The organism is Sphingomonas sp. ABOLH, assembly GCF_003951715.1.
Lineage (GTDB): Bacteria > Pseudomonadota > Alphaproteobacteria > Sphingomonadales > Sphingomonadaceae > Sphingomonas > Sphingomonas hankookensis_A.
Genome location: NZ_QQWV01000019.1, coordinates 1 through 57,671, shown reverse-complemented (window position 1 = coordinate 57,671; position 57,671 = coordinate 1). Strand labels below are relative to the sequence as shown.

Annotated in this window: 51 protein-coding genes, 1 tRNA gene and 1 pseudogene (1 of these 53 running past the window's edge); 31 read left to right on the top strand and 22 right to left on the bottom strand. The window is 68.2% G+C overall.

All coding sequences use genetic code 11. The annotated features are described in order from the left end of the window. Nucleotides 1–1,785, bottom strand: partial view of a methyl-accepting chemotaxis protein gene (locus tag CA237_RS10740; RefSeq protein WP_066693837.1) — the 5' portion only. 33 nt of this gene lie to the left of the window's left edge; the window shows 1,785 of its 1,818 coding nt (coding positions 1–1,785); it begins with the start codon at nt 1,783–1,785; its stop codon lies beyond the left edge, outside the window. A 33-nt stretch (nt 1,786–1,818) separates the two neighbouring features. Further along, complete coding sequence (locus CA237_RS10735; RefSeq protein WP_066693840.1) at nt 1,819–4,557, bottom strand: TonB-dependent receptor; 2,739 nt, start codon at nt 4,555–4,557, stop codon at nt 1,819–1,821. Between the two features lie 149 nt (nt 4,558–4,706). Between CA237_RS10735 and CA237_RS10730 the strand changes: the two genes are divergently transcribed. Then, on the top strand, nt 4,707–6,413 hold the full coding sequence (locus tag CA237_RS10730) for a molecular chaperone HscC (protein WP_066693842.1): 1,707 nt from the start codon (nt 4,707–4,709) through the stop codon (nt 6,411–6,413). Then, the gene (locus CA237_RS10725; RefSeq protein WP_126014042.1) at nt 6,410–7,936 is read left to right on the top strand and encodes a hypothetical protein; all 1,527 of its coding nucleotides are present in this window, start codon (nt 6,410–6,412) and stop codon (nt 7,934–7,936) included. The genes CA237_RS10730 and CA237_RS10725 overlap by 4 nt, the downstream gene beginning before the upstream one ends. A 46-nt stretch (nt 7,937–7,982) precedes the next feature. On the opposite strand, the gene CA237_RS10720 is transcribed toward CA237_RS10725, so the two are convergent. From CA237_RS10720 to CA237_RS10700, 5 genes are all read right to left on the bottom strand, one after another. Beyond that, nucleotides 7,983–8,069: transfer RNA gene (locus CA237_RS10720), tRNA-Leu, on the bottom strand. Between the two features lie 85 nt (nt 8,070–8,154). Then, complete coding sequence (gene holA / locus CA237_RS10715; protein ID WP_066693848.1) at nt 8,155–9,159, bottom strand: DNA polymerase III subunit delta; 1,005 nt, start codon at nt 9,157–9,159, stop codon at nt 8,155–8,157. Further along, nucleotides 9,156–9,641, bottom strand: a complete 486-nt coding sequence (gene lptE / locus CA237_RS10710) for an LPS assembly lipoprotein LptE (RefSeq protein ID WP_126014040.1) — start codon at nt 9,639–9,641, stop codon at nt 9,156–9,158. Before lptE ends, holA begins: the two co-directional genes overlap by 4 nt. Beyond that, nucleotides 9,638–12,133, bottom strand: a complete 2,496-nt coding sequence (gene leuS, locus CA237_RS10705) for a leucine--tRNA ligase (protein ID WP_066693852.1) — start codon at nt 12,131–12,133, stop codon at nt 9,638–9,640. The genes lptE and leuS overlap by 4 nt, the downstream gene beginning before the upstream one ends. A 10-nt stretch (nt 12,134–12,143) precedes the next feature. Beyond that, nucleotides 12,144–12,578 (bottom strand): DUF3576 domain-containing protein, encoded by a 435-nt coding sequence (locus CA237_RS10700; RefSeq protein ID WP_066693854.1) that lies wholly within the window; start codon nt 12,576–12,578, stop codon nt 12,144–12,146. 275 nt (nt 12,579–12,853) lie between these two features. On the opposite strand from CA237_RS10700, the gene CA237_RS10695 reads away from it, so the two are divergent. Then, nucleotides 12,854–13,555, top strand: a complete 702-nt coding sequence (locus tag CA237_RS10695; protein WP_126014038.1) for a hypothetical protein — start codon at nt 12,854–12,856, stop codon at nt 13,553–13,555. Between the two features lie 451 nt (nt 13,556–14,006). Here the strand turns inward: CA237_RS10695 and CA237_RS10690 are convergent, their stop codons facing one another. Beyond that, the gene (locus tag CA237_RS10690; protein ID WP_126014036.1) at nt 14,007–15,002 is read right to left on the bottom strand and encodes a ligase-associated DNA damage response exonuclease; all 996 of its coding nucleotides are present in this window, start codon (nt 15,000–15,002) and stop codon (nt 14,007–14,009) included. A gap of 122 nt (nt 15,003–15,124) precedes the next feature. On the opposite strand from CA237_RS10690, the gene CA237_RS10685 reads away from it, so the two are divergent. The 4 genes from CA237_RS10685 to CA237_RS10670 all read left to right on the top strand — a co-directional run bounded on the left by CA237_RS10685 (nt 15,125) and on the right by CA237_RS10670 (nt 22,032). Further along, a complete protein-coding gene (locus tag CA237_RS10685; RefSeq protein WP_206432970.1) occupies nt 15,125–16,357 on the top strand; it encodes a DUF5690 family protein in 1,233 nt (410 codons plus the stop codon). Between the two features lie 157 nt (nt 16,358–16,514). Next, complete coding sequence (locus CA237_RS10680; protein WP_126014034.1) at nt 16,515–18,890, top strand: TonB-dependent receptor; 2,376 nt, start codon at nt 16,515–16,517, stop codon at nt 18,888–18,890. A 122-nt stretch (nt 18,891–19,012) separates the two neighbouring features. After that, nucleotides 19,013–21,061 (top strand): phospholipase C, phosphocholine-specific, encoded by a 2,049-nt coding sequence (locus CA237_RS10675; RefSeq protein WP_126014031.1) that lies wholly within the window; start codon nt 19,013–19,015, stop codon nt 21,059–21,061. Further along, nucleotides 21,061–22,032, top strand: coding sequence for an HAD family hydrolase (locus tag CA237_RS10670; RefSeq protein ID WP_066693868.1), 972 nt, complete (start codon nt 21,061–21,063; stop codon nt 22,030–22,032). The genes CA237_RS10675 and CA237_RS10670 overlap by 1 nt, the downstream gene beginning before the upstream one ends. Before the next feature lie 2 nt (nt 22,033–22,034). Here CA237_RS10670 and CA237_RS10665 read toward each other — a convergent pair whose 3' ends face one another. Together CA237_RS10665 and CA237_RS10660 are read right to left on the bottom strand one after the other, a co-directional pair. Further along, the gene (locus CA237_RS10665; protein ID WP_126014029.1) at nt 22,035–23,393 is read right to left on the bottom strand and encodes a PepSY domain-containing protein; all 1,359 of its coding nucleotides are present in this window, start codon (nt 23,391–23,393) and stop codon (nt 22,035–22,037) included. Between the two features lie 236 nt (nt 23,394–23,629). Further along, entirely contained in the window at nt 23,630–24,067 is a 438-nt protein-coding gene (locus CA237_RS10660; RefSeq protein WP_066693871.1) for a hypothetical protein, read from the bottom strand. A gap of 98 nt (nt 24,068–24,165) precedes the next feature. Here CA237_RS10660 and cobT point away from each other — a divergent pair, with 98 nt between their 5' ends. Together cobT and CA237_RS10650 are read left to right on the top strand one after the other, a co-directional pair. Next, complete coding sequence (gene cobT, locus CA237_RS10655) at nt 24,166–25,998, top strand: cobaltochelatase subunit CobT (protein ID WP_126014027.1); 1,833 nt, start codon at nt 24,166–24,168, stop codon at nt 25,996–25,998. Then, nucleotides 25,995–26,246: a ribbon-helix-helix domain-containing protein gene (locus CA237_RS10650; RefSeq protein ID WP_126014025.1), complete on the top strand. Its 252-nt coding sequence runs from the start codon at nt 25,995–25,997 to the stop codon at nt 26,244–26,246. The genes cobT and CA237_RS10650 overlap by 4 nt, the downstream gene beginning before the upstream one ends. Nucleotides 26,247–26,499: 253 nt before the next feature. Here CA237_RS10650 and CA237_RS10645 read toward each other — a convergent pair whose 3' ends face one another. Continuing rightward, nucleotides 26,500–27,516, bottom strand: a complete 1,017-nt coding sequence (locus CA237_RS10645; RefSeq protein WP_126014023.1) for a glycosyltransferase family 2 protein — start codon at nt 27,514–27,516, stop codon at nt 26,500–26,502. 96 nt (nt 27,517–27,612) lie between these two features. On the opposite strand from CA237_RS10645, the gene CA237_RS10640 reads away from it, so the two are divergent. The 3 genes from CA237_RS10640 (at nt 27,613) to CA237_RS10630 (ending at nt 30,195) form a co-directional block, all read left to right on the top strand. Then, nucleotides 27,613–27,954, top strand: coding sequence for a hypothetical protein (locus CA237_RS10640; RefSeq protein ID WP_126014021.1), 342 nt, complete (start codon nt 27,613–27,615; stop codon nt 27,952–27,954). Nucleotides 27,955–28,022: 68 nt separating this feature from the next. Then, on the top strand, nt 28,023–28,682 hold the full coding sequence (locus tag CA237_RS10635) for a peptidoglycan-binding protein (RefSeq protein ID WP_126014019.1): 660 nt from the start codon (nt 28,023–28,025) through the stop codon (nt 28,680–28,682). A gap of 49 nt (nt 28,683–28,731) precedes the next feature. Beyond that, on the top strand, nt 28,732–30,195 hold the full coding sequence (locus CA237_RS10630) for a GGDEF domain-containing protein (protein ID WP_164523863.1): 1,464 nt from the start codon (nt 28,732–28,734) through the stop codon (nt 30,193–30,195). Here CA237_RS10630 and queG read toward each other — a convergent pair. Further along, nucleotides 30,175–31,230 (bottom strand): tRNA epoxyqueuosine(34) reductase QueG, encoded by a 1,056-nt coding sequence (queG, locus tag CA237_RS10625; RefSeq protein ID WP_126014015.1) that lies wholly within the window; start codon nt 31,228–31,230, stop codon nt 30,175–30,177. The genes CA237_RS10630 and queG overlap by 21 nt on opposite strands. 59 nt (nt 31,231–31,289) lie before the next feature. On the opposite strand from queG, the gene CA237_RS10620 reads away from it, so the two are divergent. Genes CA237_RS10620 through CA237_RS10610 form a run of 3 tightly spaced genes read left to right on the top strand, consistent with a single transcriptional unit; the run spans nt 31,290 to nt 34,778 of the window. Beyond that, nucleotides 31,290–32,225, top strand: a complete 936-nt coding sequence (locus CA237_RS10620) for an ATP-binding cassette domain-containing protein (protein ID WP_066693894.1) — start codon at nt 31,290–31,292, stop codon at nt 32,223–32,225. Beyond that, nucleotides 32,222–33,448, top strand: coding sequence for an ABC transporter permease (locus tag CA237_RS10615; RefSeq protein ID WP_066693897.1), 1,227 nt, complete (start codon nt 32,222–32,224; stop codon nt 33,446–33,448). The genes CA237_RS10620 and CA237_RS10615 overlap by 4 nt, the downstream gene beginning before the upstream one ends. A gap of 4 nt (nt 33,449–33,452) precedes the next feature. Beyond that, nucleotides 33,453–34,778 (top strand): S41 family peptidase, encoded by a 1,326-nt coding sequence (locus CA237_RS10610; protein ID WP_066693898.1) that lies wholly within the window; start codon nt 33,453–33,455, stop codon nt 34,776–34,778. Here the strand turns inward: CA237_RS10610 and CA237_RS10605 are convergent. Further along, a complete protein-coding gene (locus CA237_RS10605) occupies nt 34,759–35,481 on the bottom strand; it encodes a class I SAM-dependent methyltransferase (protein ID WP_066693899.1) in 723 nt (240 codons plus the stop codon). The two genes, CA237_RS10610 and CA237_RS10605, sit on opposite strands and share 20 nt — an antisense overlap. A 1-nt stretch (nt 35,482) precedes the next feature. Then, nucleotides 35,483–35,902, bottom strand: a complete 420-nt coding sequence (locus tag CA237_RS10600; RefSeq protein WP_232308060.1) for a GtrA family protein — start codon at nt 35,900–35,902, stop codon at nt 35,483–35,485. A gap of 105 nt (nt 35,903–36,007) precedes the next feature. Between CA237_RS10600 and CA237_RS10595 the strand changes: the two genes are divergently transcribed. Then, complete coding sequence (locus CA237_RS10595; RefSeq protein WP_232308061.1) at nt 36,008–37,825, top strand: AcrB/AcrD/AcrF family protein; 1,818 nt, start codon at nt 36,008–36,010, stop codon at nt 37,823–37,825. Continuing rightward, nucleotides 37,822–38,526: a GNAT family N-acetyltransferase gene (locus tag CA237_RS10590; RefSeq protein ID WP_066693903.1), complete on the top strand. Its 705-nt coding sequence runs from the start codon at nt 37,822–37,824 to the stop codon at nt 38,524–38,526. Before CA237_RS10595 ends, CA237_RS10590 begins: the two co-directional genes overlap by 4 nt. A 59-nt stretch (nt 38,527–38,585) precedes the next feature. Here CA237_RS10590 and CA237_RS10585 read toward each other — a convergent pair whose 3' ends face one another. The 4 genes from CA237_RS10585 to CA237_RS10570 form a co-directional block, all read right to left on the bottom strand. Beyond that, nucleotides 38,586–38,879, bottom strand: coding sequence for a hypothetical protein (locus CA237_RS10585; protein ID WP_066693904.1), 294 nt, complete (start codon nt 38,877–38,879; stop codon nt 38,586–38,588). Nucleotides 38,880–39,003: 124 nt separating this feature from the next. Then, nucleotides 39,004–39,390, bottom strand: a complete 387-nt coding sequence (locus CA237_RS10580; RefSeq protein WP_055758154.1) for a thioesterase family protein — start codon at nt 39,388–39,390, stop codon at nt 39,004–39,006. A gap of 211 nt (nt 39,391–39,601) precedes the next feature. After that, a complete protein-coding gene (gene cobS, locus CA237_RS10575) occupies nt 39,602–40,600 on the bottom strand; it encodes a cobaltochelatase subunit CobS (protein WP_066693907.1) in 999 nt (332 codons plus the stop codon). A gap of 63 nt (nt 40,601–40,663) precedes the next feature. Then, entirely contained in the window at nt 40,664–41,341 is a 678-nt protein-coding gene (locus tag CA237_RS10570) for a winged helix-turn-helix transcriptional regulator (protein ID WP_066693910.1), read from the bottom strand. A gap of 70 nt (nt 41,342–41,411) precedes the next feature. Between CA237_RS10570 and CA237_RS10565 the strand changes: the two genes are divergently transcribed. The 6 genes and pseudogenes from CA237_RS10565 to CA237_RS10545 all read left to right on the top strand — a co-directional run bounded on the left by CA237_RS10565 (nt 41,412) and on the right by CA237_RS10545 (nt 44,467). Continuing rightward, on the top strand, nt 41,412–41,837 hold the full coding sequence (locus CA237_RS10565; RefSeq protein ID WP_066693912.1) for a VOC family protein: 426 nt from the start codon (nt 41,412–41,414) through the stop codon (nt 41,835–41,837). Further along, nucleotides 41,834–42,523, top strand: a complete 690-nt coding sequence (locus tag CA237_RS10560; RefSeq protein WP_066693914.1) for a glutathione S-transferase family protein — start codon at nt 41,834–41,836, stop codon at nt 42,521–42,523. Before CA237_RS10565 ends, CA237_RS10560 begins: the two co-directional genes overlap by 4 nt. Then, nucleotides 42,520–42,846, top strand: a pseudogene (locus tag CA237_RS20020) (DUF1428 domain-containing protein); the annotation flags it as partial. The gene CA237_RS10560 and the pseudogene CA237_RS20020, both read left to right, overlap by 4 nt. Next, nucleotides 42,829–43,245: a DUF1428 domain-containing protein gene (locus tag CA237_RS20015; protein WP_336314567.1), complete on the top strand. Its 417-nt coding sequence runs from the start codon at nt 42,829–42,831 to the stop codon at nt 43,243–43,245. The pseudogene CA237_RS20020 and the gene CA237_RS20015, both read left to right, overlap by 18 nt. Beyond that, the gene (locus CA237_RS10550) at nt 43,242–44,009 is read left to right on the top strand and encodes a VOC family protein (protein WP_066693916.1); all 768 of its coding nucleotides are present in this window, start codon (nt 43,242–43,244) and stop codon (nt 44,007–44,009) included. Before CA237_RS20015 ends, CA237_RS10550 begins: the two co-directional genes overlap by 4 nt. Continuing rightward, a complete protein-coding gene (locus tag CA237_RS10545; protein WP_126014013.1) occupies nt 44,006–44,467 on the top strand; it encodes an SRPBCC domain-containing protein in 462 nt (153 codons plus the stop codon). The genes CA237_RS10550 and CA237_RS10545 overlap by 4 nt, the downstream gene beginning before the upstream one ends. A 177-nt stretch (nt 44,468–44,644) precedes the next feature. Here CA237_RS10545 and CA237_RS10540 read toward each other — a convergent pair whose 3' ends face one another. After that, a complete protein-coding gene (locus CA237_RS10540) occupies nt 44,645–45,259 on the bottom strand; it encodes a J domain-containing protein (RefSeq protein ID WP_066693923.1) in 615 nt (204 codons plus the stop codon). A 36-nt stretch (nt 45,260–45,295) separates the two neighbouring features. Here CA237_RS10540 and CA237_RS10535 point away from each other — a divergent pair, with 36 nt between their 5' ends. From CA237_RS10535 to CA237_RS10520, 4 genes are read left to right on the top strand one after another with little or no spacing between them, the layout of a single operon-like run. After that, entirely contained in the window at nt 45,296–45,586 is a 291-nt protein-coding gene (locus CA237_RS10535) for a BolA family protein (RefSeq protein ID WP_066693931.1), read from the top strand. Next, nucleotides 45,583–46,287 carry a glutathione S-transferase gene (locus CA237_RS10530; protein ID WP_066693933.1) on the top strand — a complete coding sequence of 235 codons (705 nt, stop codon included), beginning with the start codon at nt 45,583–45,585 and terminating at the stop codon, nt 46,285–46,287. The genes CA237_RS10535 and CA237_RS10530 overlap by 4 nt, the downstream gene beginning before the upstream one ends. Continuing rightward, on the top strand, nt 46,287–47,189 hold the full coding sequence (locus CA237_RS10525) for a pirin family protein (protein WP_066693935.1): 903 nt from the start codon (nt 46,287–46,289) through the stop codon (nt 47,187–47,189). Before CA237_RS10530 ends, CA237_RS10525 begins: the two co-directional genes overlap by 1 nt. After that, nucleotides 47,186–48,094 (top strand): alpha/beta hydrolase, encoded by a 909-nt coding sequence (locus CA237_RS10520; RefSeq protein ID WP_066693940.1) that lies wholly within the window; start codon nt 47,186–47,188, stop codon nt 48,092–48,094. Before CA237_RS10525 ends, CA237_RS10520 begins: the two co-directional genes overlap by 4 nt. 259 nt (nt 48,095–48,353) lie before the next feature. Here CA237_RS10520 and nusB read toward each other — a convergent pair whose 3' ends face one another. From nusB to hisG, 3 genes are all read right to left on the bottom strand, one after another. After that, nucleotides 48,354–48,821 (bottom strand): transcription antitermination factor NusB, encoded by a 468-nt coding sequence (gene nusB, locus CA237_RS10515; protein WP_066693942.1) that lies wholly within the window; start codon nt 48,819–48,821, stop codon nt 48,354–48,356. Between the two features lie 305 nt (nt 48,822–49,126). Next, entirely contained in the window at nt 49,127–50,434 is a 1,308-nt protein-coding gene (gene hisD, locus CA237_RS10510; RefSeq protein WP_066693944.1) for a histidinol dehydrogenase, read from the bottom strand. Beyond that, the gene (gene hisG / locus CA237_RS10505; protein WP_066693950.1) at nt 50,431–51,081 is read right to left on the bottom strand and encodes an ATP phosphoribosyltransferase; all 651 of its coding nucleotides are present in this window, start codon (nt 51,079–51,081) and stop codon (nt 50,431–50,433) included. The genes hisD and hisG overlap by 4 nt, the downstream gene beginning before the upstream one ends. Nucleotides 51,082–51,131: 50 nt before the next feature. Between hisG and CA237_RS10500 the strand changes: the two genes are divergently transcribed. From CA237_RS10500 to CA237_RS10485, 4 genes are all read left to right on the top strand, one after another. After that, nucleotides 51,132–52,163, top strand: a complete 1,032-nt coding sequence (locus CA237_RS10500; protein WP_066693952.1) for a DUF2332 domain-containing protein — start codon at nt 51,132–51,134, stop codon at nt 52,161–52,163. Beyond that, on the top strand, nt 52,160–53,035 hold the full coding sequence (thiL, locus tag CA237_RS10495) for a thiamine-phosphate kinase (RefSeq protein WP_126014011.1): 876 nt from the start codon (nt 52,160–52,162) through the stop codon (nt 53,033–53,035). Before CA237_RS10500 ends, thiL begins: the two co-directional genes overlap by 4 nt. Before the next feature lie 232 nt (nt 53,036–53,267). After that, a complete protein-coding gene (locus tag CA237_RS10490) occupies nt 53,268–55,442 on the top strand; it encodes a sodium-translocating pyrophosphatase (RefSeq protein WP_126014009.1) in 2,175 nt (724 codons plus the stop codon). A 136-nt stretch (nt 55,443–55,578) separates the two neighbouring features. Then, nucleotides 55,579–57,513, top strand: a complete 1,935-nt coding sequence (locus CA237_RS10485) for a S9 family peptidase (protein WP_066693957.1) — start codon at nt 55,579–55,581, stop codon at nt 57,511–57,513. The last annotated feature ends 158 nt before the right edge of the window (nt 57,514–57,671 follow it).

Below are 57,671 nucleotides of genomic sequence, written 5' to 3'. Positions count from 1 at the left end.
GAGCGGTGCCGGCTCGGGCGGGGTAACCCAGCGGCGTGGCGAGCGCTTGGGCTGCAGCGGCGTCACGTTCGTCGCCGCGCGCGGCGCGGCGGCGTCGGGCGCATCGATCGCGAAGGTCGCGACTGACGCGGCTAATGCTTCCGCCTCCGCGACCAGCTGCCGCGAGGCGGCGGAGGTCTGTTCGACCATCGCCGCATTCTGCTGCGTCATCGCGTCCATTTCGGCGATGGCGACGTTGATCTGGCCGAGGCTGGTCGCCTGATGGTCAGACTGGCGCGCGATCGCGTCGATCGACCCGCCGACACCGGCCACCCGCTCGATGATCCGCGCCAGCGCCTCGCCGGTCTGTTCGACCAGCTCGACGCCCGCGCCGACATGGGTCGATGCGGCCTTCACCTTTTCCTTCACCTCGGTCGCGGCATCGGCCGAACGCTGCGCCAGCGCGCGGACTTCGGACGCGACGACGGCAAAGCCCTTGCCCGCCTCGCCCGCGCGGGCCGCCTCGATCCCGGCGTTCAGCGCCAGCAAATTGGTCTGGAACGCGATCCCGTCGATCAGGGTGATGATCTGCGCGATCTCGTCGCTTGCCTGTTCGATGCCGTGCATCGCCGCGATCGCCTGTCGCACGACCGCGTCGCCGCGCTCCGCCTCGCCGCGGGTATCGGCCATCGCGCTGCTGGCGTCGATCGCCGCGACCGCCCCTTCGCGGATCGAGCGCGTCACCTCGTCCAGCGCCGAGGACGATTCCTGCAACGCCGCCGCCTCGCGCTCGGTCCGTTCGGCCAGGTCGCTGGCCGCCTGCGCGATCTCGCCGGAGTTGAGCTTGATCGAATCGACGCTGCCGCGCACGTCGCCCAGCACCTGGTTCAGGCTGGCCGTCGCCAGATTGAAATCGTCGGACAGCGCGCGGAACGCCGCCGGCACATCGGCCAGTCGCGCGGTCAGGTCGGCCTGCGACAGGCTGCGCAGGCCGCCGCCGATCGCGGTCATCGCCGCTTCCCGGTCGCGATCGTCGGCGATCTTCGCGACCGCCGCGTCGCGGAACACCAGCACCGCACGCGCCATGTCGCCCAGTTCGTCGGTGCGGCCGGCCGCCCCGACATCGATATCGTGCCGACCGGCGGCGAGGTCGCCCATCGCCTGGGTCAGGACGGTGATCGGCCGGGCGATCTGGCGGCTGAGCAGCATCGCCAGCGCGACGGCGATCGCGATCAGCGCGATGCCGCCGATGACCAGCGCGATCAGCGCCATGCGGATCGCGCCGCTCTGATCGTCGGCATGGGCCGCCATCGCCTCGGTCTCGGTCGCGCGCAGCGCGCGCAGCGGCAGCGCGATCTTGCTGACCAGCACCTTCTGCCCGGCGTCGCGCACTTCCTGCTGCGCGCCCTCGCGGTCGCCGGCCTTGACCTTGGCGATCAGCCGGTCGCCCCAGTTGCGCCGCCACGCCAGCGTCTCGCGCCGTGCTTCGGCCAGCTGGGCCTGTTCCGACGGGACCGTCAGCATGCTCGCCAGCTCGACCGCCGTCGCGTCGAACTCGGTGCGCCCCTCCTCATAGGATTTGAGGTAGCTGGTATCACCAGTGACCAGGAAGCCGCGAAACTGGCTGTTCTGCCTCAGGATCGCGGTCTCCAGCGTCAATGCCTTCGCATAGACGTCCTGGCTGTGGTTGTTCCGCTCGGTCGTGCGCGCGATCATCAGGATGCTGGCGAGGAACACCAGCATCACGACCGCCGCCGACGCATTGATCGCAAGGAACGACAGGCCGAGCTTGCGGGGTATCTTCATCGGGAACGTTCCGTTTGCAGCAGGACGATCATGTCAGAACCGCGACCGCAGCGTGATGCCGTAGGTGCGCGGTTCGGCGAGGTAGGAAGAGGTGATCGCATTGCCGGCCGCAAAGGCCGGCGACCCGAAGCGCGTCACCTGCGACACGCTGCCCGATCCCTGGAACGGGGCGGAGAAGGCGACCTGCTGATAATCGGTGTCGAGGATGTTCTGACCCCAGAACTCGATCGCCCAGCGCTGCTCCGGACCACGCAGGCCGATACGGGCGTTCATCAGGAAGAAGCCGTCCTGTTCCTTTTCGGCGAACAGGTCGGACCCGGTGTTATAGTCGCTCGACAGGCGGCTATCGACATAGAACAGCGCGGTCAGGTTACGGCCGACCGCCGGGGTCCACACCGCCGAATTGGTGATGGTGTGGCGCGGTGCGTTCGACATCTGGTTGCCCGGCAACAGGAACAGCGCGTTGTTCAGCGGCTCGCCCGATTCGCTGCCCACCAGGTTCCGGCGATATTGGGTATGGGCATAGGTATAGCCGATGTTGAAGGCGAGGTCGGGCGCGGGATAGGCACCGGCTTCCAGTTCGAAGCCCTGCGTCACGACACCCGCGCCGACCTTTCCGGTGCAGCGGCCGGTGTTCGGATCATTGTCGCGATCCGCACCGCCCAGCGAGTCCGCGCAGGCGCTGATATTCTGCACGATAAAGTTCGTGCCGTTGAAGGTGTTCAGCTGGAAATTGCGGAACGCCGAATGGAAGGCGGCGAGGTTCGCGGTGAACTTCGCCGAGCTGTATTTCACGCCGACTTCGAACGCCTGCACCGTTTCCGGGTCGAAGCGCAGGTTGGACGCGCTGGCGGCGGTCGGCGTCGCGAACACGGTTGCCGACAGGTCCGACCGGTCGAGATTATAGCCGCCCGCCTTGTAGCCGCGCGCATAGGACGCATAGAGCAGCGTGCTGGGCGCCGGCTTCCACGACAGCACGGTCGTCCCGGTCACCTGCCCCTCGGTCAGCGAATCACGGATCGGCACGCCGGTCAGCGCGGCGGTGGAATTGCCGGTGCAGGTCAGCGTGATGATGCCCACCGCCAGCGACCGCAGCGTCGCGTTGCTGCTGCCGAGCAACGGCCCGAGTGCCGCCTGCTGCGCCGGGCAGACGGTGTTGTTGTTCACGAAGCTGGCGTCCAGCTGCTTGGATTCATGGGTATAGCGCAGACCGCCGGTCAGGCTGAGCGTATCGGTCACCTTGAAGATATTGTGGGTGAAGAACGCATAGTTGCTGCTGGTCTGGTCATACAGGTCGCGGATGCTGCCCAGGTCATTCAACGTCGACAGCCGGTCGATGCCGCCGATGACCGTCGGCCCGACCGCCGGGGTCAGCGCGGCACGTCCGACCGCGCTGAGGCACCCCGATGCCCGCGGCGCGCGCAGGGCAGCGAGCGGGTTGATCGTCGCGACCACCCGGCAGGCGGCAAAGGCACCGAAATCGGCGCCGAAGCGCAGATTGTCGGCGACCTCCAGCTTTTCATGGGCGTAATAGCCGCCGACCATCCAGTCGAGCCGGTTGCCGAACAGCCCGCCGCTCAGCCGCGTTTCCTGGGTAAAGGTGCGGAACTCGCGATAGGCGTTGCCGTCATCGGGGCGATAGGCGATGTCGAGGCTGCCGTAATCGACATCGGCCGCACCGCCCGCCTTATATTCGCGATAGGCGGTGATGGAGATCAGCTGCAGGTTGGAGAAGGTCCAGCCGATGCGGGCCGAGCCGCCATAATCCTTGGTCACGTTCGAATAGGCACGACCGCGCGTATTGGCGATCTGGCGGTTGTACGGATCGCCGTCGCTCGGCAGCACGGCGCCGAGGCTGCGCATGATGGCGACGATGCGGTTCTGCGCGGCGGGAACATAGTCGCCTTCGACGCCCGGCGTCGGATCGAGCTTTTCTTGCGTGTTCAGATAGACCGCGCCGCAGCATTTCTCGTCGCGATAGGTATAGTCGCCGATCAGCCGGACCGAGAAATTGTCGACCGGTTTGAAGAACAGCTGCCCGCGCACGAAATAGCGGTTGCGGTCGTTGTAATCGGTGTCGTTGACGACATCGCGGTAGAAGCCGTCGCGCTTGCCGAACACGCCATCGACGCGGAACGCCAGCTTGTCCTTGACGATCGGGCCGGTCAGCGCGCCCGCCAGGCGGACCGCGTTGAAATTGCCGTACGTCGCCTCGCCATAGCCGCCGAAATCGAACGAGGGATATTTGGTGTAGATGCTGATCGCGCCGGCCGAGGAGTTACGACCCGACAGCGTGCCCTGCGGCCCGCGCAGTACCTCGATCCGCTCGACTTCGCCCAGGTCGTTCAGGCCCGAACCGGTGCGGCTGCGATAGACGCCGTCGATGAACACCGCGACCGAGCTTTCGAGGCCGGGATTGTCGCCGACCGTGCCGATGCCGCGCAGGCGGGCGGTCGCGTTCGCTTCCGATCCGGTCGACGATACGATCAGCGACGGCGACAGCTGCGCCATCTGGCGGATGTCGGTCGCGCCCGAATTTTGCAGCGCGGCGGTGCTGTAGGCGCTGACCGCGATCGGCACGTTGGACAGGCGCTGCGACCGGCGGGTCGCGGTCACCACGATATCGGCGGTGTTGGCGGACTGTTCCTCGGCTGGCTTGCCGTCGGTCTTGTCCCCGGCCGACGGCACGACACCGCGCAGGCCCTGCGCCGACACCGGCATCGCCACGGTCACACATGCGGTCGCCGCCAGCAATATCCCGCTTTTACGCATTTTACGTGTCCCCCCCCCGGACCCATCGTCCTCAGCATGAATCCTTACGGGACAGGAGGATACCAGTTGGTTAACGCCGCGATTCCCATCGGGCGTTGCCACCGGCACACCACACGTTACATCGATCGCGAAACGACAAGAGGCGGGACATGATCGTCGGCATCGACCTTGGCACCACCAACAGCGCCTGTGCCGTGTGGCAGGGCGACCAGCCCGTGATGGTTCCCAATGCGCTGGGCGAGTTTCTGACGCCGTCGGCGGTCAGCATCGGCGACGACGATGCCGTACTGGTCGGGCGCGCCGCGCGCGACCGGATGGCGACGCATCCCGACCGGACCGTCACCAGTTTCAAGCGCCGAATCGGTACCCGTGAAACCGCACGGCTGGCGAAGCGCGACTTCGATTCGGAGGCACTGTCGGCACTGGTCCTCGCCAGCCTGAAGCGCGATGCCGAGGCGTTCACCGGCGAAACGGTGACCGGCGCGGTCGTGACCGTACCCGCCTACTTCAACGATCGCCAGCGCAAGGCGACACGGCGCGCCGGCGATCTGGCCGGGCTGCCGATCAAACGCCTGATCAACGAACCGACCGCCGCCGCGCTCGCCTATGGCATTGCCGACCGCGGCGACCGCGAACCGTTCCTCGTCTTCGACCTGGGCGGGGGCACGTTCGACGTATCCATCGTCGAGATGTTCGACGGGGTGATCGAGGTGCGGGCATCGGCCGGCGACAACCGGCTGGGCGGCGACGATTTCAACGACTGCCTGATCGATCTCGCCCGCCCGGTGCTCGACCCCGATGGCGTGCTGGGCAAGCTGCCGCCCGACCGTTCGGCGGCGCTGCTGGCGCAGGCGGCGGAGCGGTGCCGGCGGGCGCTCAGCGAAGCGGACGAGGCGGAACTGACGGTAACGGTGGACGACACGGCGCTGACCGCCCCGGTCACCGCCGCTGCGTTCGAGGAGCATGCCGCCGGGCTGCTGGCGCGGATTCGCGAACCGGTGCTGCGCTCGCTGCGCGACAGCGGCATCGTCGCCGCCACCTTGTCGGAGGTGGTGCTGGTCGGCGGCGCCACGCGGATGCCGGTCGTGCGCCGGGCCGTCACCCGGATGTTCGGCCGCTTTCCCGCGGCCACGGTGCATCCCGACCATGCCGTCGCGATGGGTGCGGCGGTGCAGGCCGGGCTGCTGGCGCGCGATGCCGGGCTGGACGAAATCCGCCTGACCGATGTCTGTCCGTTCACGCTGGGCGTCGACACCAGCGAGCCGGACGGGCGCGGCGGCTTTCGCAACGGATTGTTCTCGCCGATCATCGAACGCAATTCGGCGGTGCCGATCAGCCGCGTGTCGAGCTTTTCGACCGTCGTCGACCAGCAGCGCAAGGTGAACTTCGGCATCTATCAGGGCGAAGCGCGCGAGGTGTCGGGCAACGTCAAGCTGGGCGAGGTCACCGTCCCTGTGCCGCCCCGCGCCGCCGGCACCGTTTCGATCGAATGCCGCTTCAGCTATGACAGTTCGGGGCTGCTGGAGGTCGATATTGCGGTGCCGGAAACGGGCATGACCCGCAATCTGGTGATCGTCGACGACGAGGACGCGCCCGATCCCGTCGAGCTGGAAAAGCGCCGCGCGGCGCTGGCGGCGCTCAAGGTCCATCCGCGCGACGATGCGGTCAACGCCGCGCTGCTGGCGCGTGCCCGGCGCGCCTATGAGGCGTTTCTGGGCGATACCCGCGCGGCGATCGGCCATATGCTCGGCCAGTTCGAAAGCGCGCTGGCGACACAGGACGAACGGATGATCGCACAGGCGCGGGCGGCGTTCGGCGCGGCGCTCGACCAGATCGAAGGCGAGCGGTTCTTGTGAGGCGCGGCATCTGGGCCACGCTCGACTGCGATCCGACCAGCGATCGCGGCGCAATCCGCCGCGCCTATGCCGCGCGGCTGAAGGCGATGGACGTCGATGCCGACCCCGACGCGTTCGAGGCACTGCGCGACGCTCGCGACGCTGCGCTGGCACAGGTGGCCGACCCAGTGGCGGACATGGACATAGCGGCCGTCGATCTCCCCGACGCTCCGCTCGCCCCCATGACCGAGTTCACGCTGGAGCAAGAGCCGGAGGCGGAAGTCGACGCACTGGCCGAGGCGATGAACGCGCATTTCCACGCGCTCGAGGCCTTGCTCTTCCCCGGCCACGATGCGGCACCCACCGCAGAGGAACTGGCGGAAATCGACCGTCACGGCTGCGCACTGCTGGCCGATCCGCGGCTTGAAAACCTGGATTTCGCGACGGGTGCCGAACGCTGGTTCGCGGAAACGCTGGCGGCCAGCATCCCGCGCTCCGACCCGCTGCTCGAACCGGCGGCGGCGGTGTTCGGCTGGATCGAGCGGCGGAACGACTACGCCCTGTCGGCAGAAGCGCACGCCATCGTCGAACGGATCGGCGCGACGCGATTCGGGCATCTGGTGTCGCAGCCCGACCATCGGTTCCACAAAGCCTGGCAACGCCTGTCGGGTGAGCGGGACGCGTCGTTCAAATGGTTCAATCACGATCCACGGACGGGCGAACTGCTGCAGGTCATTCGCGAACGCTATCCCGCCGCCGAACAGTGGCTGGACCCGGACAGGGTCGCCCAGTGCCGCACGCCGCCGAAGGACAATCCGCGCATTTCGCTGCGGGTGTGGATCGCGCTGATCCTGATCGTCGTCGCGGCGCGGATCGGCATGAGTTGGTGGTCGCAGCCCTCCCGTGAGCCGGATGCAAACTATATCGCGCAGACCTTGACCGGCAGGGACCTGGCCGAGTTGCAGAAGATCAATCCCGGTCTGGCGGTCGATATCGTTTTCGAAGTCGCCAACGCCAAACCGGCGGAAGGTGGCAGTGGCGAGCCGGTCACCAACAGCGCGATCATCGGCAAGCTGACCGACAAGCGGTTGCGAGCGGGCATGAGCCAGCTGCCCGACGACCTGCTGGTGCGGCTCACCCGGTTCGACCTCGCCGCGATGCGCATCCTGCAACAGCGGTCGCCCGCCGCCTGCCCGTCCGCCACTGTCGCGGTCGACCCCGCCCCGCTGCCCGAACCGCTGCGCGAGGAACAGCGCGCGCTGCTGCGCGAGGTGATCCTGCATACCAACAACTATCCGTCGCCGAATGGCGAACAGCGGTTCACCGTACCCGGTGCGATCATCGACGATGTCGCGAAGCGGACCGGATGGCCGGTGTCCCGGGTTCGGGAGGTGTTGCGCGACGACAAGGATATGGCCGCGCGCTGTACGCTGGAGATCGCGCTGCGCGAGGCGGGCCTTGCGGCACAGAACGGCATGGGGATGGAATTGCTACGCAATCTGCAGCCGTTGGTGGTGAAACAGCAGCAAACCCAGTTGCAGTAAAGATACCGATTTCAAGATAGCCCCGTTCCGATCACGGAACGGGAAATGGTGCGGTCGAGAAGACTCGAACTTCCACGGCCTTTCGGCCACAACGACCTCAACGTTGCGCGTCTACCAGTTCCGCCACGACCGCACGTGAACACCTTGGGGTCGCCCCCTTGGCTGGCAGGAGCGTGCCCCTAGCAGCGCGTTTGCGGTCGTGCAAATGCTTTTATGCATTATCGCCCACGCGCCGCCGCGCGGGCGATGGCGATCGCTTCGGCAGCGGTCATCACTTCGCCCAGCCCGCTGCCCGACAGCGCCGCACGCTCCGCATCGCGCACCCGTTCCAGAGCGCGGGCGAGGCGCGGCGCGTCCCAGCGGCGCAGCGCCTGCGCGGTGGCGGCCTGTTCCTTGAAGAACACGCGGTGGCGCTCCATCACGCGGTCGACGCTTTCGCCGTCATCGATTTCGGCGCGCATTTCGGCGAGCGACAACAGCCGCCGGGCGACGCCGCGCAACAGCGGGATCGGTCCGCCGGGCATTTCGGGCAGCGCGGCCGCGGCTGCATCGCCCGCGATCATCGCGCTGACGATGCCGTTCATCTCCGCATCGGCGATCGACGCGCCGATCGCGTCGAACGCCTCACCATCGGCATCGCGCGGCCGTTCGGGCGACGCGTCGAGATAGAGTGCCAGCTTCTCGATCTCGCTGGCCAGCACCGCGCGGTCGCCCGCCGTCACCGCCGCCAGCCGGTCGGGCACGTCACCCAGCAGGCGCAACCCATGGTCGCGCGCCATCGCCACCGCCAGCTTCGCCGCCTGCGCCGCATCGGGCACGTAGCAGGCGACGGCAACCGCGTTGAGCGACGCGGTGACCAGCTTCACCAGTTTCGACGTGCCCTTGATCGTCGGCGCGATGGCGGCGACCGGATTGCCGGCACGTTCGGCGGCGAGCAGCAGCGTCACCGCCTCGACCGATTCCTCGCCCATGCCGGTCACGCGGATAAAGCGGGCATCGCCGAACAGAGACATCGACGCGGATTCGTCGGCGAGCAGGCCGGGGCGCCCTTTCAGCATCGCGCCGTCCATATCGACCCGCTCGGCCCCTTCGCCCACGCCCTTCGCCAGTCGCGCGGCCAGCGCCAGCGCGCCGGCCGTGTCGGGACCGTGGAACAGGTAGAGCCGGATATCGGGGCCGGGCCGGTCGAGCTTGGCCGCGACCTGCTCGGGCCGGAGTTTCACGAGCCGTTCTTGGGCAGGTTCAGCGCGATCCGCGTCACGATCTGGTCCGCGACGATCACCGACAGCCGTTCGAGCGCCGAGCGTTCCGCCGCGATGGTCGCATATTCGGACCGCACCACGTCGATCCCGGCATCCGACCCCGCCGTCGCGTCGAGCGTCACAGCGCCGTTCGACAGGTCGATCAGCTGATAGCGCGCGCGCAGCGTCCGCCGTTCGCGCGTGATCGAATCGTCGCGCCGCACGCCCAGACCGGTGATGTCATCGTCCAGCTTGATCTCCAGCCGGTAGCGCGCCGGCCCTTCGGCGCGCAGCCGGTCGCGCAGCGCATTGGCGACCAGCCAGCCATTCTGCCCGGCGATCGGCGCGACCTCGACGCCTGATAGCGTCTGGCGCACCACCCCGCCCTCGCCCCCGGCATAGAGCGGGCGCAGGCCGCAGCCACCCAATAGGAACGCGGCAGCGAGGACGGCGGCGCGGATCATGCGACGATGTTCACGAGACGGTCGGGCACGACGATGACCTTGCGCGGCGCCTTGCCCTCCAGCGCGCGGACGATCTTCTCGCTCGCAAGGGCAGCGGCCTCGGCGTCTTCCTTGGGCGCACCCTTGGCCAGCACGATGGTGTCGCGCAGCTTGCCGTTGACCTGCACCGCGATGGTCGATTCCGCCTCGACCAGCATCGCCGCATCGACCAGCGGCCAGGCGGCATCGGCGATCAGCCCGGGGCGGCCAAGCTGCGACCAGGCCTCTTCCGCCAGATGCGGGATCATCGGGCTGACCAGCAGCAGCAGCGCGTCCATGTCAGCGTCCGACATGCCCTTCGCCTTCTCCGCCTCGCCCAGCAGCGTATAGAGTTTCGCCACCGCCTTGTTGAACTGGAGCGCAGTGATGTCGTCCGCGACGCCGGCGATCGTGCGATGGACAGCGCGGGTCAGCGCCTCCGGGCTGGTGCCGCCGGCCGTGTGATTCGCGACCAGCTTCCACACGCGCTTGACGAAGCGTTCGGCGCCTTCGATCCCCGCTTCGCTCCACGGCAGGTCGCGTTCGGGCGGGCTGTCGGACAGCATGAACCAGCGCGCGGCATCGGCGCCGTAGCGATCGAGAATCGGTTCGGGATCGACCGTATTCTTCTTCGACTTCGACATTTTTTCGACGCGGCCGATGGTGATCGCATCACCGGTCGCGGTTTCGATACCGTCGGTCACTTCGGACGGCGCAAGCCAGCGGCCGTCCGCCGACTTGTACGTCTCGTGCGTCACCATGCCCTGCGTGAACAGGCCGGCGAACGGCTCCTTCAGGTCGATCAGCCCGACATGGTTGAGCGCGCGGGTCCAGAAGCGTGCGTAGAGCAGGTGGAGGATCGCATGCTCGACCCCGCCGATATACTGGTCGACCGGCAGCCAGCTTTCGGCGACCGCCCGATCGAACGGCTTGTCGTCGGGCTGGCTGGCGAAGCGGATGAAATACCAGGACGAATCGACGAAGGTGTCGAGCGTGTCGGTCTCCCGCCGCGCCGGTGCACCGCACGACGGACAATCGACATGCTTCCAGGTCGGATGGCGGTCGAGCGGGTTGCCGGGGATGTCGAACGACACGTCCTCGGGCAGCTTGACCGGCAGTTGGTCGGTCGGAACCGGCACCACGCCGCATGCGCCGCAATGCACGATCGGGATCGGCGTGCCCCAGTAACGCTGGCGGCTCACCCCCCAGTCGCGCAGGCGCCACACGGTCGTGCCCTTGCCCCAACCGCCGGCTTCGGCGCGGTCGATCACCGCGCGCTTGGCAGCGGCGACGTCCATGTCGTTCAGGAAGTCGGAGTTCACGAGGCGGCCGGGGCCGGTATAGGCTTCGCTGCCATCGAATACCGGATCGGTCAGGTCGCCGTCAGCCACGACGCGACGGACGTCGAGGCCATATTTGCGCGCGAAGTCGAGGTCGCGCTGGTCATGCGCCGGCACGCCCATCACCGCGCCGGTGCCGTAGTCCATCAGCACGAAATTCGCGATATAGACCGGCAGTTCGACGCCCGCAGCGAACGGATGCTGCATCCGGTAGCCGGTGTCGAAGCCCAGCTTTTCCGCGGTTTCCAGCTCGGCCGCGGTGGTCCCACCCTGCTTGCACAGCTCGATGAACGCGGCGGCGTCCGGCTTGGCGTCGGCCAGCGCCCGCGCGATCGGGTGATCGGCGGCGATCGCGACGAAGCTGGCGCCGAAGATCGTGTCGGGACGGGTCGAATAGACCTCGATCCGCTGATCGAACGGCGCGACCGGCGCGAAGGAGAATTGCAGCCCTTCCGACTTGCCGATCCAGTTTTCCTGCATCAGCCGGACCTTGTCGGGCCATTGATCGAGCGTGCCGAGGCCGGCGAGCAGGTCGTCGGCGAAATCGGTGATCTTCAGGAACCACTGGCTGAGCTTGCGCTTCTCGACCAGCGCGCCCGAGCGCCAGCCGCGCCCATCAATCACCTGTTCGTTGGCCAGTACGGTCATGTCGACCGGGTCCCAGTTGACCGCCGACTCCTTGCGATAGACCAGCCCGCCCTTGAGCAGTTCGAGGAACAGCGCCTGTTCGTGGCCGTAATAGTCGGGATCGCAGGTGGCGAACTCACGCAACCAGTCGAAGGCGAGGCCCAGCCGCTTCAGCTGCGCCTTCATCGCCGCGATATTGGCATAGGTCCACTCACCGGGATGGACCTTCTTTTCCATCGCCGCATTTTCGGCGGGCATGCCGAACGCGTCCCACCCCATCGGGTGCAGGACCTCATGGCCGGTCATCCGCAGGAAGCGCGCCAGCACGTCGCCCATCGTATAGTTGCGAACGTGCCCCATATGGATGCGTCCCGAGGGGTACGGGAACATCTCCAGCACATAGCGTTTGGGCTTGGGCGAGTGGTCGTCGGCGACGAAAGTTTGCGCCGAATCCCATGCCGCCTGCCAGCGGGCATCGGCCTCGGCCGGCGAAAAACGCGGAGTCATGGTCGTCGGATCAGCCCGTGATGGCCCCGCGGCGCAGGTCGCGCGCACGGGTCAGGATGATATCTTCCAGCTTCTGCACCGTGGCGGCCGTCACCGGCGCCTCGACCCACTGGCCGCCCTGGTTCACCTGGCGGATCTGCGCCACGCGCAGCGCGTCGGCACGCAGGTCCTGGTCGAGGATCGTGACCGTCACCTTCGTGCGTTCGGTCGGCACCGCCGGATTGACGTACCAATCGGTGACGATGACGCCGCCGTTCGAGTCGGTCTGCGCCATCGGCATGAACGACAGCGTGTCGAGGCTAGCGCGCCACAGATAGCTGTTCACGCCGATCGTCGTGACCTTCGATGCGGCAAGGTCGCCCGCGACGCGGCCCTTGCCGCCACTGCACGCGGCCATCGGCAGGGCAAGCGTTGCCAGCAACGCGATCAGCAGCGGGCGGTTCATCGGCGGTTCCTTGACTACAGGCCAATATGGCAGTTCGGCCCGCTTCTATAGGAGGTGGCGCGGACGCGGCAAGCGGGTTGGTGATCCGCACCGGCAAGGGTGTGCAATCGGCCCGCCGACGCCCCGTTCCAGCCCGCCACCGCTTTGGTCGGACAAATATGTGTGTTCGATGCAACACTAGCCGGGAAAGCGACCGGAGGCGGTGGATACGGGAAACCGAATCATGATATCGCGATTAGCGGGGAGTGAGGTTTGACATGACGGGTGGCAGGATCTTGGCTGGCATTGGACTGGGGGCGATGATCGCCGCCGGGCTTGGTGCGTCGCCTGCCTTGTTCGCGCAGGAACAGCGCGCGCCGCGTGTCCTCAAGAAGCTCGATCTCGACCGCATGCCGCTGGCGGGCTTCGGCTCGTTCACGCCGGCCTCGGCCGACCCGCGACTCGCCGCTGCGCTGTCGCGCACCGCGCTGAACCCGACCGGGTTCCAGTTCACGCCGTCCGAAGGCGCCGTCATCGGCAGCCGTGCGATCAAGGCCGCGGTCCGCAGCGCGACCATGCAGGCGGAACGCCCGACCGACCGTGTCGCCGCCGTCACGCCGACGCTGGCGCTGAACCCCGTCACCTATAATCTGGGCGGATCGGTCGGCGGCAAGCGGCTGGCCGCGATCGGCGACCTGACCCGACTCGATCTCGGCACCCAGCCGGGCAGCCGCGATCCCGTCGGCATGGGCTATTCGGCGCGCAAGTTCGGCACGCGCGCGCCGCTGACGGTCGACCATGCGCTGACCGACCAGCCGAAGATGATCACCGACACCTCGGGCTATTCGCTCGATGGCGGCGGATCGTTGAAGCTGACCCGCAACCTCGACGTGACCGCGGGCATGCGCAGCCGCACCGACCGCGAGCGGATGCTGCGCGTGTCGCCGGATCGCCGCGAGGGGCAGGCGATCTATGTGGGGACGGCGTTCCGGTTCTGAGGCGGGACGGCGTTTCGGGCGTTGCCGGAGCGAGCTTTCCGTAAGTGGTGATCGAAGCGGGCCGTTTTGCGGGTCGGCTGTTCGTAGATGCTGATGCTGGTCGATAGGCGCGGTACGGGCATCGTAGTTAGCCGCGCCCCGGATGTGGGGGCGTGGTTCGGTTGATTTCCGGTCGACCGGCCGTTCTTTCGTAAGATTTCGAAATGGCTGATGGCGCGACATCCGCCTGCCCGGCAGCCCGACCTTGAGCCGGGGGCTCGCCTTCCGTCGACCGGAGAAGAAGAAGCGGGACCCCGGATCAAGTCCGGGGTGACGGTGGGGTGACCGGTCTAAGTCCCATCAGGCGCGTAAGGGCGTCATCGTGGCTGCCGCACGCTGATCCATCCTGTCCGAACGTCTGAGGCGATCCGCCGGGAACCTAAGCGACGGCCCCAACCGCTGCCCCGCCCCCTCAATCATCCTCGTCCTCGAAGCCGACTAGGTCGAGCGCGCGGGCCTTGATCTGGCGGGTCATGCACCAATGGACCAGCGCGTCCTCGCGGCCGTGGGTTACCCACACCTCCTTCGGCGCGATTTCGGTCAGGGTCTCCGTCAGTTCGTCCCAGTCGGCATGGTCGGACAGGATCAGCGGCAGTTCGACGCCGCGCTGCCGGGCGCGTTGGCGAACCCGCATCCAGCCGCTGGCCATCGCGGTGATCGGGTCGGGCAGCCGCCGCGACCAGCGGTCGCCCAAAGCGGAAGGCGGTGCGACGATGATGCGGCCCTGCAACTCCGCCTTGGAAGCGCTCGCGACCGGACGAAGTTCGCCCAGATCGACGCCCAGTTCGACATAGAGGTCGCAAAGCCGCTGCATTGCACCGTGGAGGTAGATCGGGTCGTCGAACCCCATCGCCCGTGCCTCGGCGATCACCCGCTGCGCCTTGCCCAGCGCATAGGCGCCGACCAGCACGCAACGCTCCGGCTCCATGCGGAGCGCCGCCAGCAGCTTGTCGATCTCGTCGCGGGTTTCGGGATGGCGGAAGACCGGCAGGCCGAAGGTCGCCTCGGTCACGAAGACGTCGCACGGCACCGGCTGGAACGGCGCACAGGTCGGATCGGGCCGGCGCTTGTAATCGCCCGACACGACGACGCGTTCGCCACCATGGTCGAGCACGATCTGCGCCGATCCCAGCACATGACCGGCGGGCACGAAGGATATGTCGTAGTCGCCCATGCGGATGCTCTCGCCATAGGCGATCGGCACCCCGTTTTGCGGGCCATAGCGCGTCGCCATGATCGCCAGCGTCTCCGGCGTCGCCCAGACCTGTCCATGCCCGCCACGCGCATGATCGGCATGGCCATGGGTGACGAGCGCACGTTCGACCGGTTCCGACGGATCGATCCAGACGTCGATCGCGGGCAGGTGAATGCCGCTGGGATGCGGGGTGATCCATCGGGCAAGGGCCATGGGGTCGACATGGGGCGTGGGGACGCCAGTGCCAAGGTCATCGAACCGACATATCCGTGCCCTAGGAGCGCAGCTGTTTCGTAGCGATTGTCAGCAGCTTGTCGACGCCAGCCCCTTCCCGTGTGCCCCTGTTCGCGGCGGGGCTGGCCGCGTTCTGCGTCTATTTCGCGATGTACGCCTTTCGCAAACCGGTCATGGCGGTCGCCTTCGCCGATCAGGCGCCGCTGTGGCAGTTGCTGGATTACAAGGCGACGCTGATCCTGGCGCAGGCGGTCGGCTATGCCCTGTCGAAGATGGTCGGGGTGAAGGTGGTCGCCGAGCACCGCGCCGACCGGCGGGCGCGGCTGATCCTGTCGCTGATCGGTGCGGCGTGGCTCGCGCTGCTGGGCTTTGCGCTGCTACCCGCCTGGGCCGGGCCGCTATGCCTGTTCCTCAACGGCCTGCCGCTCGGCATGATCTGGGGCCTCGTCTTTCGCTATCTGGAGGGGCGGCGCGTGTCGGAAATGCTGGCGGCGATGCTGACCGCCAGCTTCATCCTGTCGTCGGGCGCGACCCGGACGGCGGGAGCGCTGCTCGTCCAGCACGGGCTGTCACCCTTCTGGATGCCGGCAGTGACGGGGCTGGTGTTCGCGCCGGTCCTCGTCGCCGCGCTGGCGGTGCTGGCGCGGACCCCGCCGCCCGATGCCGCCGATCGTGCGGCGCGCGGGACGCGCGTGGCGATGGATGGCCCGGCACGCCGCGCCTATGTCCGCGCGCACGCCCTGCCGCTTGCGCTGCTGATCCTCGGCTATACGCTGCTGACCGGCCTGCGCGACTTTCGCGACAATTTCGCCGCCGAAATCTGGGGCGATCTCGGCAACGGCGCGCCGGCGGCGATGTTTTCGATCACCGAAGTGCCGGTAACGATCGTGGTGCTGATCGGCATGGCGATGCTGGCGACGATCCGCAGCAATCTGCGCGCGCTGCTGGCGATCCATGGCGCGATCCTGTTCGGCGCGCTGGCACTGGGCGGCGCGACGCTCCTGTTCCGGCTCGGCTGGATCGGGCCGGTCGCGTGGACGGTGTGGATCGGCATCGGCATCTACAGCGCCTATGCCCCGTTCAGCGCGGTGCTGTTCGACCGGATGATGGCGCTGGGCAAGTCGCCGGGCAATGCCGGCTTCCTGATCTATCTCGCCGATTCGTTCGGCTATGCCGGCAGCGTCGCGCTGATGCTGTTGCGTGAGTTGGCCGACAATCGCGCGCCGTGGCTCGGTTTCTTCACCAGCGCGACGCTGACGACCGCCCTGATGCTGGGCGGCGGGGCGACCGTGTCGGGTCTGTGGTTCTGGCGACGATTTTCGCTGCACAAATGATGATATTGCGTTGATGTGACAGATCACTCCGCCAATTATTCACGTTACTCCGCAAATATCATCAAATGTCACACACGCGTCATCAATTCCCGCCAAAGGCGCGTCCGGGGTCGGACAACGGCCGGGACAAGGCGGCACGCCCGCCAAGGGAGACATCATGAAGTTCATCACGGGTGCGGCGATCCTGGCGATCGCGGCGGGGACGACGCACGCCCATGCGCAGACGGCTCCGGCCGATGCGGCGACGGCCGAAGTGTCGGGGGGCACGCAGGACGAGGCACGCAGCGGCGGCGAGATCGTCGTGACCGGCCGCGCGACGACCTTCGCCAACACGCAGGTGACCGAGCCGATGCTCGACCGCCAGTCGGCCCTGACCAGCGTCAACGACGTCATCAAGGAACTGCCCGGCGTGTTCGTGGCGGAAGGCGACGCGTTCGGTTCGTCCGACTGGGCGACCTCGATCAGCATCCGCGGCTTCAGCTCGGGCGGCGGCGGCCAGCAGATCGGCTCGACCATCGACGGCCTGCCCAATGGCGGTTCGGGCTATGGTGGCGGATCGCGGGCCAACCGCTATCTCGACGTGCTGAACCTGAAGACGGTGACCGTGTCGCAGGGCACCGCCGACATCTCGTCGCGCTCGAACGAGGCGCTGGGCGCCACGCTCGACTATGTCACCACCGACCCGACGCGCGACACCCGCTATCGCTTCACGCTGGCCGGCGGCGATTTCGGCGCGCGCAAGATTTATGGCCGGGTCGATACCGGCCAGTTCGCCGGCGACACCCGCGCCTTTGTCAGCGCCTCGACCAGCCGGGTGAAGGACTGGATCGGCGGATCGGGCGAGACGCGCCGCGATCATGTCGATGCGAAGATCGTGAGCCATATCGACCGGGTGAAGCTGACCGGCTGGGTCAGCTATGACGATGCCGACGAAGCGGAATTCGGGTCGGTCAGCCCCGAAATGTTCGCCAACGATCCGAACCACGATGCCTATACCGACAACTGGACCGGCATTCCGTACATCGACCAGGGCTATCGCTCGACCTCGCGCGCGCTGCGCCGCAATTTCTTCACCTATCTGCGTGGCGAGACCGATCTGGGCGAAGTGAAGCTGTCGGGTGCGGGCTATTATCACCGCATGCGCGGGCGCGGCGATTTCGCACCGCCCTATCTGGTCGATGTCCGCAACGACGGCGCCGGCAACCCGGAAAGCGAGTTCACCGGCAGCCAGCCGACCGTGATCGGCGGCGGCAATCTCGGCCGCTATTATTTCGTGGACCCGACCGGTGCGAAGGCGACCTTCCTCACCGGCTGCACCGGCACGGCGGCGATCCCGGCGGTCTATGCGCCCCGCTGCTACGCGGTAGGGTCGACCCCGGTCATGTCGTACCGCCACACCCATTATGAAAACGACCGTGGCGGCCTGACCGCCGATGCGGCGTGGACGCATGATTTCGGCGCGTTCCAGAACACGCTGCGCGGCGGCCTGTGGTGGGAACGCGGCCGTGCCAACCAGCTGCGCGACTGGCACAAGATCACCAACGCGCTGGTCGGCCCGGCGTTCGACGGCAAGCCCTATTACCAGCAGTTCAGCACCGACTACGACCTCGACGAGATCATGTATTATGTCGAGGACGCGGTGACCTATGGCCCGCTCACCGCGCGGTTCGGGGTGAAGCAGTTCTTCCTCGACCAGCGGCGCGCCGAATTGCTGAACGGCCGTGCCGTGACCGAGCTGAATTCGAACAGCCGCCCGCTGATCTCGACCGGCATCGTCTATCATGCGCCGATCGACGGGCTGGAGGCGTTCGCCGGCTATTCGCAGAACTTCGCCGCGATCGGCAACGGGCCGCTCGGCGAACCGCGCGAGGTGATCGCCCGCATCAAGCCCGAAACCGCGAACAACATCGAAATCGGCGCGCGCTATTCGACGCCGCGGGTCAAGGCGTCGTTGACCGCCTATGACATCAAGTTCAACAACCGCATCCAGTCGATCTCGGCGAACCTCGTCACCGGCATCGATTATCTGGAGGAGCAGGACAGCGTCTATCTGAACGTCGGCGGGATCAAGAGCCGCGGGATCGAGGCGGCGCTTGCGTACCGGGTGACGCAGGGGCTGACCCTGTCGGGCAACTATACCTACAACCACGCGACCTATATCGGCACCGGCAATGCCGCGCAGGACGCCGATATCGGCGTGACGCCGGGGCGGCAGGTCATCAATAGCCCCCGCAACATGTGGGTCGCGGCGGCCGACTATGCCCGCGGCGTGTTCAAGGTCGGCGCAGCCGCCAAGTTCGTCGGCGACCGCTTCATCGGCAGCGACGGCGATGCGACCGCGCCCAGCTTCACCACGGTCGACGCCTATGCCGGCATCGACCTGGGCGAGGTCAATGCGGTGATGAAGGGCATGTCGCTGACGGTGCAGGCGACCAACCTTGCCGACCGGCGCTACCTGGCCGGCGCGGACGGCGGGTCGGCGTTCCTCGGCACGCCGCGCACGGTCACGGCGGCGCTGACGTTCGACTTCTGACCTACCGGTCATCCCCGCGCAGGCGGGGATCCGTTGCCGCCGACGTTTCGCATTGCGCCGCTACGTCAGCGTCCATGGGTCCCCGCCTGCACGGGGACGACGACAAGCTATCGAGTACCCTTATGGTCGACCTGTCACGCCGCACCCTCCTGTCCACCGGTGCCGCTCTTGTCGGGGCGGCGGCGTTGCCCGCGTCGATCGCCCGTGCCGCCGCGATCGCGCCCGACCGGCGCACGGGCACCATCGCCGACGTCCAGCATGTCGTGATCTTGTGCCAGGAAAATCGCGGCTTCGACCATTATTTCGGCACGTTGCGCGGGGTGCGCGGGTTCGGCGACCGCTTCCCGATCCCGACGCCCGGCGGCACTGTCTGGCAACAGAGCGACCGCACCGCGCCGGGCGGTCCGCGCGTCACCAGCCCCTTCCATCTCGATACCCGCCGTCAGTTCGAACTGATGCGGATGGAGGGCACGCCGCACGCCTGGCCCGATGCACAGCGGGCATGGGACCAAGGCCGCATGGCGCATTGGCCCGAGGCCAAGCACCCGCGCGCGATGGGGCATTACGCCCGCGCCGACATCCCCTTCCAGTTCGCGCTGGCCGAGGCGTTCACGATCTGCGACGCCTATCATTGCGCGACGCAGACCGGGACCAACACCAACCGGCTGGTGCTGTGGACCGGCACCAACGACCCCGCCGGCACCCATGGCGGCCCGGCGATCGGCAATTCGCACGACAATTTCGTCGATCAGGGCGGCGCCCCCGATCCCTATCGCTGGACCACCACGGTCGAGCGGATGCAGGCGGCCGGCATCGACTGGCGCATCTATCAGGACATGGCGGATAACTTCACCGACAATCCGCTGGCCGGCTTCGCGGCGTTTCGCGAGGCGCATGCCGGGCGCGGCGATGCTGAGCTGAAGGACCGGGCGCTGACCACGCGTGGCCCCGAGCAGTTGAAGGCCGACGTGCTCGCCGGCCACCTGCCACAAGTGTCCTATGTCATCGCCACCGCCGCCGGGTCCGAACATCCCGGCCCCTCCAGCCCGGCACAGGGCGCGGACTATGTCGCAAGCATCCTCGACGCGCTGACCGCCGACCCGAAGGTCTGGGCGCGCACCGTGCTGCTGGTGATGTTCGACGAGAATGACGGCTTTTTCGACCACGTTCCGCCCCCCGCCCCGCCGTCGCGCGGGACGGACGGCAAGCTGCTCGGCGGATCGACCGTCGATCTGGCCGGCGCCTATCACGACATGCCGAGCATCGGCGACAAGGACATCGACCTGTCGGAGTATCGCAGTCGCCCCTATGGCCTCGGCCCGCGCGTGCCGCTCTATGTCGTATCGCCGTGGAGCCGGGGCGGCTGGGTTAATTCGCAGACCTTCGACCACACCTCGGTCATCCGCTTCCTCGAAACGCGCTTCGGGTTTCACGAACCCAATATCGCGCCGTGGCGGCGGGCGATCTGCGGCGACCTGACCAGCGCGTTCGACTTTGCGGCAAGCGACACCGCCGCGCCGCGCCTGCCCGATCCGGGCGCGGACGCGCGGCGCGCCGCCGCACTGAAAGGACAGGTCGATCCCCCCGCCCCGCCCGCCGCCGCGCCATGGCAGGAACCGGGCGTCCGCCGCTCGCGCGCGCTGCCCTATCGCCTGGAGGCGACCGAGCGCGTCGCCGATACCGGCCTGACCCTGCGCTTCGCCGCCGATGGCGCGGGCGCCGTGTTCCACGTCTACGACCGGCACGCGCTTGACCACCCGCCGCGTCGCTACGTCGTGGGGGCAGGCAGCCGGATCGAGGGGCATTGGCCGTTCGACGCGGACGGTCGGTACGACCTGTGGGTGCTGGGGCCGAACGGCTTCCACCGCCATTTCGTCGGCACGCGGGGCGACACGGTGCCGCCGGTCGCCTGGACGGTCGGCGACGCCGGCCTTGCCGTCATCACGCCGGGCACCGGGTTGCGCCTGCGTCGCCTCACCCCCGGCGGCGGCGCGACCGAGGAAGCGCTTGGCACGGGCCGCCACCGCTGGTCGCTCGAACAGGCGCTCGGCTGGTATGACCTGACGCTGACCCATGCGGACCATCCCGCGTGGCGCCGCCGCATCACCGGGCGCCACGACCGTGCGGGAAAAGCGAGCGTCAGCGATCCCTTTGTCGAAAGCCTGTCGTAATGCTCCTGTTCGCGCTGATGTTCGCCGCCGCAACGCCATGGCCCGCCCCGGTCCAGGCCGAACTCGACCGCGCCGTCGCCGCCGCCCGGCCCGGCGACTATGCCGTGTTCGACGCCGACGGGACGCTGTGGAGCAGCGATATCGAGGAAGCGGGCATCGCCTTCTTCGAACAGCAGGGCTGGCTGTCGGTCGACCGCCTGCCGCCGGAGTTGCGCCCCATGCCCCTCGATCCGGGCGAAAGCCTCTACGGTTATTATCGGCGGCTGTGCGATTTCGATGCGAAGCTGTGCCTGCCGTGGAGCGCGCAGGTCTTTGCCGGGCAACCGCTGGGCGTTCTGAAACAGCGCTTCGATGCTCTCCTCGCCCATCGTGGCGGCATTCCGGTCCGCTATGTCCGCGACGGGCGACAGGTGGACGAGACGATCGAAGCCCCCCGCATCTATGCCGCACAACGCGCGCTGATCGCGGCGCTGAAGGCACGTGGCGTCGCGGTCTATATCGTCAGCGCGTCGCAGGAAGAGGTCGTGCGCATGGTCGCGTCCGACCCGCGCTACGGCCTGTCGATCCCGCCCGAACGGGTGATCGGCACGACCATGCTGCTGCGCGATGCCGCCGGCCAGATCTCGACCGCGCGGCGCGACATTGCGCAGGGGACGGCGGCCCGCCCCGGCTATTGGTCCGCCCGCGCCGCGCTCACGCCGATGACGACGCTCTGGACCCCGCTCCCGTGGCAGGAGGGCAAGGTCGCCGCGATCATGGCCTGTATCGACCCGGTCCGCCGCCCGATGCTGGTCGCCGGCGACAGCGGCAGCGACTGGGCGATGCTGTTTCATTCGGGTGGCGTGCGGCTGTGGATGGACCATGACGCGCCGACCACCCGGCGGTTGCGCGCCATGCGCGACGCACGCGGCGGCGAGGGCAAGGACCGCTGGATCGATGTCGACCGGCGCGCGCTGGCGCCGGTCGACTGACCTCACGCGACCGCGGGTCGGCGCAGCGTCGCCACGATCCGGTCGACGACCGCCAGCACCAGCAGCGACGCCCCGAACAGCGGCAGGAACACGCCCGCCACGGCCAGCAGCGTGATCGCCCCGCGCAGCCGTGCCCCGCTGACCGGCGGTGGCGTGGCCAGCCTGCCCCTGGGGCGCCGGCGCCACCACATCGTCACGCCGCTGACCACCAGCAGGATGATGGCGATGCATGGCAGCAGCATCAGCAGCTGGTTGGGCAGCCCGAAATAACGGCCCATATGGATCTGCGCGCCCAGCTCGACCGCCTTCGCCCCGATGCCGTAGCGGTTCCAGCCATTCTCCCACAACAATCGCCCCGACCAGCGGTCATATTGCAGCGTGCGCTGTCCCTCGGGATGCCGGGGGGTGACCATCACGGTGTAGATGCCGGTCGGGCCGGACGGCAGGTACAGGCGATAGCCCCCGGTGATCCCCGCCGCCTGTGCCTTCGCGGCGATCGCGTCGGCGCCGGCGACCGCCGCATCGTCCGCGTCGGCGTGATGCCCGCCGCCGCCATGCTCGGCATGGGCGGGGTCGGATGCCGTCATCGGAGCGGTCTCCTGACTCCACGGCACGCCACCCAGCGTCGCCATCGGCGTGCTGCGTGGCGAGACACGGTCGAAGCGGGCAGCCTCGTTACCGATGCCCATCGCGGTGAACGCGCCGCGCACCAGCGGCCCCTGCACCACCGCCCAGGGGAGCCCGGTCAGCAGCAGGAACGCGATCAGCGCGACGCTCCACACCCCCGTCACCGCATGCAGGTCACGCCAGAACACGCGGCCCCGCGCCCGCAGCCGCGGCCACAACACGCCCGCCATCGACCGCCGCCCGCGCGGCCACCACAGGAACAGCCCCGACGCGATCAGCATCAGCGCCCAGCACGCCGCCAGCTCCACCACCGCATCGCCCCATGGCCCGAAGGTCAGCGACCCGTGCATGACGTCGGCGAACCCGACCAGCGTATGGGCGTAGACATAGCTGCCCAGCACCCGTCCCGATGCCGGGTCGACCATCACCTGTCGCGGCTCGCCGCTTGCGGCATCGATCCACACCTTTGCCGGACGGGTCGGCGCCTCGGGCAGGTCGATCCGCGTCGGCACGCCAGGGACCGCCGTCACCGCCGCCGCGATCATCCGCGACGGCGGGAGCGGACGAGCGACCGGCGCGACGATCTGCAGATCGGGCATCAGCGCATCGTTCAGCTCGTCCTTGAACAGATAGATCGTGCCCGTGATGCTCAGGATCAGCAGGAACGGTGCGACGATCAGCCCGGCATAGAAATGCCAGCGCCAGATCGTGCGATAAAGGCGCGGATCGCTCATCGCCGGCCTCCCGGTGGGCGATGGAGCGGTCCATAGGGCCGGCGCGTTCGCCGCGACGCGACCGGCGCACGGCAAGATGGGGCCGCAGACGCGGCCGTGTGAGGTGGCATGACAGGGTGTTCCTGATGATCGCTGGGAGCCTGCGCACGACCGAAAGCGGCGTGCGGCACTCCGTCCAGACAGCAGCGCGACAGCCCCGCCGCCAGCAGCGACGAGGCCAACCGCACCGGACGATGTCAGGCGATCACAGGCGGCCCGCGCAACGGCGGCCGCAGCCGGGCGGGCCGTATCGTCGGCAGCGCAACGACGATCTGCAACCCCAGCGCCAGGACGAAGGCGATGGCCCCCGCCAACACCACCGGGTCCGCCCCCGCCAGCGACAGCGCGGTCAATCCGGCAAAGGCGCAGGGTTGTGGCTTGTTGTCGTGTTGGGGGGTGTCGGGTTTGCTGTGGCCGCCGTGCTGTACGGCCGTCATCTCATGATAGGCCATGGCGGCGGGGTGGGCCATCGTTACAGCTGGACTGCTGCCGGGGCACAGCGCGATAACAACGCGCCCCTCGACCAGCATGGGCATGAACCCCGCTGGCACGATCGCCTTCATCGCTAACGCGATGGCGATTGCCAGCAGCGCCGCTGCCTTATGGGTCAGGATCAGGCGTCGGAGGATTGCCACCGCGTTCTTCTACCGGAGGCGGAAGCGCTTGTCATTTGCGTTGCTGCCCCGCCACCACCCCCTTGCCCTTGCTCCGGGCAATCCCCAAAGCAGGCGCCATGGCACAGGAATCTCCACTCGACCGGTTTCGCGACGTCCTGCGCGGCACCTCGCGCGCGCTTGCCGAGGAGCCGGAAGTGGAACTGGGCTTTACCGCCGACGCGCCGGTCGCATCAGGCAAGCATATCAAGGTGCCTATGCCCGCGCGCGCGCTGCCCGCCGATCAGGTGGCGGAGGCCCGGGGCCTGGCCGACGGGTTTGCGCTGAAGATGCGCTATCACGACACCGCGCTTCACGCCCGCGCGGCGCCGGGCGATGCGGTGGCGCGCGCGGTGTTCGATGCGGTCGAACAGGCGCGGGTCGATGCGATCGGGTCGGCGGGCTATGACGGGATCGCCGACAATCTGGATCAGGCGCTGGCGATGCGGATGCGCTCCGACCCGATCACCCGCGCACGCACCCGCGCCGAAGTGCCGCTGTCGACCGCCGTACAGCTGATGGTGCGCGAACGGCTGACCGGTCGGATGCCGCCCGCCGCGGCGATCCCCGCCATGGCGCTGATCACCGACTGGATCGAGGAACGTGCCGGCGCCCAGCTCGACGCATTGTCCGCGCTGGCTGGCGATCAGGCGGCGTTCGGGCGCGGCATCACCCGCATCCTGCAGGACCTCGAGCTGGTCGAGGGCGAGGTCGAGCCCGAACAGGCCGATGACGGCGGCGACGATTCCGAAGGCGAGGACGAGGAAACCCCGCAGGACGACGGCGAGGACGAAGGCGAACAGCAGGGCGGCGAAGGGCAGGTCGAGGCGCGCGGCGAGGACCGCAGCGACGACGAGCAGTCCGATGGCCAGTCGGACGACATGTCCGAGGATGTCGATGCGCAGGGCGACGACATGGCCGATGGCGAGGACGAGGGCGGCATGATGCCCGTGCGCCCCAACCGCCCCTTTGCCGACCTCAACACCCAGTTCGACTATCGCGCCTTCACCACCAAGTTCGACGAAGTGATCGCCGCGACCGAACTGTGCGAGGCCGACGAGCTGGAGCGGCTGCGTGCCTATCTCGACCAGCAGCTGGTGCAGTTGCAGGGGGTGGTGACGAAGCTCGCCAACCGGTTGCAGCGCCGGTTGATGGCGCAACAGTCGCGGTCATGGGACTTCGACCAGGAAGAAGGGCTGCTCGACGCCGCGCGGCTGGCCCGCGTGGTCATCAATCCGGCGCAGTCGTTGAGCTACAAGATCGAGCGCGATACCGAGTTTCGCGATACCGTCGTCACGCTGCTGATCGACAATTCGGGGTCGATGCGCGGCCGCCCGATCGGCATCGCGGCGATCAGCGCCGACATCCTCGCCCGCACGCTGGAACGCGTCGGGGTGAAGGTCGAGATTCTCGGCTTTACCACCCGCGCGTGGAAGGGCGGACAGAGCCGCGAGGCGTGGCTCGCCGCCGGTCGCCCGCCCCAGCCCGGTCGGCTGAACGACATCCGCCACATCGTCTACAAACAGGCCGACGAGCCGTGGCGGCGGGCGAAGAAGTCGCTTGGGTTGATGATGCGAGAAGGGTTGCTGAAGGAAAATATCGACGGCGAGGCGCTGCTGTGGGCGCATGGCCGGCTGATCGCGCGGCCCGAGGATCGCAAGGTGCTGATGGTGATCTCGGACGGTGCGCCGGTCGACGATTCCACCCTGTCGGTCAATTCGGGCAGCTATCTGGAGCGGCACCTGCGGCAGGTGATCGCCTATATCGAGGGCAAGTCGCCGGTCGAGTTGGTCGCGATCGGCATCGGTCATGACGTGACCCGCTGGTACAATCGCGCGGTCACGATCATGGACGCCGAGCAGCTGGCCGGCACGATGATCGAGCAGCTGGCGTCGCTGTTCGACAGCGAATGAAGCCGGTCGCGCCGCCGGGCGGCTTTCGCGGGCCGGTGAAGCGGTCGATCACCATCGCCGGGCACGCGACCTCGATCAGCCTCGAACCCGGTTTCTGGACGGCGCTGGAGGATGCCGCGGCACGGCGGTCGCTGCCGTTGTCGGCGCTGGTGGCGGCGATCGATGCGGTTCGGATCGAGGGGGACGATCCGCCCAATTTGGCCAGTGCGATCCGGTCTTGGTTGCTGGGCGAGGTTGGTGCGCGGTAAGTCGTTTTCACGCGAAGGCGGGGAGACGCGAAGAAAAAGAAGAAATGGGTTCGCGCAGAGACGCGGAGGCGCAGAGCGGGTTCGTACCCGGCAGGCGCACGCGACCGGGAGACGACATCTTTCGCTGCAACGACGAGTGAGGCCGCTATCGCGGAAAACCTGTCCGCGCCCGCAACCTCTCTGCGCCTCCGCGTCTCTGCGCGAAATCTATCTCCTTCTTCGCGTCTCCGCGCCTTCGCGTGAACCCGACCTTCTACGACTGCTCGGGCAGCACCGGCGACACCGTAACCTCGCCCCGGTCCCCGGCCCGATACCCCAGACTCGCCCGCCCCTTCACCGGCCCGGCCACGTCCGCCACCAGATAGAGCGGCCGCCGCTTCGATTCGACGTACAGCCGCCCCAGATATTCGCCGATCATCCCCAGTACGAACATCTGCACCGCGCCCAGGAACACCACGACCAGCATCGTCGACGTCCATCCCTGCACCGCGCTGCCCGACAACCAGCCGATCGCGATATAGGCAAACAGCAGCAGCGACAGCCCGGTCAGCACCAGCCCCATATGGCTGGCGAGGCGGAGCGGCGCGGTGGAGAAACCAGTCACCGCGTCGAGGGCGAAGCGGATCATCTTGCCCAGCGGATATTTGCTCTCGCCCGCCAGCCGTTCGTCGCGGTCATAGGGGAACGGCACCTGCCGGAACCCGACCCACGCCACCATGCCGCGAATGAAGCGCGCCTGTTCGGGCAGGCTCAGCAGTGCGTCGAGCGCCCGCCGGCTCATCAGCCGGAAATCGCCGGTGTCGAGCGGGATCGGGGTATCGGTCACCCGGTCGAGCACGCGGTAGAAGCCGGCGGCGGTCAGCTTCTTGAAGAAGGTCTCGCCCTCGCGCTTGCGCCGGACGGCATAGACGACATCGGCGCCTTCCGATTCCATCGTCGCGAGCATGTCCGCCAGCAATTCGGGCGGGTCTTGCAGATCGGCATCGATGATGAGGATGCGCTCGCCCGCGCACAGGTCGAGCCCCGCGGTCAGCGCCAGTTGATGCCCGTGGTTGCGCGACAGGTTGATCGCCACCAGCCGCGGATCGGACGCCGCCAGCCGCTCCATCACCGCCCAGCTCTGGTCACGCGATCCGTCGTTCACCAGCACGATTTCATGATCGTCGCCGACCACCGCGCGCGCCGCCGCCGAAATGCGGGTGTGCAGCACGTCGAGGCAGGCGGCCTCGTTGTAACAGGGAACGACGATGGACAGGGCAGGACGGATCATGGGCGCTGGCGTTACCCCAAGCTGCGCGACAGGAAAAGCCGGATGGCGCGGATGGTGCCGCGACGATAGGATGCGCGTAGATGAAGGAGAATGCCGATGCGTGTGATCCTGCCGATCCTCCTGCTTGCGATCGCCGCACCCGCCAGCGCGCAAATCTGGGACGGGGGCCGTTCCGCCGTGCGCGAAATGCCGGCAGCGCCCAGCGCCTCGTTCGATCGCGACCTGAACGACGCGAACCGCTCGATCCGCGACGGACGGCGGCGTGGCGACCTCAGCCGGGCGGAAGCGCGTACCCTGCGCGCCGAAAGTGCGATGATCGGACGCCTTGCGAAGCAGGCGCGAGCCGGCGGCCCGGCCTGGGCGAACACCACGGCGCTCGACGAACGGGCCCGCGCATTCGGCGCACAGGTCGCGGCAGCACGCGCCCGGCGCCGCTGAACCGCGCTTGAAATGTAGGATTTCGCCCGCCAGCGTCCCCGCGCGATGAACAGGATAGGGGTAGGGCGATGATCGAGGCGGCGGTCGGGGAAGGCGGCGTGAACCGCGCGGGCGATGTGCGCGCGGTGCAATGGCTGCTGCTGCGCATCGGGATCGATCCGGGCGGGATCGACGGCATCGCCGGTCCGCGCCTGATCGCCGCGATCCGTAGTGCACAGGATCGCTTCGGGATCGACGCCGATGGCCGGGTCGATCCCGGCGGCGCCACCCTCGCCCGCCTGCGCGCCGCCCCGGCGCACTGGGACGGCGACAGCAGCAACTGGCCGCAGGAGCGCAAGCTCGCCAGCCTCCACCCCCGCTTCCGCCCGCGCGTCGTCGCGGTCATCGCCCGGTTGCGCACCGAGCGGTTCCGCCCGGTCGTCGTCTATGGCTGGCGGTCGGTCGAGGTCCAACAGCGCCTGTTCCGTGCCGGGTCCAGCAAGGTGCGCTTCAGCTTCCACAATGCCCAGACGCCGGAAGGCATTCCCGCCGCCTGGGCCGCCGATCTGGTCGACGAACGCTGGTATTGGCGCGAACCCGACGCCCATGTCTTTTTCCGCGCGCTGGGCAAGGCGGCGAAGGCGGAGGGGCTGGTCTGGGGCGGCGACTGGAAATTCCGCGACTGGGCCCATGTTCAGGGGCGGCCCAATGGCGATCTGGCCGCGGTTCGTCGCGAAAGCGGTGCATGACGCCCGCCCCTTACCGCTTGTTTACCGCCACGCCCTAGAATCGCGCGCGATGCCGACCACCGTTCCGTCCGGCGCGCAAGGCGCGCCCCCATGGACCGCGCGCCCGCTTGCCGGGCGGGGGCCGATGGTCGATGCGGTCCGCGCCATGCTGCTGGTCTGCGCCGTGGTCGGCGGTGGCGCGGCATTGGGGCTGATCACCCGCCACGCTTTCTCCGTCGCCTTCTGGCCGGCCAATGCGATCCTCGTCGGTACCATGGTGCGCGCGCCGCATCTGCACCGCCCGGCCGGCTGGTTCGGTGCCGGCGCCGGTTTCGTCCTCGCCGACCTGCTCTTCGGCCAGAGCCCTGCGCTCAGCGGCTGGTTCGCTGCCGCCAATGTGTCGGGGACCTTCGTCGCGGTACTGGCGCTGCGCCGCCTCGCGTCGCGCGACCTGCGCTTGCGGCGGGTCCATTCGGTAATGCGCATTTCGGTCGGCCTGCTGCCCGGCAGCCTCGTCGCCGCGCTGACCGGCGCGGTGATGGTCGTCGTGCAGTTCCACGGATCGCCGACCCAGACGGTGATGACCTGGACCGCCAGCGAGATCGCCAACTACCTGATCTTCCTGCCCGCGATGCTCACCGTGCAGCCGCCCTGGCGGCGCGAACGGCGCGTCGCGACCGCCGCCGCGGCCAAGCCGCTCTGGCCGCTGCTCCTGCTCGCCGTCTCCTGCGTCCTTGCCGTCTATTTCGACGGACCCGGCAGCATCATGTTCCCGATGCCCGCGCTGCTGCTGTGCGCGATGACCTATTCGGTGTCGACCGCCGCGCTCGTCACCATGGCGCTGGGCAGCGGGTGCATGATCACCATCGGCCTGGGGATGGTCGATATCGGACAGGACCTGTCGATCCCGCGCATGGTCGTGTCGATCCGCATCGCCGTCGCGTTCCTCGCGCTCGTGCCGCTCACGATCAGCAGCGCGATGGCGGTGCGCGACGACCTGATGGCGCAGTTGCAGCAGGCTGCCGACCATGACGGGCTGACCGGGCTGCTCAACCGCCGGGCGTTCGAACACCGGCTCCACCGCCGGCTGGAGGCGAGCGCCAACGATGGCGGGCTGACGCTGCTCTGGCTCGATCTCGACCATTTCAAATCGATCAACGACCGCCATGGCCATCCGGCGGGCGACGCGGTGCTGCGAGCGGTGGCCACCGCCATCGAGGGTTGCTGCCGCGAAGACGATCTGTGCGCCCGGCTGGGCGGCGAGGAATTCGCGCTCGCGCTCGTCGCACCCGATGCGCAGGCGGGCGCGCTCATCGCCGAACGGCTGCGCAGCACCATCGCCGCGCTGCGCATCGACGGACACGGCACCGCGATCCGCGTGACCGCCAGCATCGGCGCCCATCATCTCGACCATTGGCCGGTCGATCCGCCGGCGCTGCTGCGCGGGCTGGACGAGGCGCTGTACCGCGCCAAGCATGGCGGGCGGAACCGGATCGAATGGCTCGATGCCGACCTAACCCGACAGGCGGCCTAACGCCCACGTGGCCGCTTCGGCCACCACCGGATCGGGATCGCTACACGCCGCACGCACCGGGCCGATCAACGCCGCATCCCCGCTATTCCCCGCCGCGATCAGCGCGTTGCGCACCATCCGGTTACGCCCGATCCGCTTGATCGGCGACCCGCGAAAGACCTCCCGAAACCCGGCATCGTCCAGCGCGATCAGATCGGCGAGGCGCGGTGCCGCCAGTTCGGCGCGCGCCGCGAACGCCCGGTTCGCCGCTGCCGCCGCCGCGAACTTGTTCCACGGACACACCGCCAGGCAATCGTCGCAGCCATAGATGCGATTGCCGATCCCTTCGCGCAGCTCGTGCGGGATCGGCCCGGCATGTTCGATCGTCAGGTACGAGACGCAGCGCCGCGCATCCAAGCGATAGGGCGCGGGAAACGCATCGGTCGGGCACGCCCGCTGGCACGCATCGCACGACCCGCACGTATCGCGTCCCGCCCGGTCCGGCGTCAGGTCCAGCGTGGTGTATATCGCGCCCAGGAACAGCCAGCTGCCATGGGTCCGGCTGACCAGATTGGTATGCTTGCCCTGCCACCCCAGCCCCGCCGCCTCGGCAAGCGGCTTCTCCATCACCGGCGCGGTATCGACGAACACCTTCAGATCGCAGCCCGACTCCTGCGCCAGCCAGCGGCCAAGGGCCTTCAGCGCCTTCTTGACCACATCATGATAGTCGCCGCCCTGCGCATAGACCGAGATGCGCCCCCGGTCTCCCACACCCGCCAGCGCCAGCGGATCGGTGGCGGGGGCATAGCTCATGCCGAGCGCGATGACCGAGCGCACCTCGCTCCACAATCCGGCGGGCGATCCGCGCTGTTGGCTACGCTCCTCCATCCAGATCATCGACCCGTGACGTCCCTCGTCCAGCCATTGCCGCAGCCGTTCGGCGGTGCCCGGCGCGGCATCGGCGCGGGCGATGCCGCAGGCGACGAACCCGCATTCGGCCGCCTTGACCCGGATACGGTCAACAATATCGCTCGGGATGGCCTTGTCTTGGATCACTTCCCCCCGCTACGCTTTTCCATGCGCACGCTAAAGAGCGTCGTTGGAGGGGATAGCGGTTGCGCGACGATCATCTTGCCCGGAATGACCTGGCCCTGCACGCGACCGGGCTGGTCAAGCGGTTCGGCGACCGGCGGGTCGTCGACGGCATCGACCTGTCGGTGCCGACCGGCGCAGTGTACGGCGTGCTCGGCCCCAATGGCGCGGGCAAGACGACGACGCTGCGCATGTTGCTCGGCATCATCGAACCCGACGAAGGATCGCGCACGCTGCTGGGCTGCCGCTCCCCGCGCGACGCGTCCGATCGGGTCGGCTATCTGCCCGAGGAACGCGGCCTCTATCCCGGCATGAAGGCGCGCGAGGCGATCGCCTTCATGGGCGCGCTGCGTGGGCTGGACTGGTCGGCCGGGCGCAAGCGGGCGGCGGCGATGCTCGAACAGGCCGGCCTCGGCCATGCGGTCGATTCGAAGATCCGCAAGCTGTCCAAGGGCATGGCGCAGTTCGTCCAGCTGCTCGGCAGCGTCGTGCACCAGCCCGATTTTCTTGTCCTCGACGAACCCTTTTCCGGTCTCGACCCGGTCAACCAGGAACGGCTGGAAGCGCTGATCCGCGCCGAGCGCGACCGGGGCGCGACCATCCTGTTTTCCACGCACGTCATGGCCCATGCCGAACGGCTGTGCGACCGGCTATGCGTCATCGCCGGCGGCCGTCGCCGGTTCGAGGGGACTGTCGACGACGCCCGCGCGCTGCTGCCGATGAAGGCGCATTACGTGCCGCACCACCCCGCACCGGGCATCGCCGCGCTGCTGCCCGCCGATGCGCAGGAGGATCGCGGCGGCTGGCGCTTCACGCTGCCGGCGGACGGCATAGAGGGGATGCTGGTGCGGCTGATCGACGCGGGCTACGGCATTTCGGGCCTCTCGATAGAACGGCCCGGGCTGCACGACGCGTTCGTCCGCATCGTCGGCGACGCCGCGCGGGGGGAAGCGGCATGAGCGACACCGCCAAGCTGATCCGCCAGACCATGACCATCGCCCGCCGCGATTTTGCCGCGACGGTGATGACGCCGATGTTCCTCCTCTTCCTGCTCGCCCCGTTGCTGTTCGCCGGGTTCGGCGCGATGGGCAGCCTCGGCGCGATGACCGTGGGTCAGGGCGCGGAGGGCAAGGAAAAGCTCTACGCCATCGCCACGCCGGAGGATGCCGCGCGGCTGCGCGCCGCCGATGCGCTGATCCGCCCGGCGATTGCCCGCGAACGCGGCTTGCCGCCGCTGGCGACCGTCGCGCCCGCCGCCGATCCTGCCGCACAGGCGCGCGCCTTGCTGTCCGATCCCGACGTCGACGTGCCCTCGGTCCTCTATGGCCCGCTCGAGGCACCGCAGCTGATCCACGCCAATATCACGTCGACCACCGCGAGATATCTGGCGGCGATCGCGGAACAGGCGGTGCGTGACCGGCGTGCCGGCCTGTCCGGAGCGCCGCTGTCGCAACCGACCTTCACCCGCGTCGAACGCGACAGCACGTCGCTCGGCGGCAAGAGCGCAGCGGGCACCTTCGCCGTCGTCACCCTGTTCGTCGTCACGCTGATGCTGGCGGGACAGGCGGTCGGCACCATGGCGGAGGAACGCTCGAACAAGGTGATCGAGGTCCTGGCTGCCGCCGTGCCGCTGGAATCGGTGTTCCTCGGCAAGCTGATCGGCATGTTCGGCGTGGCGATCCTGTTCCTCGCCTTCTGGGCGGCGGTCGGGGCGAATATCGGCGCGCTGCTGCCGCCCGAATTCGCCGCAGGCCTGTCGGGCATCGCGCCCGCGATCGGCTTTCCCGGGTTCGTGCTGCTGTACATCCTCTATTTCACGCTCGCCTATATGCTGCTCGGATCGGTGTTCCTGACCGTCGGCGCGCAGGCATCGACCCCGCGCGAGATCCAGATGCTGTCGCTACCGATCACCATCTTCCAGATGGCGATGTTCGCCTTCGCGCTGGCCGCGATCGGACGGCCCGGCACCTGGATCGCGACGGCAGCCGAGCTGTTCCCGTTCAGCAGCCCCTTCGCCATGGCCGGCCGCGCCGCGACCAGCGCCGACATCTGGCCGCATGTCGCCGCCCTTGCATGGCAACTGCTATGGGTCGCGATCACGATCAGTCTGGGCGCGCGCCTGTTCCGGCATGGCGTGCTGCAATCGGCAGGTCCGAAGTTCAAATGGTTCCGGCGGGGCTGAGCGCTTGCCATTCGCCCGACGCCTGATCGCCCTGGCGGTTCTGCCGCTGACGCTTGGAGCAGCGCCCGCCGATCTCACCGGCACATGGCGGGCGGAAGGCTATGGCCAGCTCCTGACGGTAACGGCCGGACGCCCGGCGCTCTACCATGTCGCCGGCCCCTATTGTTACCCTGACCCCGATACGGATGCCGGGCAGACGATCGTCGATCAGGACGCGACGATGCTCGATCCCGACCAAGTCGCGTTTTCGGAAGGCCAGGGCCAGACGCGCTATGTGTACCGGCGGATCGCCGCCCTGCCCGCCGCCTGCTGGACCGCGCGCTCTTGGTCCAGCAGCGACATCGCCAGCCTCGTCGCGGCGACTTTCGCCGACCTCTACCCCCGGACACCCCCACGCAAGCGCCACCGTCGACAGCTCGCAAAGCGGCTTTCCGCGATCCCGACCGACAGCACCCCCGCAACGCTGTACGACCGATTGGCAGCGGCACTCGATCCGCTGGACGACGCGCACGTCTCGCTGTCGGCAACGATCGACGGCGAAGACCGAAGCATGGAGAGCGGCGAGGCGCCGACGCTGCGTGCCGCCCGGCTTGACCCGGCGCTCGGCGCCGATCCCGCCGCCCGCGAGCGCGCGTGGAACGACCGCTATCGCACCGGCATCACCGCCCTGCTGGACGGCGGCGGCCATCTCGTCGCGCGTCGCCGCATCCTGTGGGGGCGGATCGGCCGAATCGGCTATATCAACATCCTGACCATGGGCGGGTTCGCCGAACAGGGGCAGGGCGAACTGGCCGCGCTGGACGCCGCACTCGATGCGGCACTGACCGATTTCCGCGACCTGCCCGGCGTCATCGTCGACGTCAGCAACAATCGCGGCGGTTATGACAGCGTCAGTCTGCGGATCGCCGGACGATTCGCCAGCCGCCCGACCCTCGGCTTTGCCAAGGCCCCGGTCGGAACGAATAGATGGCAGCCGTTCCGCGTCGAACCGTCGTCGCGGATGCGCTACGCCGGCCGGGTGACGCTGCTGACCAGCGACATTACCGTCAGCGCAGGCGAAACCTTCACCCTCGCGATGCGCGCGCTGCCCCATGTCCGGCATGTCGGCGGCCGGACCCGCGGCGCGCTGTCCGACCAACTGGTGAAGCCGCTACCGAACGGCTGGAGCCTGACGCTCCCCGCCGAAGCCTATCGCGCTGCCGACGGGAAATTCTACGAAGGCACCGGCATTCCGCCGGCCCGCGCCCTATCCCCGTTCCTGCCCGACCATGCCAGCGTCGTCGCCCGCCTCGCCTCGGCGATGACGGACGCTACTTGGTCACCAAGGTAACGATCGACAGCCCCGGCGGCATCGGCAAGCGCCCCAGCAGATGCCGTTCCAGCCGGAAGATCGCCTCGAACGCCTTGTTCAGCGGCTTGGGCGGCGGCGAGTCGTCGCTGTCGTCCTTGCCGGTCAGCTTGCCCGCGACCCGCGCCGCGACGGCGGCGGGAAACAGCAGCGAGTTGAAATAGCGCAGGCCGTTATGCTTCAGGCCCGCATCGGCAATCGCCTTGGCCAGCGTCGCCTTCGAATAGCGGCGATGATGATGGTTCACCACGTCGTGTGCGCTCCACATCCACTGGTGCGCCGGGACGGTGACCAGGATCTTGCCGCCGGGTGCCAACCGCTCGGCCATGCCGCGAAACGTCGCGACATCGTCCTCGATATGCTCGACGACGTCGAGGACCGCGATCATGTCATAGGTGCCAGTCACCCCCGCCAGCGTCGGCAGCGGCGCGGTGCCGACCGGCTTGCCCAGCCGCTCGCTGGCGATGGCGCGCGCCGCCGGATCGATCTCGATCGCGTCGACCTCGCCGAACGCCCCCAGCATCGGCAAATTGTGCCCGGTGCCGCAACCGATCTCGAGGATGCGCGAGCCCGGCTTCAACCCGGCATAGCGCTCGACATAGTCGGCCAGGATTTCGCGCCGCGCGCGATACCACCAATGCGTCGAGTCGTGCGCCGCCATGCGGTCATAAACGATGCGGTCCATCTTATCCGAATACCCATGAACGGTTGAGCGCGAAGGTGGCGAAGGGCGTGACCAGCACGGCGGGGACCAGCGGGCTCCAGTCGGGCAACCCGCCCAGATCGACCATGCCGAAGGTGAAGAGGCCGTTCAGCACCATGCCGAACCCCTGCACAAGCACGAACTTGATCGGCTGTTCGGCACCCTCGGTCCGCGTGCCATGGCCCTGAAAGCTCCAGCGGCCGTGCGCGAACCAGCCGAAGGTCGCCGCGACCACGAAGGCCGGGATCACCGCGACGAACGCATAGCCGGTCGGCAGGACATGATAGACCAGCGGCAGATACACCGCCGAATAGACCGCCGTCGCCAACAGTCCGACGATGCCGAAGCGGATCAACTGCCCCAGCACCCCATCCGCCATCAACCGTTCGATCCGCGCGATCACCCGCGTGCCACCCTTGTCCTTTGCGCGCCATCCGATACAGCGCGCCTGTTGCCACCATGGCAGGACAGCCGCCGTAGAATGCGTGGCGGCTTGGGGAAAGCGATTTTGACCGACACGCCCGCGCGCCTCACCGAACTCGACCGTCACTGGCGGCGCTGGCTGCTGCTCGCCTGGGTGGTGATCGCCGCGTGGTTCCTGTGGCAACGCTGGAACGCAGTCCATTGGCTGGCCCTGTCCGACACCGACGACAATATGCGCCTGATGCAGGTGCGTGCGTGGCTGGGCGGTCAGGGCTGGTACGACCTGCGCCAATACCGGCTGAACCCGCCGGGGGGATTGGACATCCACTGGTCGCGCCTGGTCGACCTGCCGATCGCGGGGCTGATCCTGTTGCTCAAGCCCTTTGCCGGGCCGGTCTGGGCAGAAAAGCTCGCGGTCGGCATCGCGCCGCTCTTGCCGATGGGCGTGGCGATGGCGGCGCTGGCGGTGACGGTGCGGCGGCTGGTGTCGCCGGTGGCATGGCCGTTCGCGATCCTGTTCCTGCTCGGCTGTTCGTCGACGCTGCTGATGTTCATGCCCGAACGCATCGACCATCATGGTTGGCAGCTCGCCTGCCTCGCCTGGACGGTCGCCGGCCTTGCCGATCCGAAACAGGCGCGCGGCGGCATGGTCGTCGGCCTGTCCTCGGCGCTATCGCTGACCATCGGGCTCGAACTCCTGCCCTATTGCGCGATGGCCGGTGCGATCGTCGCCCTGCGCTGGGTCTGGGAGCGGGCGGAGGCACGCCGCTTGACCGTCTATGGCGCGACGCTGGCGGGGGCGAGCGCGATCGGTTTCGTCGCCTTCGCCTCCAACGCCAATTACGCGATGCGCTGCGACGCGCTGACCCCGGTGTGGCTGTCGGCGGTGGTCGCGGGTGGCGCGCTGCTGGTGCTGCTGGCATGGATCGCGCCCGAAAACCGCCTCGTCCGTCTCGCGCTGGCGCTGGTCGCCGGCGGCGCGCTGGCCGGCGCCTTTGCCGCGCTGTTCCCGCAATGCCTGCAACGTCCCGAAGGCGTGTCGGAGGAGCTGGCCCGCACCTGGCTGAACAATGTGCGCGAGGCCAAGCCGCTCTATTCGATGCCCGGCCGCACCATTCTGCCGATCGTCACCGGACCGATCATCGGCCTCCTCGGCACCATCTTCGCCACGTGGCGCGCACGCCGGTCGCCGACGCTCGTGCCATGGGCGGCGATCACGCTGTTCACCGCCTTCGCCGTCGCGATGCTGTTCTGGCAGATCCGCGCCGGCCCGGCGGCACAGCTGCTGGCGGTGCCCGGCGCGGTCGCCCTCGCCTGGGTGCTGCTGCCATGGCTGCTGTCGCGCAATAGTGCGATCGTGCGGGTACTCGGCAGCGTCGCGGCGGTGCTGGTGCTGGGCAGCTTCGCGGTCGATCCGGTGGTGCGTGCACTCTCCAGCCTGCCCGCCGCCGGTGTCGGCAAGAGCGTGCGCATCAAGCCGCAGGACGCCCGCACCAAGCAGGTGCTCCGCGCGGGCGCCCGCTGCGCCAGCCTGCCCGCGCTACAGGCGCTGAACCGGATTCCGGCGGCGGTAATGTTCACCCATGTCGATCTCGGGCCCCGCCTGATCGTCGCGACGCATCATGACGGCATCACCGGCCCGTACCATCGCAACGGCGACGCGATCCTCGACGTGCATCACGCGTTCCAGGGCGATCCGGACAATTTCCGCACCATCGCCCGGCGGCATGGCGCGACCTATCTGCTGACCTGCCCCAACATGGCGGAGACGACCGTTTACCGCGCCCGCTCGCCCGGCGGCTTCTACGACCTGCTGGCGCATGGCAAGGTGCCGGGATGGCTGACCCCGGTGCCGCTGCCCAAGGGGTCGCCGCTCAAGCTGTGGCGGATCGACTATCGATGATCCCGCCCGCCGTTATCGAGTATTGGCAACAGGCGTTCGGCAGCGGCCGATGCGTATTCGACGACGGCCGGGTTTCGCTGCGCAGCGACGAGTCGCTCGGCGAAACCTATGTCATGATCCTGACGCGGCGCGACGGGACGGCGGCGGTCGCCATCGCCCCGGCGCTTGCCCGGCGCACCGGCCTGTCCGACACGACGCCGATGCGGATCGCCGCGATCCGGGCGAGGCTGTCGGAGCATGGCATACGCCTGCACGATCCCGATCACCTCTTCTATCGTGTGCCCTCACCGGGACGTTCGTCGGGGCAGCACACCGTCCGCCGGCTCGGCCCCGGCGACCGCCACGCGTTCGAGCAATTTCGCGACGCAGCCTCGGCGCAGGACATGGACGCAGCATGGGTCGAATTCGACCATCCAGTCGTGTTCGGCGGGTTCGACGGCGACCGGATCGTTTGCGCCGCCAGCATGTTGCGCTGGCACGAAAGCCCGCTCGGCGATCTCGGCGTGCTGACCCTGCCGGAGGCGCGCGGTCGCGGTCTGGGCCGCGCGGTCGTCGGCGCGATCGCCGACCATGCCGTCGAGTCGGGGCTGGAACCGCAATATCGCTGTCAGACCGACAATCTCGCCTCGATCGCCCTCGCCCGATCGGCCGGGTTCGAATCGCTCGGCGAATGGGAAGTCATCCGCACGCCGCACGACTGAACGCAAAACGCCCGCCCCTTTTCAGGGACGGGCGTCGCGACCCGGGAAGGTCGTCGCGCTTAGCGGGCGGCAACCACCGCGGCGCTCGGCAGCGGCTTGGCGATGCGGAAGCGGACCGCGCGGCCGCCGACGTCGCCGGTCACGGTGCGGTCGCGCACCACCAGGCGGAACGGTTCGCCGGTCGTCTTGACGGTGCCCGAGAGGACGGTCTCGCCCTTGTCGGTGACGCTGCGATTATAGTCGAACTTGTACCCGTCGCGCTCGATCTCGTTGGCCGAGGCGAGGGTCGGGATCAACATGCCCGCAGCGACGAGGGCAACGCGAAAGGCGGCGGCGGCGGCAAAGCTGCGCATGGGTCTGTCTCCGGTCGGTTGAAGGTTCGACGCTCGGGCGTCGTTCGTTGACCGGAGATATGATTGGTGCAGCGCAACATCGCAACTGCACAGGTTCTTACCGCAATTGCAGAAAACGAAATCGTTATTCGGGCAGGAAACGATGCACCACGTCGCGCGCCAGCCGCGCCGGACGCTTGGTGATGGCATCCAGCGAACACCAGGTACTCTGCACCTCGGCCAGCACCTCCTCGCCGCGCTTGATCAGCGTGGAGAAATAAGCCCGCACGCCCTCCACCCGTTCGGCCACCACCGTGGCGACGATCGGATCGTCGAGGAAGGCGGGCCGGCGATAGGTGATCTCGTGCTTCAGCGCGACCCACAGATGCTTGGCGACCGCATCGGCCGGGGCGACCCGCTCCCAATAGGCGACCACCGCGTCCTGTACCCATGACAGGTACACGGCATTGTTGACGTGCCCCATATGGTCGATGTCGCCCGGAGCGACGGCAAGCGGATGCTGATGTGCCATGGGGAGAGCGTGGGGGTTGCTGACACGGGAGTCAATGAGAGTCGCGGCGGATTGGGCGATTGCGACACCCTTATGACGGCCCGCGCCGGCCACTATCCCTGCCGCGACTACCCGACCCTATCGTCACCCCGGACTTGATCCGGGGTCCCGCTTCTTCTGCTGCTGTCGGTAAAAGCGGGACCCCGGGTCAAGCCCGGGGTGACGGAACAGGTTACGCCTTGCCCACCACGCTCTCGGGCAGGTCCTTGCCGAACACCCGCTGATAATATTCCGCGACCAGCGCCCGCTCCGCCTCGTCGCACTTGTTCAGGAACGACAGGCGGAACGCGAAACCGACGTCACCGAAGATCAGCGCGTTCTGCGCCCAGGTGATGACCGTCCGCGGCGACATGACCGTCGAGATATCGCCGTTGACGAAGCCGCGCCGGGTCATGTCGGCCACGCGCACCATCTTCTCGACCGTCTCCTTGCCGCCGACCTTGTCGTACTCGCCCGACTTGGCGAGCACGATCCGCGCCTCGGTCGCGGCGGGCAGGTAGTTCAGCGTGACGACGATGTTCCACCGGTCCATCTGCCCCTGGTTGATCTGCTGCGTGCCGTGATACAGCCCGCTCGTATCGCCCAGACCGACCGTGTTGGCGGTCGCGAACAGCCGGAAATACGGGTTCGGCCGGATCACGCGGTTCTGGTCGAGCAGCGTCAGCTTGCCCTCGGTCTCCAGCACGCGCTGGATCACGAACATCACATCGGGGCGGCCCGCGTCATATTCGTCGAACACCAAAGCGGTCGGCGTCTGCAGCGCCCAGGGCAGCAACCCCTCGCGGAACTCGGTGACCTGCTGCCCGTCCTTCAGCACGATCGCGTCGCGTCCGATCAGGTCGATCCGGCTGATATGCGCGTCGAGGTTGATGCGGATGCACGGCCAGTTCAGCCGCGCCGCGACCTGTTCGATATGGGTCGACTTGCCGGTGCCGTGATAGCCCTGCACCATCACCCGCCGGTTGTGCGCAAAGCCCGCCAGGATCGCCAGCGTCGTGTCGGGATCGAACACATAGGCCGGATCTGCATCGGGCACGCGTTCGTCGGCGACCGAAAAGGCGGGGACTTCGAGGTCGCTGTCGATGCCGAACATCTCGCGCACCTTCACCATCCGGTCGGGCGCGCTCAGGATCGTGGTTTCGGACGGCTGGGGCAGGGTATCGGTGGTCATGCGGGCCTTTCGCGTGGGCGCGTATTGATGCGCCGCAGCGGTCTTTAGGACGAAGCGGGCCGCCTACTCAACCTTCGGCGGCAATCGGAACAGCGTCGTGAACCGTTCGGCGATGGCGCGGTTCCCCTCCAGCGCGATTGCCCCTTCGGCCACCGCCGCCGACAAAGGCTTCGCGCCGAACACGACCGGCAGGAACGCCGAAGGGCGGCCGGACAAGGTTGCGTCCGCCGCTCCCAGCCCCCGCGTCACCGACAGCGCCCCGGACGCCAGTTCGGCGACATAGGGATCGTCGCCCAGCCGGAACGCGACCGTCGCGCACCAGTCCCCTGCCCGCTCCGGCACCAGCAGCATCTTCAGCGCCAGCATCAGCGACACCGCCGAAAACGGCAGCGAGGGATCGTGCGTCGGCGACCGGAGCGCCCATTTCGCCAGCGCCAGCACCACCGGCTCCGCCTCATAGCCCCAGCGGGTCAGCGCATAGACCTGCGCATTGGCGGGCGGCGGCAGGCGCAGCCGCTCGACGATCCCCGCCGCCTCCAGTCCCGCCAGCCGCTGCGTCAGGACGTTGGCGCTGATCCCGGGCAGGCCGGCGCGTATCTCCCCGAACCGGCGCGGCCCCAGCAGCAGCTCGCGGATCAGCAGCAGCGCCCAGCGTTCGCCGACATATTCCATGCCCAGCGCCGCGCCGCAGGCATCGTCATAGCGCCGCTTGGCATCAATAGTTACTTTTTCTAACTCCATCGTTGCTTTTTCTAACCCCGACGCGCATCCAATACAAACAGCGATTCGGTTGAGCCGGGGAGAGGGTGCCATGCCGAAGATGATTTTCGTGAACCTCGCGGTCGCCGATGTGCCCGCGGCGACGCGCTTCTACGAAGCGATCGGCTTCGTGAAGGACGGCCGATTCTCGAACGAACGCGGGTCGGGCATGACCTGGTCGGAGAGCATCCACGTCATGCTGCTCGACCGCGCCTTCTACGCGACCTTCACGCCCAAGCGGATCATCGATGCGAAGACCGAAAGCGGCGTGCTGCTCGCCCTCTCGTTCGACGACCGTGCCGGCGTCGACGCGATCACCGAGGCCGCATTGGCGGCGGGCGGGCGCGAACTGCACGATCCCGAGGACGAAGGCTATATGTACAGCCGCGCGTTCGAGGACCTCGACGGTCATGGCTGGGGTCCGTTCACCATGGACATGGCGGCGGCGGAGGCCGCCCATGCGGAGGGCGCGGCATGACCCGCCCGGTCATCACCGCCTTCGACTGGGTGCCTGATTTCGCGCAGGGCCAGGTCCGCGACCTGCGCGTCCGCTGGATATTGGAGGAAGCGGGCCGGCCCTATGACGTCCACTATCTGTCGCAGGGCGCGCAGAAGCGTTCCGACCACCGCGCGCGCCAGCCCTTCGGACAGGTGCCGACCTATCAGGACGGCGACCTGACGCTGTTCGAATCGGGCGCGATCGTGCTGCACCTTGCCGAACGCCACGGCGTGTTGCTGCCGACCGATCCGGCGGGCAAGGCACGCGCGACCGAATGGCTGTTCGCCGCGCTCAATACCGTCGAACCGCCGATCATGGACCATGCCGTCGCCACCCTGTTCGAACGCGACGAACCCTGGTCGAAACCGCGCCTGCCCGCGATCGACGCGCGCATCGCCGAACGCTTTGGCGAGGTCGCGGCGCGGCTGGGCGACCGGGAATGGTATGACGGCGCGTTCAGCATCGGCGACCTGATGATGGTCGCGGTGCTGCGGATCATGGAGGGCAGCGAACAGCTCGCCGCGCATCCGACGCTCGTCACCTATGTCGAACGCGGCACCGCCCGCCCCGCCTTTCACCGCGCGCTCGCCGCGCAACTGGCCGGGTTCACCGGCAAACCGCCCGCCGGCTATGCCGAATGGGTGGCCAAGGGAGACTGTGCATGACCTATATCGACGGGTTCGTGACCCCGGTGCCACGCGCCAACCGCGCGGCTTACGAAGCCCATGTCGCGCAGGCGGCGGCGATCTTTGCCGATCTCGGCGCGACGCGCCTGGTCGAATGCCGGGGCGACGACGTGCCGGCGGGCACCCATACCGGCTTCGCGCGCTCGGTCGCGCTGGCCGATGATGAGGAGGTGCTGTTCAGCTGGATCGAATATCCCGACCGTGCGACCCGCGACCGCGTCGGCGCGGCGATGATGGCCGATCCGCGCATGGCCGAACTCGACATGCCGTTCGATGGCAAGCGCATGATCTATGGCGGGTTCGACGGGGTGATGGTCAGCGGCGACGACGCCACGCCCGGCTATGTCGATGGCTGCCTGACCCCGGTCCCGGCCGACAGCCAGGACGCCTATCTCGCCTTCTCGGCCGAATCGGCGCAGGTCTTCCGCGATCACGGTGCGCTGCGCGTCGTGGAGGGTTGGGGCGACGACGTGCCGCCGGGCAAGCACACCGACTATGCCCGCGCCGTCGATCTCCGGGATGGGGAGGTCGCCTGCTATTCGTGGATCGAATGGCCGTCAAAGGACGTGCGCGACAGCGGCTGGCAGGCGATGATGGCCGACCCGCGCATGGCCGACCGCGCCCTGCCCTTCGACGGGAAGCGCATGGTCTATGGCGGCTTCACCCCCATCTTCGATCGACACATGGGAGCAGGCGCATGAACCGCCGGGGCGATTTCGTCTGGTACGAATTGCTGACCCGCGACGTCGATGCGGCAGCCGCCTTCTATGGGGACGTCGTCGGCTGGACCGTGCAGGATTCCGGCACGCCCGGCATCGACTATCGCCTGTTCACCACCGCCGCCGGCATTCCCGTCGCCGGGCTGATGGCGATGCCGCCGGGCATGCCGGCCTCGACCTGGCTCGGCTATGTCGCGGTGGACGATGTCGATGCGGCCGCGGCCGATTTCGTCGCGAACGGCGGTACGCAGCACATGCCGCCCATGTCGATGCCCGGCGTCGGCCGCATGGCGATGCTGACCGATCCGCAGGGCGCCGCGCTCTACCTGATGCGCAGCGAAAGCGCCGAACCCAGCGCATCGTTTCAGGATGCGAACGGCGCGACGCCCGGCCATTTCGTATGGAACGAACTGACCGCCCCCGATCAGGACCGGGCCATCGCCTTCTATACCGCCCGCTTCGGCTGGCGACAGGAAGGTGCGATGCCGATGGGTCCGCTCGGCGAGTATAAATTCCTGCTGAGCGGCGATACGGCGATCGGCGCGGCAATGGGCACCTTCCCCGGCGCCCAGCCCGGCTGGCAATATTATGCGATGGTCGCCGATATCGACCATGCCGCGGCACGGATCACGGCGGGCGGCGGCACGATCCTGCAGGGTCCCGACCAGATCCCCGGCGGCAGTTACTCGGTCGTCGCCAGCGACCCTATGGGAGCACGCTTCGGACTGGTAGGATCACGCCCATGATCCCTGAACACGAACTCGCCATCGAACGCCGCATCCCCGCCCCCGTCGAAACCGTATGGCGGGCCTGGACCGACCATCTGCCCAAATGGTGGGCGCCGCGTCCGTGGACGACCGAACTGCTCGGCCTCGACCTCGTACCCGGCGGCCGTTTCGCCACCACGATGCGCGGGCCCAATGGCGAGGCGATGACCGGCGAGGGCGTGATCCTCGACGTCGTGCCCCACGAACGCATCGTGTTCACCAACGCCTTCGCACCGGGCTGGATACCGCAGCCGCAGCGGCTGACCTTCGTCGGCGTCTTCACCTTCGAAGCCGATGGCGACGGCGCCACCCTCTACCGCGCCGCGGCCCGGCACTGGGACGACGAGACGGCGAAGATGCACGCCGAAATGGGGTTCGAGGGCGGCTGGGCGATGGTCGCGCAACAGCTGGAGGCGGTGGCGCTCGGGTTGGGGTGAGCCACCCTCACCAGTCACCATTTCCCCACTCCGTTTGCTTCGAGCGCAGGTTCGAGCCTGTCGAGAACCGAAGTCGAGAAGGGGTTGCCCCAAACACAGGGTTCTCGACGGACGCTTCTCGACAAGCTCGAAGCTGCTCGAACCAAACGGGGTGGGTAATGGGGGGCAGTAAGCCCCTCACGCAAACGCAGCCGCCCCCTTCAACTGCTGATACGCCGCAATCACCTTCTGCAACGCCGCCTCATGGCTGCGATCCCCGCCATTGCGGTCGGGATGATATTGCCGCACCAGCTCCGAATAGCGCTTGCGCAGGCCCGTCCGGTCGACATCGACCGCCAGCCCCATGACCTTCAGCGCCGACCGGTCCGCCGGGCTGAGCGGCCGCCCGTCCTGCCGCTCGGCCCGCGCCTCGCGCACACCCCGGAACTTCGCGCCGATCGCATCCAGCGGATCGGCGAAGTCGGCCCAGGCCGGCCCCGGATCGGTTCCCGCCCGTGCAAAGGCGCGCGTCTCCCGCTCCCATCCGGCATAGGGCCGCTGCGCATCGTGGATCTCCTCCGCGGTCATGCCGGCGAAGTAGTTATACCCCGCGTTGAACGCGCGGATATGGTCGAGGCAGAACCAGCGATAGGCGCTCGGCCGGTCGCCGCCCTGCGGTGCGCCCTCCAGCGGCGGCGCGCGGAACTCGCCCGCCTCCGGGCACCCCGGCACCTCACACGGCCGCCCGTTCGCTTCGACCCGCCCATGGAACCGGGCATTGGGGCGATCCTTCGATATTCTCTCGCGCGCCACGCGACTCCCTCTGGCAAAGCGCGTTATATAGGTCGCATGACCGACACCGCCACCATTCCGCTCGCCGACCTGATCGCCACCCGCCTGACGGATGCCCTGTCGCCGACAACACTCACCGTCACCAACGACAGCCACCACCATGCCGGCCATATGGGCGACGACGGTACGGGAGAGACCCATTTCTCGGTCGATATCGTCGCCGATGCCTTTGCCGGACAGTCGCGCGTCGCGCGGCAGCGGCTGGTCAATCGCGCGCTGGCCGATCTGCTCGCGACCCGCATTCATGCGCTGGCGATCCGCGCCCGCGCGCCCGGAGACGCCGATTGATCTACGACCTGTGGTACTGGCCCACCATCCAGGGGCGCGGCGAGTTCGTCCGCCTGCCGATGGAGGCCGCCGGCATCGACTATCGCGACTGCGCCCGGATTGAGGGGGTGGAGGCGATGCAGCGCCACCTCGCACGCCAGCCCCGCGCGCCCTTCGCCCCGCCCTTCCTCGAACTCGAAGGGATGCGCCTGGCGCAGGTCGCCAACATCCTGCAATATCTGGGCGAGCGCCACGGCCTTGCCCTCTCCAGCATCCGCGACCGGCAATGGGCGAACCAGTGGCAGCTGACCATCGCCGATCTGATCGCCGAAGTGCACGCGGTCCATCACCCGGTCGCCATGTCGGCCTATTATGACGAACAGCGCCCGGAATCGGCGCGCGCGGCGCAGCAGTTCCTGCAGGAACGCCTGCCCAAATATCTGGGCTATTTCGAAACCCTGATCAGCGAACATGGCGGGGCATGGGCGATCGACCATCGCTGGACCTATGTCGACACCTCGCTGTTCCAGCTGGTCGAGGGGCTGCGCTACGCCTTTCCGCAGCGCATGGCTACGCTCACCGGCGACATCCCGCGCCTGATCGACATTCGCGACCGGGTCGCCGAACTGCCCGGAATCGCCGCCTATCTTGCCAGCGACCGCCGGATCGCGTTCAATACGGACGGCATCTTCCGCCATTATACCGAACTGGACGCCGACTGATGGAAAACGACCGCTTCTTCCTTCAGACGATTCAGCCGGTCACCCACGATCTCGGCGGGTTCAAGGTGCACCGCACCCTGCCGACCAGGACCCGTACGATGGTCGGCCCGTTCATCTTCTTCGATCAGATGGGCCCGGCCGAACTCGACCCCGGACAAGGGATCGACGTGCGCCCCCATCCGCACATCAACTTGGCCACCGTCACCTATCTGTTCGGCGGGGCGATCGACCATCGCGATTCGCTGGGCACCTTCGCCCGGATCGAACCCGGCGCGGTCAATCTGATGACCGCCGGCCACGGCATCGTCCATTCCGAACGCTCCCCTGCCGACGAGCGTGCCGGCGGCCCGCTCCTCTCGGGCATCCAGACGTGGCTGGCGGTGCCGGAGTCCCATGAGGAAATGGACCCCGCGTTCGAACATGTCGAAGCTGCGAAGCTGCCGGTCGTCTCCGCCAGCGGCGCGACCGCGCGCGTCGTCATGGGCGATTTGTGGGGCGCGTCGGCCCCGACCACCCAGTACGCCGCGACCATCTATGCCGATATCGTGCTGGAGCCGAACGGCGCGATCCCGATCGACGCCGGCGCCGACGAACGCGCGCTCTACCTGACGCACGGCGATGCGGCGCTCGACGGTGTGAACCTCGAACCGATGACGCTCTACGTGCTGCGCCCCGGCATCGCCGCCACGCTGCGCTCGTCCGCCGGCGCACGCGTGATGCTGTGCGGCGGGGAAGCCTTCACCACCCCACGCTTCGTGTGGTGGAATTTCGTCTCCTCGCGCCGCGACCGCATCGATCAGGCGAAACAGGATTGGAAGGCGGGCAACTTCCCGAAGGTGCCCGACGATTCGGAAGAGTTCATTCCGATTCCCGAAATTCCCAAGACGGTGAGCTATCCATGACCGAACTGCGCCGCATCGCGCTGTCGACCGGCGTCGCGCTCGATGTGGCGATCGCCGGGAACCCCGCGCATCCGGCGCTGATCTTCCTCCACGGCTTTCCCGAATCGCACCGGACATGGCGGCACCAGCTGCCCGAATTCGCCCGCGACCATCATGTCGTCGCCCCCGACCAGCGCGGCTTCGCCAAGTCCGATAAGCCGCCGGCAGTCGCGGACTATGCCCCGGCGCGCATCGTCGCCGACCTGATCGCACTGGCCGACGCGCTCGGGATCGCCCGCTTCACGCTGGTCGGCCATGACTGGGGCGGCGCGATCGCATGGATGGCCGCGCTCAACCATCCCGACCGTATCGAGCGGCTCGTGATCTGCAACGCCCCGCATCCTTTGGTCTTCCAGCGCTCGCTGTTCGACGATCCCGATCAGCGTGCCGCGAGCCAGTATATGACCCGGTTCCGCGATACGTCGCTGGACAAGGGGTTGACGGGGACCGGCCTGGAACATTTCTTCACGAACGGCTTCGCCCGGTTCGTCACCCGCGCCATCGCGGGCGAGGACAAGGCGGCCTATCTCGACGAATGGGGCAATCCCGGCGCGATGACCGCAATGCTCAACTGGTATCGCGCTTCCCCGATCATCGTCCCCGCGCCCGGCGAACAGCCCGACCGCCCGGCATGGCTCGACGGCCCCTTCCCGCCGATACCCCAGCCGACATTGGTGATCTGGGGCATGCAGGACCATGCGTTGCTGCCGGTGCAGCTCGACGCGTTGCCCGGCTATGTCCCCGACCTGCGCGTGGTGAAGGTGGAAGCCGGGCATTTCGTGCCGTGGGAGGCACCGGAGGCGGTGAATGCGGCGTTGCGAGGGTGGCTCGGCTCTGCGGCGGACAGACCCGTTCGTCCTGAGTAGCCATTGAGCTTGTCGAAATGGCGTATCGAAGGACCTCGACAGGTACTTCGATACGGGTCTTCGACTGCGCTCAGCCCCTACTCAGCATGAACGGTCGGGATAGGCGCCCCTCTTGCCACCCACCCGTTCAGTTCGAGCAGCTTCGAGCGAAGTCGAGAAGCGTCCGTCGAGAACCCGGTCGCTCGGGGCACCCCCTTCTCGACTACGGTTCTCGACAAGCTCGAACCTCCGCTCGAAGCAAACGGAGGGGCGGGAGAAACTACCCCCGAACCTGCTTCGCCACCGAATCGAGCAGCCCGTTCACGAACCCCTTCTCGCGCCGGTCGTAGAACGCATCCGCCACGTCGAGATATTCGCTGATGACCGCCGCCACCGGCACATCCGCCCGCGCCAGCAACTCATAGGTCCCCGCGCGCAGGATCTGGCGCATCGGCTTGTCCAGCCGCTCGATCGTCCACCCGGACGACAGCTTGGTCGAAATCAGCGCGTCGATCTCCTCGCGGCGGGCATCGACGCCCTTGACCACATCGTCGAAGAAATGGACGTCGGCCTCGGCATATTCGACGTCCTCGATCGTCGCGCCCAGCCGGTGCTGGTGGAATTCGTGGAGCAGCGCCGGGATCGGCGTCGCTTCCATCTCATGCTGGTACAGCGCCTGCACGGCGGCCAACCGGGCGGCGGCGCGGGCCTGACGGGCGCCTCGCGGACGGGAAGTCTTGCTGGTCATAAGCGCCGCCCCATAGCGCCACCTTGGGTGGCAAGTCGAGGGGGCGCTTTCCTACAGCCGCGGACGGTGACAGGATGGGACCGCTCTTTGAACCGTCCGCCCCGCGAACACGCCAGTCCCCCCGGCGCCCCAATCGCGCACGAGTGTGAACTTAGTGAACTTTGAACCGAAACCTTCCCCCTGCCGCGGGAGTAGCCGCGCCGCTACCGAAAGCCGCAACCCAGGGCCGCCACGGGCAAAGCCCGTGCCGTCGGACGGCGCTGCCCGCGCCGCCGGCCGGACGCGCTTCGTGCGGCTCGGTGCAGCTACGCTGCCCCGTTGCCCGGCGCGTCCAACCGGATCGCCACCGACCGCGCATGCGCCGGCAGCCCTTCCGCCCCGGCCAGCGTGACCGCCGCCGGCCCGATCCTCGCCAGCGCCGCCGCATCCAGCCCCAGGAAGCTGGTCCGCTTCATATAATCCAGCACCGACAGCCCCGACGCAAAGCGCGCCCGCCGCCCGGTCGGCAGTACATGGTTCGGCCCCGCGACATAATCGCCGACCGCTTCCGGCGTATAGCGCCCCAGGAACACCGACCCGGCATGCCGTACCGCCCGGAACAGCGGCTCGGGATCGCCGACCGCCAGCTCCAGATGCTCGGGCGCCAGCCGGTCGACCAGCGGCATCGCATCGCTGAGCGTCGGCACGATCACGATCGCGCCGTTCGCATCCCAGCTCGCCCGCGCCACCTGTCCGGTCGCCAGCTGCGCGATCTGGTCATCGACCGCCTTCGCCACCGCATCGCCGAAGCCGGCATCGTCGGTGAACAGGATCGACTGGCTGGTCGGATCATGCTCGGCCTGGCTCAGCAGGTCAGCGGCGATCCATGCCGGATCGTTCTGCCCGTCCGCCACGACCACGATCTCCGACGGCCCGGCGACCATGTCGATCCCGACCACGCCGTACAGCTGCCGCTTGGCCTCCGCGACCCAGGCATTGCCGGGGCCGGTCACGACATCGACCGCCTTGATCCGGTCGGTGCCATAGGCGAGCGCCGCGACCGCCTGCGCCCCGCCGATCCGCCACACCTCGTCCACCCCGGCCAGCGCAGCGGCAGCGAGGACTAGTTGGTTCACCTCGCCCTTGGGCGTCGGCGTGACCATCACGATCCGCTCGACCCCGGCGACCTTGGCCGGGACCACGTTCATCAGCACCGACGACGGATAGGCGGCACGCCCGCCGGGCACATAGACCCCCGCCGCCGCGACCGCGCTCCACCTGGCACCCAGCCGGACGCCATCGGCATCGACCTCGTCGCGATCCTCGGGCCGCTGCTTGGCGTGGTACGCCGCGATCCGGTCATGCGCCAGTTCCAGCGCCGCGCGCAGCTCCGGGTCCAGCCCGTCCAGCGCCGCGCGGCAGTCGGCCAGCTCGATCCGCCATCCGGTCGCATCCGGATCATGCCCGTCGAACTTCTCGGTAAAGGCCCGGACCGCCGCATCCCCTTCCTCGCGCACCGCGCGCAGGATCGCGGTCACGTCGCGCGCCACGTCGCTGTCGGCCTCGCGCCGCGCATCGACCAGCGCGGCGAAGTCGGCGGCGAACCCCGCCGCACTCACGTCCAGCCGGATCATGCCGCCACCGCCCGGCGGAACGCATCGACCAAAGGCACGACCTGTTCGCGCGTCTTGAACGCCGCACGGTTGACGACCAGCCGCGACGTCACCTCGGCGATGGTTTCGACTTCCACCAGCCCATTCTCCTTCAGCGTGCGGCCCGACGATACCAGATCGACGATGCGCGGCGCGAGGCTCAGCACCGGGGCCAGCTCCATCGCGCCGTTCAGCTTCACGCACTCCGCCTGAACGCCCCGCGCCGCGAAGTGGCGCTGGGTCGTGTGCGGATATTTGGTGGCGATCCGCACATGGCTCCACCCGCGCGGATCGTCGGTCGCGGCCATGCCCGCCGGTTCTGCGACCGAGATGCGGCAATGCCCGATCTTCAGGTCGACCGGCGCGTACAGCTCCGAATAGTCGAACTCGGCCAGCACGTCCGACCCGACGATGCCCAGCTGCGCCGCGCCATGTGCCACGAACGTCGCCACGTCGAACGCGCGCACGCGGATCAGGTCGATGTCCGGCCGGTCGGTCCTGAAGCGCAGCGCGCGGCTGTCGGGATCGCGGAACGCCGCTTCGGGCACGATGCCGGCGCGCGCCAGCAGCGGCATGGCTTCGTCGAGGATACGCCCCTTGGGCACGGCGATGATGATGGGATCGGTCATGGGCACGGCGGGCTTTACTTGGGGTGCGGGGCGGGCGCAACAGACGCCCCATGGCCGACGAACCGACGAATCGCCAAGCCTTTCGCCAGCAGGCCGCGTTCTGCGCGGCGATGGACGCGCCGATCACCGCGCGGGTGTGCGAGGCGCTGGCCGACGCCCTGTCGCGCGACGGCGCGACGGGCCGGCGCACGCTCGACTGGCCGGGCGACCCGATCCCCGATGCGCTGCCGCTCCGCCTCGTCGGAGGTCTCCACGCGCTGGCCCGGTCCGGCATCGATCCTGAGCTGACCGCGCTGTTCGCGGGCGAAGGCGAGCCGCAGGCGATCCTGCGCCGCGTGCTGGTCGAACACGACGCCGCGCTGCTGCCGTGGCTCGACGGCCCGCCACAGACCAACGAACCGATGCGCTCAGGCGTCCTGATGGCCGGTCTGCTGGAGGTTGCAAAGCGCCACGGCCCGGCGGTCGAGCTGCTGGAGATCGGGTCGAGCGCCGGCCTCAACCTGCTGATCGACCGCTACCGGTTCGATCTGGGCGGTACGACAGTCGGTCCCGAAGACGCCCCGGTCACCATCCGTCCCGAATGGAACGGGCCGCCGCCACCCGCCGTCCTACTGCACATCGCGTCGGTGCGCGGCGTCGACATCCAGCCGCTCGACGCCACCGATCCTGCCATCGCCACCCGCCTCGCCGGCTATATCTGGGCCGACCAGCCCGAACGGCAGGAACGGCTGGCGGCGGCCATCGCCATGCAACGCGCCCGACCGGTCGATCTGGTGCAGGGCGATGCGGTCGACTGGCTCCGCGCTCGCCTTGCCGAACCGCAGGCAGCGGGCGTCACCCGCGTCCTGATGCACTCGGTCGTCTGGCAATATCTCGGCGACGCCCGCCGCGCCGCGATCACCGCGATGATCGACGAAGCCGCCGCCCGCGCCACGTCCGACCGCCCGCTCGCCTGGGTCCGGATGGAGCCGGATCGCGTGCTGCAACGCCAGGAGCTGATCGTGCAAAGCTGGCTCAGCCATGGCGATCGCCGGATGCTCGCCACCGCCCACGCCCATGGCGCGTGGATCGCGGGCGTGTGACCGAAGCCGACTTCCTCGCCGCGCTACGCCGCCTGCCGCTCCATGCCGGGGCACATGGCCTCACCGACGATGCCGCGCATCTCGGCGACCTGATCCTCACCAAGGACATGATCGTCGCGGGCGTCCATTTCCTTCCCGACGATCCGCCCGCCGACGTGGCGTGGAAACTGGTCGCGACCAACCTGTCCGACCTCGCCGCCAAGGGCGCAGTGCCCCTCGGGGTGATGCTGGGCTACCCGATCGGCGAGGAGGCGTGGGACCGCGCGTTCCTATCCGGCCTCGACGAGGTGCTGCGTGCCTTCGTCTGCCCGCTGCTCGGCGGCGACACGGTGAAGCTCCCGCCCGACGCCCCCCGCATCCTCTCGCTGACCGCGCTCGGCCGCAGCGCCCATGCCCCCCGCCGCGACGCGGCGCGCGCCGGCGATGGCCTGTGGATAACCGGCACGATCGGCGATGCCGGCGCGGGCCTCGCCATCGCGCAAGGGGAGCATGGCCCTGCCAGCCTGCTCCGACGCTACCGCCGCCCGATCCCGCGCCTCGCCGAAGGACAGGCACTGGCGCCGATCGTCCACGCGATGATGGACGTGTCGGACGGCCTGCTGATCGACGCGCGACGCATGGCCTCGGCGAGCGGCCTTGCGGTCACGATCGACCTCGCTGACGTGCCCCTGTCGGATGACCTCAAGGCATTCGGCCACGACGCCCTGACCGCTGCCACCGCCGGCGACGATTACGAACTCCTGTTCGCCTGCGACGGCGAGCCACCGGTCGCCGCCACGCGGATCGGCACGTTTGCGACAGGCGAAGGGCTGCACCCGCTCCAGAACGGTCAGCCCATCCCCCTGCCCGACCGCTTGGGCTACCAGCACTGACGAAACTTGGCCTCATCCCAGCGGAGGCTGGGATCTCAAGCCACTCTTGCGGCGTGCTATCGCCGGAAGATCCCAGCCTTCGCTGGGATGACGCGAGTTGTACCATAGCAGGGTCGGGTTTCTCCCCCGTAATATCCCTTGCGCCCCCCGCCCATCGGCATAAGCTGCGTCCCTTCAAGGGCATCGACCCGACGAGACAGCCGGGCCGCCCCACGCAGGGAGGGGTTTGCGGATGACGATCGTCTATCTGGCCATGGCATGTGCGGCGCTCGCCGTGCTCTACGGCATCTTCACCAGTATGCAGGTGTTGCGCGCACCGGCCGGCGATACGCGGATGCAGGACATCGCCGCCGCCATCCAGGAGGGGGCCAAGGCCTATCTCGGCCGCCAGTACCGCACCATCGCCATCGTCGGCGTGATCGTCGCGATCATCCTGTTTCCCACACTTGGCGCGCTGTCGACCGTCGGCTTCGTCATCGGCGCGGTGCTGTCGGGCGTGGCGGGCTATGTCGGGATGGAGATTTCGGTCCGCGCGAATGTCCGCACCGCGGAGGCCGCACGCGGGTCGTTGCAGGGTGGCCTGACCATGGCGTTCCGATCAGGCGCGATCACCGGCATGCTGGTCGCCGGGCTCGGCCTGTTCGCGATCGCCGGCATCTTTTGGTACCTCGTCGCCATCGCGGGCCATGGTCCGGGCGACCGCGAAGTGGTCGAGGCGCTGACCGCGCTGGCCTTTGGCGCCTCGCTCATCTCGATCTTCGCGCGGCTGGGCGGCGGTATCTTTACGAAGGCGGCGGACGTCGGCGCCGATCTGGTCGGCAAGGTCGAAGCCGGCATCCCGGAGGACGACCCCCGCAACCCCGCCGTCATCGCCGATAACGTGGGCGACAATGTCGGCGACTGCGCCGGCATGGCCGCCGACCTGTTCGAAACCTATGTCGTGACCATTGGCCTGACCATGGTGTCGATCGCGCTGCTGGTTCAGGCACCGCCCGCAGAGCTGCTACGCCTGATGGCATTGCCGCTGGTCGTCGGCGGGGTGTGCATCATCACCTCGATCCTTGGCACCTACATGGTCCGGCTGGGCAAGGGCCAGTCGATCATGGGCGCGCTGTACAAGGGATTCTGGACCACCGCGCTGCTCGCCGTGCCCGCCATCTATTTCGCCGCCAGCTGGGCGCTGGGCGACCTGAACGCGGTGATCGGTGGTGCAGGCTTCCTCGATCCGGGCGGCGACACGCTGACCGTAGAAGGTGCGATGGGCGCGCAGGCCCCGGTCGCCGGCACGGCCTTCACCGGCATGGACCTGTTCTGGTGCATGATGATCGGCCTGGGCGTGACCGCCGCGCTCGTATGGATCACCGAATATTACACCGGCACCGCCTATCGCCCGGTCAAGTCGATCGCGCGGGCGAGCGTCACCGGCCATGGCACCAACGTCATTCAAGGGCTGGCGATCAGTCTCGAATCGACCGCGCTGCCGACGCTGGTGATCGTCGTCGCCGTCGTCGCCTCCTACCAGCTGGCCGGCATCATCGGCGTCGCTTTCGCCGCGACCGCGCTGCTGGCACTGGCGGGCATGGTCGTAGCACTCGACGCCTATGGCCCGGTCACCGACAATGCCGGCGGCATCGCCGAAATGGCGCAGCTGCCCGACGACGTCCGCCACCGCACCGACGCGCTGGACGCGGTCGGCAACACGACCAAGGCGGTGACCAAGGGCTATGCGATCGGCTCCGCAGCCCTTGCCGCCCTCGTCCTGTTCGGCGCCTACACCACCGATTTGCGGTTGTTCTTTCCCGATCTGACCGTCGATTTCTCGCTGTCCAACCCCTATGTCATCGTCGGGCTGTTGCTCGGCGCGCTGCTCCCCTATCTGTTCGGGGCGTTCGGCATGACCGCGGTCGGTCGCGCGGCGGGGTCGGTGGTCGAGGATGTCCGCGCACAATTCGCCGCCGATCCCGGCATCATGGCCGGCACCAGCCGCCCGCAATATGGCCGCACCGTCGACATCGTCACCCGCGCCGCCATCCGCGAGATGATCATACCCTCGCTCCTCCCCGTCCTCTCACCGGTGGCCGTCTATTACATCGTGATGTGGGTCGCCGGGCAGGCGCAGGGCTTCGCGGCACTCGGCGCAATGCTGCTCGGCGTCATCGTCTCCGGCCTGTTCGTCGCCATCTCGATGACCAGCGGCGGCGGCGCGTGGGACAATGCCAAGAAATATATCGAGGACGGCAATCATGGCGGCAAGGGATCGGAGGCGCACAAGGCGGCGGTCACCGGCGACACGGTGGGCGATCCGTACAAGGACACCGCCGGCCCGGCGGTCAATCCGATGATCAAGATCACCAACATCGTCGCCCTGCTACTGCTCGCCGCGCTCGCCGGGGGTGGCGCGGCGTAACGAAAAGCGGATTGCGCCCCGCCGGGCGCGCGCTACCATCGCGCCCGAACGGCGGGGGCTTTTCGATCGGGGCGGACGGGCGTTGCCGGGGGGCAGCGCCGCGTGCCGCCCGCCCCGCCGCACACGGGGGACCAGAATGCGGCTGTTGCCATGGATCGGATTAGCGCTCGCCACCGCCCTGCCGGCGCAAAGCCCGCCGGCCGCACCCGCCGTCGATCCGGCAACCCCCGTCCCGATCGCCGCCTTCGCCGAGCTTCCCCTGCTCGAATCGCCCAGGCTGTCGCCGGATGGCTCCCGCCTGCTGGCCAAGGGCGCGGTGAACGGGCGGCAGGCGCTGCTGCTCACCTCGCTGATCGATCCCAAGCAGCGGCACACGATGGGCGCGCCCGAGGATACCGACATCAACTGGTGGCGCTGGGTCAATGACGACTGGGTGCTGATCGGGCTGGGCGCACAGCAGGATTATTTCGGTCAGGAAATCTACGTCACCCGTGTGCTGGCGATCAGCACCGACCTGAAGACCACGCGCAAGCTCGACTGGACCCGTTCCGGGGTCTATGCCGACGACGTGCTGTGGGTGGCGCATGACGGTTCGCCGCGCATCCTGCTGTCGAAACAGACCGGCATCGATACCGAGGCCGATTTCCAATATTCGGTGTTCGAGATCGACGTATCGACCGGCAAGACGCGCCGCGTCGCCGAAGGGCGTCCCAACGTGCACAAATGGTATGCCGATGGCGACGGGCAGGTCCGCGCCGGCTATCAGTATAACGATGCCACGCGCGGCTCGGTGCTGCTCTACCGCGCGAACAATGGCGAGGCGTTCCGCCCCATCGCCCGCCGCGTGCGCAAGGACGAGGACGGGATGACCATCCCGCTCACCTTCCGTGCCGACGGCACCAGCGCTGTCGCCTTCGACGACGAAGGCGGCTTCACCGCGCTCTACGAAGTCTCGCTGCCCGACCTGAAACTCGGCAAGAAGCTCTATGCGCTGGATGGTTACGACGTCGACGGCATCCTCGACAACGCGGAGGAAAACGACGTCATTGGCGCGCAGGTCACCGACCGCCACGGCCATTCGGTCTGGTTCGACCAGACGCTGAAGGAATTGCAGGAGGCGATCGACGGATCGGTCGGCGACCGCCGCGCCCGTATCGTGTCGTGGAACCGCACCCAGACCCGCTTCCTCGTCGAGGTCGGCACGCCGTCACAGCCCGGCGGACTCTATTTCTGGGACACCCGCAATGCGAAGATGAACCGCCTGGCCTGGAACAGCCAGTCGTTGCAGGGCCGCCGCCTCTCGCCGGTCAGCACGATCCGCTACGCCGCGCGCGACGGCACGCCGATCGAAGCCGTACTGACGATGCCGCGCCACCGGATCGGGCAGAAGAACCTGCCGCTGATCGTCCTGCCGCACGGTGGCCCCTTTGCGCGCGACAGCGAGGGCTGGGACTGGTGGACGCAATATCTGGCCGAGATCGGCTATGTTGTCGTCCAGCCCAATTATCGCGGATCGTCGGGCTATGGCCGCGCCTTTGCCAAGAAGGGCGAGGGCGAATGGGGCCTGAAGATGCAGGACGACCTGAACGACGCGGTCACCCATCTGGCCAAGCAGGGGATCGCCGATCCCAAGCGCGTCTGCATGGTCGGCGCATCCTATGGCGGCTATGCAGCGATGCGCGCCGCGCAGCGCGACGGCGGCCTGTATCGCTGCGCGATCAGCTATGCCGGTGTATCGGACCTGGCGGCGCTGCGCCGCTATGACAGCCAGTTCCTGAACGGCCGCACCATCGGCGACTGGCTGAAGACCCAGGCGCCCGATTTCCAGCTGATCTCGCCGCGCTTCCACGCCGCCGATTTCTCGACCCCGATCCTGCTGATGCACGGCAAGGTCGACAAGCGCGTCCCCGTCGCCCAGTCGCGCGCCCTCGCCGCCGAACTGAAGAAGGCGGGCAAGCCTTATCGCTATATCGAACAGCCGCTGGGCGACCATTTCTTCTCGCGCAGCGAAGACCGGCTGCAATTCCTCACCGAGATGACCGCGTTCCTGAAGGAGCATAATCCGTCGTGATGATGACACTAGCTGAACCCTGCACGTCACCCCGGGTTTGACCCGGGGTCCCGCTTCTTCTGGCACGGTTGGAAAAGCGTCACCCCGGATCAAGTCCGGGGTGACGGCTGACGGGAAACCCGAAGCCACCCTTGCCCTCCCCGCCGCCGCCCCCTATT

Coding starts and splice junctions, on each gene's coding strand:
- CA237_RS10690 (WP_126014036.1), bottom strand. CDS start 15,002: ATGGCCCTTGCCCGATGGATCACCCCGCATCCCAGCGGCATTCACCTG.
- CA237_RS10525 (WP_066693935.1), top strand. CDS start 46,287: ATGGAAAACGACCGCTTCTTCCTTCAGACGATTCAGCCGGTCACCCAC.
- CA237_RS10665 (WP_126014029.1), bottom strand. CDS start 23,393: ATGAGCGATCCGCGCCTTTATCGCACGATCTGGCGCTGGCATTTCTAT.
- CA237_RS10645 (WP_126014023.1), bottom strand. CDS start 27,516: ATGATCCGTCCTGCCCTGTCCATCGTCGTTCCCTGTTACAACGAGGCC.
- CA237_RS10520 (WP_066693940.1), top strand. CDS start 47,186: ATGACCGAACTGCGCCGCATCGCGCTGTCGACCGGCGTCGCGCTCGAT.
- CA237_RS10565 (WP_066693912.1), top strand. CDS start 41,412: ATGCCGAAGATGATTTTCGTGAACCTCGCGGTCGCCGATGTGCCCGCG.
- CA237_RS10560 (WP_066693914.1), top strand. CDS start 41,834: ATGACCCGCCCGGTCATCACCGCCTTCGACTGGGTGCCTGATTTCGCG.
- CA237_RS20015 (WP_336314567.1), top strand. CDS start 42,829: ATGATCTATGGCGGGTTCGACGGGGTGATGGTCAGCGGCGACGACGCC.
- CA237_RS10490 (WP_126014009.1), top strand. CDS start 53,268: ATGACGATCGTCTATCTGGCCATGGCATGTGCGGCGCTCGCCGTGCTC.
- CA237_RS10730 (WP_066693842.1), top strand. CDS start 4,707: ATGATCGTCGGCATCGACCTTGGCACCACCAACAGCGCCTGTGCCGTG.
- CA237_RS10485 (WP_066693957.1), top strand. CDS start 55,579: ATGCGGCTGTTGCCATGGATCGGATTAGCGCTCGCCACCGCCCTGCCG.
- cobT (WP_126014027.1), top strand. CDS start 24,166: ATGGCACAGGAATCTCCACTCGACCGGTTTCGCGACGTCCTGCGCGGC.
- hisG (WP_066693950.1), bottom strand. CDS start 51,081: ATGACCGATCCCATCATCATCGCCGTGCCCAAGGGGCGTATCCTCGAC.
- CA237_RS10545 (WP_126014013.1), top strand. CDS start 44,006: ATGATCCCTGAACACGAACTCGCCATCGAACGCCGCATCCCCGCCCCC.
- CA237_RS10700 (WP_066693854.1), bottom strand. CDS start 12,578: ATGAACCGCCCGCTGCTGATCGCGTTGCTGGCAACGCTTGCCCTGCCG.
- CA237_RS10680 (WP_126014034.1), top strand. CDS start 16,515: ATGAAGTTCATCACGGGTGCGGCGATCCTGGCGATCGCGGCGGGGACG.
- CA237_RS10580 (WP_055758154.1), bottom strand. CDS start 39,390: ATGGCACATCAGCATCCGCTTGCCGTCGCTCCGGGCGACATCGACCAT.
- CA237_RS10615 (WP_066693897.1), top strand. CDS start 32,222: ATGAGCGACACCGCCAAGCTGATCCGCCAGACCATGACCATCGCCCGC.
- hisD (WP_066693944.1), bottom strand. CDS start 50,434: ATGATCCGGCTGGACGTGAGTGCGGCGGGGTTCGCCGCCGACTTCGCC.
- CA237_RS10535 (WP_066693931.1), top strand. CDS start 45,296: ATGACCGACACCGCCACCATTCCGCTCGCCGACCTGATCGCCACCCGC.
- CA237_RS10585 (WP_066693904.1), bottom strand. CDS start 38,879: ATGCGCAGCTTTGCCGCCGCCGCCGCCTTTCGCGTTGCCCTCGTCGCT.
- CA237_RS10675 (WP_126014031.1), top strand. CDS start 19,013: ATGGTCGACCTGTCACGCCGCACCCTCCTGTCCACCGGTGCCGCTCTT.
- CA237_RS10570 (WP_066693910.1), bottom strand. CDS start 41,341: ATGGAGTTAGAAAAAGTAACTATTGATGCCAAGCGGCGCTATGACGAT.
- CA237_RS10550 (WP_066693916.1), top strand. CDS start 43,242: ATGAACCGCCGGGGCGATTTCGTCTGGTACGAATTGCTGACCCGCGAC.
- CA237_RS10605 (WP_066693899.1), bottom strand. CDS start 35,481: ATGGACCGCATCGTTTATGACCGCATGGCGGCGCACGACTCGACGCAT.
- CA237_RS10635 (WP_126014019.1), top strand. CDS start 28,023: ATGATCGAGGCGGCGGTCGGGGAAGGCGGCGTGAACCGCGCGGGCGAT.
- lptE (WP_126014040.1), bottom strand. CDS start 9,641: ATGATCCGCGCCGCCGTCCTCGCTGCCGCGTTCCTATTGGGTGGCTGC.
- CA237_RS10500 (WP_066693952.1), top strand. CDS start 51,132: ATGGCCGACGAACCGACGAATCGCCAAGCCTTTCGCCAGCAGGCCGCG.
- cobS (WP_066693907.1), bottom strand. CDS start 40,600: ATGACCACCGATACCCTGCCCCAGCCGTCCGAAACCACGATCCTGAGC.
- CA237_RS10640 (WP_126014021.1), top strand. CDS start 27,613: ATGCGTGTGATCCTGCCGATCCTCCTGCTTGCGATCGCCGCACCCGCC.
- CA237_RS10630 (WP_164523863.1), top strand. CDS start 28,732: ATGCCGACCACCGTTCCGTCCGGCGCGCAAGGCGCGCCCCCATGGACC.
- CA237_RS10735 (WP_066693840.1), bottom strand. CDS start 4,557: ATGCGTAAAAGCGGGATATTGCTGGCGGCGACCGCATGTGTGACCGTG.
- CA237_RS10670 (WP_066693868.1), top strand. CDS start 21,061: ATGCTCCTGTTCGCGCTGATGTTCGCCGCCGCAACGCCATGGCCCGCC.
- CA237_RS10650 (WP_126014025.1), top strand. CDS start 25,995: ATGAAGCCGGTCGCGCCGCCGGGCGGCTTTCGCGGGCCGGTGAAGCGG.
- leuS (WP_066693852.1), bottom strand. CDS start 12,133: ATGACTCCGCGTTTTTCGCCGGCCGAGGCCGATGCCCGCTGGCAGGCG.
- nusB (WP_066693942.1), bottom strand. CDS start 48,821: ATGACCAGCAAGACTTCCCGTCCGCGAGGCGCCCGTCAGGCCCGCGCC.
- CA237_RS10590 (WP_066693903.1), top strand. CDS start 37,822: ATGATCCCGCCCGCCGTTATCGAGTATTGGCAACAGGCGTTCGGCAGC.